Annotated in this window: 65 protein-coding genes (2 of these 65 cut by a window edge); 1 reads left to right on the forward strand and 64 read right to left on the reverse strand. The window is 48.5% G+C overall.

Translation table 11 applies throughout. The annotated features are described in order from the left end of the window. The 52 genes from GON22_RS00255 to sucC form a co-directional block, all read right to left on the reverse strand. Positions 1 to 632, reverse strand: the 5' portion of a protein-coding gene (locus GON22_RS00255; protein ID WP_160394126.1) for a 1-deoxy-D-xylulose-5-phosphate reductoisomerase. It extends 511 nt beyond the left edge of the window; only the first 632 of its 1,143 coding nucleotides appear in the window; it begins with the start codon at positions 630 to 632; its stop codon lies beyond the left edge, outside the window. A gap of 41 nt (positions 633 to 673) precedes the next feature. Continuing rightward, entirely contained in the window at positions 674 to 1,468 is a 795-nt protein-coding gene (locus GON22_RS00260; RefSeq protein ID WP_160394127.1) for a phosphatidate cytidylyltransferase, read from the reverse strand. Between the two features lie 21 nt (positions 1,469 to 1,489). Further along, a complete protein-coding gene (locus GON22_RS00265; RefSeq protein ID WP_160394128.1) occupies positions 1,490 to 2,254 on the reverse strand; it encodes an isoprenyl transferase in 765 nt (254 codons plus the stop codon). Between the two features lie 58 nt (positions 2,255 to 2,312). Beyond that, positions 2,313 to 2,867, reverse strand: a complete 555-nt coding sequence (frr, locus tag GON22_RS00270; RefSeq protein ID WP_160394129.1) for a ribosome recycling factor — start codon at positions 2,865 to 2,867, stop codon at positions 2,313 to 2,315. Continuing rightward, positions 2,867 to 3,595, reverse strand: a complete 729-nt coding sequence (gene pyrH / locus GON22_RS00275) for a UMP kinase (protein WP_160394130.1) — start codon at positions 3,593 to 3,595, stop codon at positions 2,867 to 2,869. The genes frr and pyrH overlap by 1 nt, the downstream gene beginning before the upstream one ends. Positions 3,596 to 3,705: 110 nt before the next feature. After that, positions 3,706 to 4,356: a translation elongation factor Ts gene (gene tsf, locus GON22_RS00280; protein WP_160394131.1), complete on the reverse strand. Its 651-nt coding sequence runs from the start codon at positions 4,354 to 4,356 to the stop codon at positions 3,706 to 3,708. Positions 4,357 to 4,462: 106 nt separating this feature from the next. After that, complete coding sequence (gene rpsB / locus GON22_RS00285; RefSeq protein ID WP_006036617.1) at positions 4,463 to 5,161, reverse strand: 30S ribosomal protein S2; 699 nt, start codon at positions 5,159 to 5,161, stop codon at positions 4,463 to 4,465. Positions 5,162 to 5,340: 179 nt separating this feature from the next. Further along, positions 5,341 to 5,994, reverse strand: a complete 654-nt coding sequence (locus GON22_RS00290) for a hypothetical protein (RefSeq protein WP_160394132.1) — start codon at positions 5,992 to 5,994, stop codon at positions 5,341 to 5,343. Then, a complete protein-coding gene (locus GON22_RS00295) occupies positions 5,987 to 6,550 on the reverse strand; it encodes a DUF6115 domain-containing protein (protein ID WP_160394133.1) in 564 nt (187 codons plus the stop codon). The genes GON22_RS00290 and GON22_RS00295 overlap by 8 nt, the downstream gene beginning before the upstream one ends. Positions 6,551 to 6,615: 65 nt before the next feature. Further along, positions 6,616 to 6,942: a hypothetical protein gene (locus GON22_RS00300; RefSeq protein WP_160394134.1), complete on the reverse strand. Its 327-nt coding sequence runs from the start codon at positions 6,940 to 6,942 to the stop codon at positions 6,616 to 6,618. A gap of 51 nt (positions 6,943 to 6,993) precedes the next feature. Then, positions 6,994 to 8,400, reverse strand: a complete 1,407-nt coding sequence (locus tag GON22_RS00305) for a FapA family protein (protein ID WP_160394135.1) — start codon at positions 8,398 to 8,400, stop codon at positions 6,994 to 6,996. 18 nt (positions 8,401 to 8,418) lie between these two features. Continuing rightward, complete coding sequence (locus tag GON22_RS00310; protein WP_160394136.1) at positions 8,419 to 9,207, reverse strand: FliA/WhiG family RNA polymerase sigma factor; 789 nt, start codon at positions 9,205 to 9,207, stop codon at positions 8,419 to 8,421. A 4-nt stretch (positions 9,208 to 9,211) separates the two neighbouring features. Next, entirely contained in the window at positions 9,212 to 9,655 is a 444-nt protein-coding gene (locus GON22_RS00315) for a hypothetical protein (protein WP_160394137.1), read from the reverse strand. Position 9,656: 1 nt separating this feature from the next. Next, positions 9,657 to 10,151 carry a chemotaxis protein CheD gene (locus GON22_RS00320; RefSeq protein ID WP_160394138.1) on the reverse strand — a complete coding sequence of 165 codons (495 nt, stop codon included), beginning with the start codon at positions 10,149 to 10,151 and terminating at the stop codon, positions 9,657 to 9,659. Continuing rightward, positions 10,148 to 10,768 (reverse strand): chemotaxis protein CheC, encoded by a 621-nt coding sequence (locus tag GON22_RS00325; RefSeq protein ID WP_160394139.1) that lies wholly within the window; start codon positions 10,766 to 10,768, stop codon positions 10,148 to 10,150. The genes GON22_RS00320 and GON22_RS00325 overlap by 4 nt, the downstream gene beginning before the upstream one ends. A gap of 3 nt (positions 10,769 to 10,771) precedes the next feature. Beyond that, a complete protein-coding gene (locus GON22_RS00330) occupies positions 10,772 to 11,233 on the reverse strand; it encodes a chemotaxis protein CheW (RefSeq protein ID WP_160394140.1) in 462 nt (153 codons plus the stop codon). 14 nt (positions 11,234 to 11,247) lie between these two features. Further along, positions 11,248 to 13,311 (reverse strand): chemotaxis protein CheA, encoded by a 2,064-nt coding sequence (locus GON22_RS00335; RefSeq protein WP_160394141.1) that lies wholly within the window; start codon positions 13,309 to 13,311, stop codon positions 11,248 to 11,250. A gap of 51 nt (positions 13,312 to 13,362) precedes the next feature. Continuing rightward, positions 13,363 to 14,691, reverse strand: coding sequence for a protein-glutamate methylesterase/protein-glutamine glutaminase (locus GON22_RS00340; RefSeq protein ID WP_160394142.1), 1,329 nt, complete (start codon positions 14,689 to 14,691; stop codon positions 13,363 to 13,365). A gap of 23 nt (positions 14,692 to 14,714) precedes the next feature. Beyond that, positions 14,715 to 15,587 (reverse strand): MinD/ParA family protein, encoded by an 873-nt coding sequence (locus GON22_RS00345; protein WP_160394143.1) that lies wholly within the window; start codon positions 15,585 to 15,587, stop codon positions 14,715 to 14,717. Next, the gene (gene flhF, locus GON22_RS00350; protein WP_160394144.1) at positions 15,580 to 16,989 is read right to left on the reverse strand and encodes a flagellar biosynthesis protein FlhF; all 1,410 of its coding nucleotides are present in this window, start codon (positions 16,987 to 16,989) and stop codon (positions 15,580 to 15,582) included. The genes GON22_RS00345 and flhF overlap by 8 nt, the downstream gene beginning before the upstream one ends. After that, a complete protein-coding gene (gene flhA, locus GON22_RS00355) occupies positions 16,986 to 19,019 on the reverse strand; it encodes a flagellar biosynthesis protein FlhA (RefSeq protein WP_160394145.1) in 2,034 nt (677 codons plus the stop codon). Before flhA ends, flhF begins: the two co-directional genes overlap by 4 nt. Positions 19,020 to 19,035: 16 nt before the next feature. After that, the gene (gene flhB / locus GON22_RS00360; RefSeq protein ID WP_160394146.1) at positions 19,036 to 20,145 is read right to left on the reverse strand and encodes a flagellar biosynthesis protein FlhB; all 1,110 of its coding nucleotides are present in this window, start codon (positions 20,143 to 20,145) and stop codon (positions 19,036 to 19,038) included. Between the two features lie 45 nt (positions 20,146 to 20,190). Beyond that, a complete protein-coding gene (gene fliR, locus GON22_RS00365; protein WP_160394147.1) occupies positions 20,191 to 20,982 on the reverse strand; it encodes a flagellar biosynthetic protein FliR in 792 nt (263 codons plus the stop codon). 12 nt (positions 20,983 to 20,994) lie between these two features. Then, the gene (gene fliQ, locus GON22_RS00370; protein WP_160394148.1) at positions 20,995 to 21,264 is read right to left on the reverse strand and encodes a flagellar biosynthesis protein FliQ; all 270 of its coding nucleotides are present in this window, start codon (positions 21,262 to 21,264) and stop codon (positions 20,995 to 20,997) included. A gap of 21 nt (positions 21,265 to 21,285) precedes the next feature. Continuing rightward, the gene (gene fliP / locus GON22_RS00375) at positions 21,286 to 22,050 is read right to left on the reverse strand and encodes a flagellar type III secretion system pore protein FliP (RefSeq protein WP_160394149.1); all 765 of its coding nucleotides are present in this window, start codon (positions 22,048 to 22,050) and stop codon (positions 21,286 to 21,288) included. Further along, a complete protein-coding gene (locus GON22_RS00380; protein ID WP_160394150.1) occupies positions 22,043 to 22,672 on the reverse strand; it encodes a flagellar biosynthetic protein FliO in 630 nt (209 codons plus the stop codon). The genes fliP and GON22_RS00380 overlap by 8 nt, the downstream gene beginning before the upstream one ends. A gap of 12 nt (positions 22,673 to 22,684) precedes the next feature. Next, positions 22,685 to 23,047 carry a response regulator gene (locus GON22_RS00385; protein ID WP_160394151.1) on the reverse strand — a complete coding sequence of 121 codons (363 nt, stop codon included), beginning with the start codon at positions 23,045 to 23,047 and terminating at the stop codon, positions 22,685 to 22,687. A 23-nt stretch (positions 23,048 to 23,070) separates the two neighbouring features. Next, complete coding sequence (gene fliY, locus GON22_RS00390) at positions 23,071 to 24,318, reverse strand: flagellar motor switch phosphatase FliY (protein ID WP_160394152.1); 1,248 nt, start codon at positions 24,316 to 24,318, stop codon at positions 23,071 to 23,073. After that, positions 24,308 to 25,309: a flagellar motor switch protein FliM gene (gene fliM, locus GON22_RS00395; protein WP_160394153.1), complete on the reverse strand. Its 1,002-nt coding sequence runs from the start codon at positions 25,307 to 25,309 to the stop codon at positions 24,308 to 24,310. The genes fliY and fliM overlap by 11 nt, the downstream gene beginning before the upstream one ends. A 36-nt stretch (positions 25,310 to 25,345) precedes the next feature. Next, on the reverse strand, positions 25,346 to 25,810 hold the full coding sequence (locus tag GON22_RS00400; RefSeq protein WP_160394154.1) for a flagellar basal body-associated FliL family protein: 465 nt from the start codon (positions 25,808 to 25,810) through the stop codon (positions 25,346 to 25,348). Further along, positions 25,807 to 26,034, reverse strand: coding sequence for a flagellar FlbD family protein (locus GON22_RS00405; protein ID WP_160394155.1), 228 nt, complete (start codon positions 26,032 to 26,034; stop codon positions 25,807 to 25,809). The genes GON22_RS00400 and GON22_RS00405 overlap by 4 nt, the downstream gene beginning before the upstream one ends. 123 nt (positions 26,035 to 26,157) lie before the next feature. Then, a complete protein-coding gene (gene flgG, locus GON22_RS00410; RefSeq protein WP_160394156.1) occupies positions 26,158 to 26,979 on the reverse strand; it encodes a flagellar basal body rod protein FlgG in 822 nt (273 codons plus the stop codon). Between the two features lie 99 nt (positions 26,980 to 27,078). Continuing rightward, the gene (locus tag GON22_RS00415) at positions 27,079 to 27,471 is read right to left on the reverse strand and encodes a TIGR02530 family flagellar biosynthesis protein (protein ID WP_160394157.1); all 393 of its coding nucleotides are present in this window, start codon (positions 27,469 to 27,471) and stop codon (positions 27,079 to 27,081) included. Further along, positions 27,464 to 27,955, reverse strand: coding sequence for a flagellar hook capping FlgD N-terminal domain-containing protein (locus GON22_RS00420; protein ID WP_160394158.1), 492 nt, complete (start codon positions 27,953 to 27,955; stop codon positions 27,464 to 27,466). Before GON22_RS00420 ends, GON22_RS00415 begins: the two co-directional genes overlap by 8 nt. A gap of 42 nt (positions 27,956 to 27,997) precedes the next feature. Next, positions 27,998 to 29,368, reverse strand: coding sequence for a flagellar hook-length control protein FliK (locus tag GON22_RS00425; protein ID WP_160394159.1), 1,371 nt, complete (start codon positions 29,366 to 29,368; stop codon positions 27,998 to 28,000). Positions 29,369 to 29,398: 30 nt separating this feature from the next. Next, positions 29,399 to 30,298, reverse strand: a complete 900-nt coding sequence (locus GON22_RS00430; protein ID WP_237178931.1) for a MotE family protein — start codon at positions 30,296 to 30,298, stop codon at positions 29,399 to 29,401. 54 nt (positions 30,299 to 30,352) lie between these two features. Beyond that, positions 30,353 to 30,799 carry a flagellar export protein FliJ gene (gene fliJ, locus GON22_RS00435; RefSeq protein ID WP_160394161.1) on the reverse strand — a complete coding sequence of 149 codons (447 nt, stop codon included), beginning with the start codon at positions 30,797 to 30,799 and terminating at the stop codon, positions 30,353 to 30,355. Between the two features lie 7 nt (positions 30,800 to 30,806). After that, positions 30,807 to 32,132, reverse strand: a complete 1,326-nt coding sequence (gene fliI, locus GON22_RS00440; RefSeq protein WP_202113006.1) for a flagellar protein export ATPase FliI — start codon at positions 32,130 to 32,132, stop codon at positions 30,807 to 30,809. After that, entirely contained in the window at positions 32,113 to 32,952 is an 840-nt protein-coding gene (locus tag GON22_RS00445) for a FliH/SctL family protein (RefSeq protein WP_160394162.1), read from the reverse strand. The genes fliI and GON22_RS00445 overlap by 20 nt, the downstream gene beginning before the upstream one ends. After that, a complete protein-coding gene (gene fliG, locus GON22_RS00450) occupies positions 32,945 to 33,958 on the reverse strand; it encodes a flagellar motor switch protein FliG (RefSeq protein WP_160394163.1) in 1,014 nt (337 codons plus the stop codon). Before fliG ends, GON22_RS00445 begins: the two co-directional genes overlap by 8 nt. A gap of 11 nt (positions 33,959 to 33,969) precedes the next feature. Then, the gene (fliF, locus tag GON22_RS00455) at positions 33,970 to 35,553 is read right to left on the reverse strand and encodes a flagellar basal-body MS-ring/collar protein FliF (RefSeq protein WP_160394164.1); all 1,584 of its coding nucleotides are present in this window, start codon (positions 35,551 to 35,553) and stop codon (positions 33,970 to 33,972) included. A gap of 44 nt (positions 35,554 to 35,597) precedes the next feature. Then, entirely contained in the window at positions 35,598 to 35,906 is a 309-nt protein-coding gene (gene fliE / locus GON22_RS00460; protein WP_160394165.1) for a flagellar hook-basal body complex protein FliE, read from the reverse strand. A 19-nt stretch (positions 35,907 to 35,925) separates the two neighbouring features. Next, positions 35,926 to 36,375, reverse strand: a complete 450-nt coding sequence (gene flgC, locus GON22_RS00465) for a flagellar basal body rod protein FlgC (RefSeq protein WP_160394166.1) — start codon at positions 36,373 to 36,375, stop codon at positions 35,926 to 35,928. Between the two features lie 3 nt (positions 36,376 to 36,378). Next, on the reverse strand, positions 36,379 to 36,789 hold the full coding sequence (flgB, locus tag GON22_RS00470) for a flagellar basal body rod protein FlgB (protein WP_160394167.1): 411 nt from the start codon (positions 36,787 to 36,789) through the stop codon (positions 36,379 to 36,381). Positions 36,790 to 37,007: 218 nt separating this feature from the next. Continuing rightward, a complete protein-coding gene (gene codY / locus GON22_RS00475; protein ID WP_160394168.1) occupies positions 37,008 to 37,778 on the reverse strand; it encodes a GTP-sensing pleiotropic transcriptional regulator CodY in 771 nt (256 codons plus the stop codon). Between the two features lie 28 nt (positions 37,779 to 37,806). Beyond that, a complete protein-coding gene (hslU, locus tag GON22_RS00480) occupies positions 37,807 to 39,204 on the reverse strand; it encodes an ATP-dependent protease ATPase subunit HslU (RefSeq protein WP_160394169.1) in 1,398 nt (465 codons plus the stop codon). A gap of 86 nt (positions 39,205 to 39,290) precedes the next feature. After that, positions 39,291 to 39,833 (reverse strand): ATP-dependent protease subunit HslV, encoded by a 543-nt coding sequence (gene hslV, locus GON22_RS00485; RefSeq protein ID WP_160394170.1) that lies wholly within the window; start codon positions 39,831 to 39,833, stop codon positions 39,291 to 39,293. A 44-nt stretch (positions 39,834 to 39,877) separates the two neighbouring features. Next, a complete protein-coding gene (gene trmFO, locus GON22_RS00490) occupies positions 39,878 to 41,197 on the reverse strand; it encodes an FADH(2)-oxidizing methylenetetrahydrofolate--tRNA-(uracil(54)-C(5))-methyltransferase TrmFO (protein WP_160394171.1) in 1,320 nt (439 codons plus the stop codon). 87 nt (positions 41,198 to 41,284) lie between these two features. Then, positions 41,285 to 43,393 (reverse strand): type I DNA topoisomerase, encoded by a 2,109-nt coding sequence (gene topA / locus GON22_RS00495; protein WP_160394172.1) that lies wholly within the window; start codon positions 43,391 to 43,393, stop codon positions 41,285 to 41,287. 18 nt (positions 43,394 to 43,411) lie between these two features. Continuing rightward, the gene (gene dprA, locus GON22_RS00500) at positions 43,412 to 44,524 is read right to left on the reverse strand and encodes a DNA-processing protein DprA (protein WP_160394173.1); all 1,113 of its coding nucleotides are present in this window, start codon (positions 44,522 to 44,524) and stop codon (positions 43,412 to 43,414) included. Positions 44,525 to 44,716: 192 nt separating this feature from the next. After that, entirely contained in the window at positions 44,717 to 45,649 is a 933-nt protein-coding gene (gene sucD / locus GON22_RS00505; RefSeq protein WP_160394174.1) for a succinate--CoA ligase subunit alpha, read from the reverse strand. Positions 45,650 to 45,700: 51 nt separating this feature from the next. Beyond that, positions 45,701 to 46,861 (reverse strand): ADP-forming succinate--CoA ligase subunit beta, encoded by a 1,161-nt coding sequence (sucC, locus tag GON22_RS00510; protein WP_006036571.1) that lies wholly within the window; start codon positions 46,859 to 46,861, stop codon positions 45,701 to 45,703. 353 nt (positions 46,862 to 47,214) lie between these two features. Between sucC and GON22_RS00515 the strand changes: the two genes are divergently transcribed. Next, a complete protein-coding gene (locus GON22_RS00515) occupies positions 47,215 to 48,783 on the forward strand; it encodes a YifB family Mg chelatase-like AAA ATPase (RefSeq protein ID WP_160394175.1) in 1,569 nt (522 codons plus the stop codon). A 94-nt stretch (positions 48,784 to 48,877) separates the two neighbouring features. On the opposite strand, the gene GON22_RS00520 is transcribed toward GON22_RS00515, so the two are convergent. The 12 genes from GON22_RS00520 to ffh all read right to left on the reverse strand — a co-directional run. Beyond that, the gene (locus tag GON22_RS00520; protein WP_160394176.1) at positions 48,878 to 49,243 is read right to left on the reverse strand and encodes a YraN family protein; all 366 of its coding nucleotides are present in this window, start codon (positions 49,241 to 49,243) and stop codon (positions 48,878 to 48,880) included. Between the two features lies 1 nt (position 49,244). Then, positions 49,245 to 49,559 (reverse strand): EscU/YscU/HrcU family type III secretion system export apparatus switch protein, encoded by a 315-nt coding sequence (locus tag GON22_RS00525; protein WP_160394177.1) that lies wholly within the window; start codon positions 49,557 to 49,559, stop codon positions 49,245 to 49,247. Then, positions 49,556 to 51,655 (reverse strand): hypothetical protein, encoded by a 2,100-nt coding sequence (locus GON22_RS00530; RefSeq protein ID WP_160394178.1) that lies wholly within the window; start codon positions 51,653 to 51,655, stop codon positions 49,556 to 49,558. Before GON22_RS00530 ends, GON22_RS00525 begins: the two co-directional genes overlap by 4 nt. 188 nt (positions 51,656 to 51,843) lie before the next feature. Next, a complete protein-coding gene (locus GON22_RS00535; protein WP_160394179.1) occupies positions 51,844 to 52,461 on the reverse strand; it encodes a ribonuclease HII in 618 nt (205 codons plus the stop codon). 22 nt (positions 52,462 to 52,483) lie between these two features. Continuing rightward, positions 52,484 to 53,356 (reverse strand): ribosome biogenesis GTPase YlqF, encoded by an 873-nt coding sequence (gene ylqF / locus GON22_RS00540; RefSeq protein WP_160394180.1) that lies wholly within the window; start codon positions 53,354 to 53,356, stop codon positions 52,484 to 52,486. A 70-nt stretch (positions 53,357 to 53,426) separates the two neighbouring features. After that, positions 53,427 to 54,116, reverse strand: a complete 690-nt coding sequence (gene lepB, locus GON22_RS00545; RefSeq protein WP_160394181.1) for a signal peptidase I — start codon at positions 54,114 to 54,116, stop codon at positions 53,427 to 53,429. A gap of 122 nt (positions 54,117 to 54,238) precedes the next feature. After that, positions 54,239 to 54,580 (reverse strand): 50S ribosomal protein L19, encoded by a 342-nt coding sequence (gene rplS / locus GON22_RS00550; protein ID WP_160394182.1) that lies wholly within the window; start codon positions 54,578 to 54,580, stop codon positions 54,239 to 54,241. 146 nt (positions 54,581 to 54,726) lie between these two features. Then, complete coding sequence (trmD, locus tag GON22_RS00555; protein ID WP_160394183.1) at positions 54,727 to 55,500, reverse strand: tRNA (guanosine(37)-N1)-methyltransferase TrmD; 774 nt, start codon at positions 55,498 to 55,500, stop codon at positions 54,727 to 54,729. A 5-nt stretch (positions 55,501 to 55,505) separates the two neighbouring features. Further along, positions 55,506 to 56,036 (reverse strand): ribosome maturation factor RimM, encoded by a 531-nt coding sequence (rimM, locus tag GON22_RS00560; protein WP_160394184.1) that lies wholly within the window; start codon positions 56,034 to 56,036, stop codon positions 55,506 to 55,508. A 122-nt stretch (positions 56,037 to 56,158) separates the two neighbouring features. Beyond that, positions 56,159 to 56,392, reverse strand: a complete 234-nt coding sequence (locus GON22_RS00565) for a KH domain-containing protein (RefSeq protein WP_160394185.1) — start codon at positions 56,390 to 56,392, stop codon at positions 56,159 to 56,161. A gap of 24 nt (positions 56,393 to 56,416) precedes the next feature. Continuing rightward, a complete protein-coding gene (gene rpsP / locus GON22_RS00570; RefSeq protein WP_006036559.1) occupies positions 56,417 to 56,689 on the reverse strand; it encodes a 30S ribosomal protein S16 in 273 nt (90 codons plus the stop codon). A 61-nt stretch (positions 56,690 to 56,750) separates the two neighbouring features. Further along, a protein-coding gene (gene ffh / locus GON22_RS00575) for a signal recognition particle protein (protein ID WP_160394186.1) crosses the window boundary here: on the reverse strand, positions 56,751 to 57,671 show its 3' portion. The gene runs 468 nt beyond the window's last position; only the last 921 of its 1,389 coding nucleotides appear in the window; its start codon lies off the right edge, out of view — the gene reads right to left on this strand; it ends in the stop codon at positions 56,751 to 56,753.

Consider the following 57,671-nt stretch of genomic DNA (forward strand, 5'->3'; position numbering starts at 1 on the left):
GCCGAGTCTATCGTAATTTTCGCTCCCATCGCCCAGTTCGGATGCTTAAGCGCTTGTTCAACCGTAACGCCAGCCAACTCTTCCCTCGTTTTATCGCGGAAGGAACCACCTGAAGCAGTTAATGTTATTCGTTTAATTGATCGAGGATTCTCGCCATTCAGGCATTGGAATATAGCTGAATGCTCGCTATCAATCGGCATAACCGATACGTTACGCTGCTTTGCAAGCGACATGACTAAGTGCCCTGCTGTTACCAACGTCTCTTTGTTAGCGAGCCCAATCGCTTTGCCTGCTTGGATTGCAGCCAATGTTGCGCCTAGCCCTCTGCTCCCCACAATAGCCGTAACGACAACATCTGACTGCCCGCCTGCTGCTAAATCAATCAAGCCGTTCTCGCCGTACACGACATCTGTCCCTGCTGGTACATGCAGTTTCACTTCTGCTGCTGCTTCTGGGGTCGCAACACAAACGCGTTTCGGATTAAATTGATTCACTTGCTCGAGTAACAAGGCAATATTATTGCCTGCCGAAAGGCCTTCTACCACATATCGCTCACGATCATGCGCAATAACGTCCAAGGTTTGTGTTCCGATGGAGCCAGTGGAGCCTAAAATCGTTACTTTCTTAGACATTGATGTGTTCCTCCTCCCCATTCAGTACTCGCTAACAGCCGCTATACAGGCAGAAGTCCTGTAATGACAAGCAATGGGAACACGATGATCCAGCTATCGCAACGGTCAAGAACACCGCCATGGCCCGGCAAAAGCGTCCCCGAATCTTTAATGCCACGTACTCGTTTGTATGCAGACTGAATCAGATCGCCCATTTGTCCCGCAAATGCACTCACTGCTGCAATGCCTATCGCTGTTCCAAAATCAATCCATTCAGGCGCGCACCAAGCAAATACCGCACCTACGCCAATGGAGAGAAGAATGCCGCCTAATGAGCCCTCGATCGTTTTGTTCGGGCTTATGGATGGCCACAGCTTGTTTCGCCCAATCGCTTTGCCAACAAAATAGGCCCCAATATCAGACGCCCAAATGCAGCCAAAAGCTAGAAACGACAAATACAGTCCATGCGGATCAATCGAACGGACTGTGAGCATCGCATCAAAGCCATATCCGACATAAAGCGAACCAAGCACCAGTAAGGAAGCGCCATCGATCGTCACCTTATTTTTGGTTACAACTGTAATTGTCAATTGAAGGAACATAAGCAACCATAATACGGACGTTACTGATGGCTGATCTACGCCGAACAGATCCCACGGGAGCACAAGAAGAAGCACGCCTATAAACCCGACGATGGAGGACGGATGAAACAAGCTGACACCATTCATTTTCACGTATTCATGGAAACCGATAAGGGCTAACAGTACGATTAATCCGGCATATAGCCAGCTGCCAGCTACGATCGCGCCAGCAAAGACGATACCCGCCAATATTCCGGTAACAATTCGTTGCTTCAACTTGTTCACTCCATTATTTCGTTACAAGCCGCCATACCGGCGCGCGCGGCGTTGATATTCCGCGATCGCTTCGTGAAAATGGCTCTCCGAAAATTCAGGCCAGTAGACGTCTGTAAACCACATTTCACTATATGCTAATTGCCAGAGCATGAAGTTGCTTAGTCGAAGCTCACCACTCGTGCGGATGAGCAAGTCGGGATCCGGCAACCCGTTCGTGAAGAGCCGTTCTGAGATTGTCGATTCATCGATTTGTTCCGGCGTTAATTCTCCATCACGCACAGCCTCAGCTATCCGTTTTACCGCATCAGTCATCTCAGTCCGGCTGCCATAGTTAAGTGCGAAGTTGAGAATAAGCCCGGTATTGTTAGCTGTTCTCTCGATAGCTTCCTCCAACGCACGAATCGTGTGGCTAGGCAACGCCTCACGATACCCCATCATCCTGACCTGTACATTGTTCGCAATTAATTCTTCCAGCTCTATGGAAAGAAATTCCTGAGGAAGCCGCATCAAAAAATCAACTTCTGCCTTAGGACGTTTCCAGTTCTCCGTCGAAAACGCGTACAATGTCAAATACTGAATGCCCAGCCGGTCTGCAGCCATCGTTATCTGCTTAACGACCTTCATGCCGGTATGATGCCCGGCAACGCGAGGCAATCCCCGGCTTTTGGCCCAACGTCCATTGCCGTCCATAATGATGGCAACATGCTTAGGCACGTTATCCGCGGTCAAAGTATGTACGCTGTCGGATGACGGTTTACCGAACTTGGCCCAAAAACGATCGATCATCCGGGACCCCTCCTATGATACAACAAACCCCACCTATCGGAGGGGCAGCATCGTCTATTTAAACTTCCATGATCTCTTTTTCTTTAGCAGCAAGCACTTTATCTACTTCACTAACAAAACGGTCAGTCGTCTTCTGGATATCATCTTGATGGCGGCGCGATTCGTCTTCAGAGATCGCATCCTTCTCAAGCTTCTTGATATCATCATTCGCATCGCGACGAATGTTGCGGACAGCGATCTTCGCTTCCTCACCGAACTTCTTCGTTAGCTTAACAAGCTCTGTACGGCGCTCTTCGGTCAGTGCTGGAATCGACAAACGAATCGTGCTGCCGTCATTGGAAGGCGTCAATCCTAAATCGGATTTCATGATCGCTTTCTCAATCGCAGCCACCGACGATTTGTCCCACGGCTGCAGCAGAAGCGTGCGCGAGTCAGGCGTGTTGATGTTAGCCAATTGGTTCACTGGCGTCATTGTACCGTAGTATTCGACTTGAATGCGATCGAGCAAAGCTGGAGTTGCACGTCCTGCACGAAGCGTAGCCAAATCCCGCTTCAGCGCTCCGATTGCTTTCTCCATCCGTTCCTCTGCATCCTTCTTAATCGCTTGAGGCACTAGTTGACACTTCCTTTCACGATCGTTCCAATACGTTCACCAAGGATTACACGTTTAATATTGCCAGATTCCGTGATTGAGAACACGATCAGCGGAATATTGTTGTCCATGCAAAGTGAGGATGCTGTAGCGTCCATTACGCCGAGGTTTTTGTTGAGCACTTCCATGTAAGTCAGTTGGTCATACTTCTCAGCTGTTGGGTCTTTAAACGGATCTGCAGAGTAGACGCCGTTGACTTTATTTTTAGCCATAAGGATGACTTCAGCTTCGATCTCAGCAGCACGCAATGCGGCTGTTGTATCTGTAGAGAAGAATGGGTTACCCGTTCCCGCTGCGAAAATAACGACACGGCCCTTTTCCAAGTGGCGAATTGCACGGCGGCGGATATAAGGCTCAGCGATCTGTTGCATAGCAATAGACGTTTGTACACGAGTCGGTACGCCAATCTGCTCCAATGCATCTTGCAGCGCCAGAGAGTTCATAACCGTCGCCAGCATGCCCATGTAATCAGCCGTCGCACGGTCGATTCCTTTAGCAGTGCCTGCGATGCCGCGCCAAATGTTGCCGCCGCCAACGACGATAGCAACCTCAACATTAAGTTCAATGACTTCTTTTACTTGCTCAGCAATCGATGCAATAACGTTTGCTTCGATGCCGTATCCGCCTTGGCCGGCGAGGGCCTCACCGCTCACTTTGAGTACTACGCGTTTAAAAACAGGACGTTCCATTAATAATTACCTCCATCTTGCATCTCGACAGCTGCCGAGGTCATATCAGCTATATCGCCGGGCATACAAGAGGGCGGGGCAGACACCCCGCCCCGCCTGCTGTAAGTCGATTACAGTTTTGCTTGAGCCATAACTTCTTCAACGAAGTTATCAACTTTTTTCTCAAGGCCTTCGCCCAGTTCATAACGAACAAAGCGACGGATCGTGATGTTTTCGCCAATCGTGCTGATTTTTTCGTTCAGCAATTGCGAAACTTTTTTGTCTGGATCTTTGATGAACGCTTGGTCCATCAGGCAATATTCTTCGAAGAATTTGCTGATGCGGCCATCAACCATTTTCTCAACGATGTTAGCTGGCTTGCCTTCGTTCAGCGCTTGGTTCGTCAGAATCTCACGCTCTTTATCGATATCCGATTGTGGAACTTCTTCACGGCGAACATATTTAGGGCTCGCTGCCGCGATTTGCATAGCGATGTCGCGTGCGAAGTCACGGAATTGATCCGTTTTGCCTACGAAGTCTGTTTCACAGTTAATTTCTACAAGCACGCCGATACGGCCGCCTGCATGGATATACGATTCAACTGTGCCTTCCGTAGCTGCACGGCCAGCTTTGTTAGCTGCAGCGGAGAGGCCTTTCTCACGAAGGATCTCAGCAGCTTTTTGTACATCGCCGTTTGCTTCGTCCAATGCTTTTTTGCATTCGAGAATACCAGCGCCCGTTTTTTCACGCAATTCTTTTACTGCACTCGCACTTACTGCCATGTTATTACCTCCTGAATAATTGTTTGTAGTCCATGTTTAGAAAGAAAGGGCGGTGAGGAGGTGTAACACCTTCTGACCACCCTTTCTTGTTTCAGTCGAATATTGATTATGCTGTCGTTTGTTCGCCTTGGTTAGCTTCAACGATAGCATCAGCCATTTTCGAAGTGAGCAGCTTAACCGCGCGAATCGCGTCGTCATTACCAGGAATGACATAGTCGATTTCGTCCGGATCGCAGTTCGTGTCGACGATGCCGACAATTGGAATACCAAGTTTGCGAGCTTCCGCTACTGCGATACGCTCTTTACGCGGGTCGATGATGAACAGCGCGCTTGGCAAACCTTTCATGCCTTTGATGCCGCCGAGGAATTTCTCGAGACGATCTTTCTCTTTGCGGAGAATGATAACCTCTTTCTTAGGCAACACGTTGAACGTGCCGTCTTCTTCCCATTTCTCAAGTTGTTTCAGGCGATCGATACGCTTTTGAATCGTTTGGAAGTTCGTAAGCGTACCACCCAACCAACGCTGATTGATGTAGAAGTTGCCGCAACGAGCTGCTTCTTCTTTAACGGAGTCTTGAGCTTGTTTTTTCGTACCAACGAACAGTACCGTGCCGCCTTCTGCAGCAACAGATTTAACGAAGTTATAAGCTTCGTCAACTTTTTTGACCGTCTTTTGAAGGTCGATGATGTAAATGCCGTTTCTTTCAGTGAAGATATAACGATCCATTTTCGGGTTCCAACGACGTGTTTGGTGACCGAAGTGTACACCAGCTTCGAGAAGCTGTTTCATGGAAATTACCGCCATATCACTACACCTCCTATAATTGGTTTTGGAATGTTCCTCCGCCCGTCGCATCTTTCGCCAAAACTTACCGTCCCGGCAAGCACCGTTGGCGAAATTAACAGGGCGTGTGTTTTAACACCGTCAATTACTATATCATAAATAAAAGCGCTATGCAAGTTAGCATAGCGCTTTTATTTCTATTATTTCGACTGATTTCGATTCGCCTCTTGTTGCGAGAGCGGTTTACTCGTTAAAATATCAACCGTTTCTTGCAAAGTTGGCGTCCCTATAAATGAAAAATAACCCGCGCGTACGAGTTTTTTATCGTTGCGCATCTTCGCGATGAACTTGCTCTGGCTAGTAATTATGCCATTGTCGGTCAGTATCTTCGCTGTTTGCGTTAAATTCATTCCCGGCTTAATGCGAATGATAACAGGCTTTGCCGTCTCCTGCACATTCGGCTTCGTAACGGCGTTGGCCGTCCCCTGCTTAGGTTGTTCTGGCGCCGTAGGGGCAGTAGAATCAGTTGGCTCTTCAGTTGAAGGTGACGCTGGCTTCTTCGTCGGAGTCGTGGGTGTAGCCTGTTCAACAGGTTTTTCATCCTTGTCTCCAGCAGAAACTTGATCACCAGCTGCGCCTGTATCTTCTTGCGCTTGCTTATCACTCGATGCTTCAGTTGCATCCTTCCCCGATTTCGCCTGCTCTACTAGCTGCTGAACCTCTTGCTCCGTATATAAACGCTCATCATCCTTAACGCCTGAACCGCCTTCGCCTACGATCATCACTTGAAGAAGCAAACCGCCAACAATAATGCCGGCTCCTAGCCCAGCAAGAAAGCGCTTGTCTTTAATCACGCGCGCCCTCCTCCTGCTTAGCGAGCTGAATGATCAACTGAACCTCGCCTTTATTCATTTCCAGCTTGCGGGCAACCGATTCAATCGACTTGCCTTGATCATACATTTCGAATAATTCAGCGTATCGGCTGCGAATAGTAGGGCGTGAATCGACGTGCGGAACTTCTTCGATATCAGAAGAAATAATCGCCTCTTCGAATTGTGCCTCCCCTTGCATTGGCTTAGTTAGCGGAGCTGAAGCAGCGGCTTGCTGGACCATAAACTGAGCGGCTTGCTCAAGCTTTGTTTCCAGATCCATGCAACGCTGCTCCAAATCATTAATACGCTGCTCTCGCTGTTCGAGCTGCTGCGAATTTTCGATCCGATTTTGTTTCACAAGCTCTACGAGCTCGCGATTATCGGACTCCATATTCTCCATGAACTGCTCGAGTGCAATTTCCATGTTTTGTGTTTGATTTGCCTTCTCGGGCACCGATTTTTTGCGTGGCAACGCGACTGATAATACAAGAACAAACGCGCCAAGCAATACGATGTAACCCCATGGTGCCAATTGCATGCTTTTCACCTGCTTCGTCGTTGGAAGGCTAGCCTCCAACATGTTGCGTTATTTAAGTATAACGGCTATAAGGAAAAATCGATATGCTTCCCTTTATATGGATGGTTGTCGCCCTTGTTACGCCCATCCTCAGTCGAACGCTGTTCCTCTGCTTCCCGCTTCTTCCGTCCCCGCTGGTTCGAGCTGTTGCGTGCCCCGCCATCCCGTATTGTAGGCTTCGAAGGTTCTTCGACACCTTCATTGCGTGTCCGTGCCAATTCAGCTTGCTTCATAGCACTGCCTTCCAGATGGGTTTGATCCGTAACAGGCTTTTGCAATGCTTGGCTATGGGCAACACCATGATCAGGCATTCTAGAAACGGTATGCTGTAAGTCAATCGAACGATACGACATTCTCAGCATCTCCCTTCATCAGGCGGAATTCCGGTTAGTGCCAGCCTTACCTTAGTAAGGCACCATCATGACTTCCCCTTCTTGCAACCGGAACGACATCCTGGATGTTGCATCTTTCACAAAACGCGTATAACGGCCAATCACGATCTTTGTACCGCCATAGCATGTGTTTAATACGTCAACTTTAGCTAAATCCGTCTCTTCGAGTGCTTTCTCAATGTCAAAGATTCGCTCACGCTTCGACTCAATTTGCTCCACAGTTTGGCGTTTTGTTGCCGTTAGCTTAATGCGCAATGCGAGCTTATCGTCTGATAGCTGGCCGGTGGACGCCAAATGATCCAATAAACCAAGCGCCTTCTCTGTCTTATCAAGCCCGTCTGCCAGTTGGCGGAGAGATGTGCGCAATTCTTGCAAATCGCCACGAAGCTCTGGCCGAACGCCAACTTCGATCGTTGTAGCAGTCGACATCGTGTTGCCGATCGTACGGGCTGCAACCCGCTCTCCAGCTTGTACAGTTCCGCCTACGACAAGGCCTTTTGGGCCTGCACATACGACAGATTTTCCAGCCTTAATTTGCGAGTGCATAATGCTTTGGCTAACGATGATATCTTGGCCAGCTGTCAGCCTTCCGTCTTGTACAAATGACAGTTTAATGTTTTTGCCAGCTTTGAGATGGCCTTTATCGCCAGCCATGACGCCGCCTGTAATTTCGATTGAAGCCTCGCTTTCAAGCTCGGCTCCCTCTACGCCGCCGATGACACGAATGTCGCCAGAAGCTTTGACTCGGAAGCCCGTCAACACGTTGCCACGAATAACGACAGTCCCAACGAAATCAATATTGCCCGTGCGGTAATCGACGTCTCCATTCACTTCATAGACTGGAAAAACATTAATTTTTTCCTTGTCGGTCTTCGTAATGAGCCCGTCAATTGCTGCATACATCGCAGTCTGTTCCGCATTGACTACGACATTTTTGCCAATCCGGAAACGGCCTTCCTTGCCATTCTTCCCAGGAAGGACTTCACCCGTTACGCTCTTGCCCTCGAAGCCATCGGTCGCCGGAATTTTCTCAGCAATCAACTGGCCGCGTTTCACGTTGTTAATTCGGCTAACCTCTTTGAGATCTACCCTGCCATCCGCCGTTTCAACCGGACGCTGGGTGTCCTCATCATCAAGCTGATAGGCGAGGCGTATGTAACCGTCCTCGCCTTGTTTAGGCTCATCTCCTATAGCAATCTGGGTTTGAGTATAGAAATATGCTTTAGGATCCTTCGCAATCTTATGGATTACGTCATACTGAAGCCCATAGATAACGCCATTGCTTTTGACGAAATTCTCCAATGCCTCTGGCATGCATGAGAATGTTTCATCAGCCCGGTTAAACTGTAAAAATGCTGAAAGCTTATCCGCTGATATTTGTATTCGGATAAGCGTTTCTAGGTGTTCAGCTTCGCCCACAGAAGCTCCTCCTTAACGTCATGTGTTTTGGAGCAATTGATCTTTATTTTTGGCTAAAGCTCCGCGAAGCCGCAATATCGCCTTCGAGTGCAGTTGGGAAATTCGTGAAGGAGACAGCGACATGACTTCTGCGATTTCGCTGAGCGACAATTCTTCGTAATAAAATAAGGATACGACCGTACGTTCCTTTTCGGTTAATCGCTCAATGCCTTTCACAAGCGATTCCTTCAAATAAAACTCATGTACTTTGTAATCTGGATTTTTGGCTTTCTCATCCACTAACAAAGACAATCGCGTTTCGGACTCTTCTTCGCGAATCGGGTCTTCTAACGAGCAAATCGTCGTCACCGCAATTTCTTGCAAAATTCCGGTAAATTCTTTCTCTGAAACGTTCAAATATTCACTAATTTCCGCATCTGATACGGAACGCAAATATTTTTGCTCCAATAGCTGATACGCTTCTTCGATTCGCTTGGCCTTATCGCGAACGGAACGAGGGACCCAGTCCCCTTGACGGAGCCCATCGATAATGCCGCCGCGAATGCGCCACGAGGCATACGTCTCGAACTGTAAGCCTCGCTCGTAATCAAATTTCTCAATCGCATCAATAAGACCCATGACGCCATTGCTATAGAGATCGTCTTTGGATACCGTTTTTGGCAGACCGATTGCCATCCGGCTTGTAACGTAATCTACCAAAGGCAAATACTGCTCAATGAGTTGCTTCTTCGCTTCGATGTCCTTCTCTGTCTTCCATTTGCGCCATTTCTCGATGTTAGACAAATGAGGCGTTTTCGGCTCAGTCATCGTCTCACCCTCCTGTCAGGTGACGTATTGCTTTGGCTAGTTCTTCGGGCTCTTTATTCTGTGTTGAGACTAACTTAGGCGGCTTCAAAGGCTGAAAACCTGAACCTGGCGACGGCATTTCACTTTGTTCATTATTCATGTTGTTAGTACCTGTTGTTTTGAGCATATCATGCAGTTCATCGGCATCATCCGGCGTAATCGCTTCGAACCGGCCCCCGGCCGTCTCTTCCTCAGAACGGTTATCATCTGCTCCAAGAGGTCCTGGAGCCGGTGCAAGTGCGAACGACAGCACCGCTCGGAATAGATAGGCCAGTACGAAGAATGCGGCCAATGCATATCCGCTTCTGATCACACTGACACCAAACGTGTTGCTGTTCAAGGAGAACAGCAGCGTCAGTAATCCTCCGGCCACTCCAAATCCGATATTCCAGCGCCATGTTCCTACCATGTCAAATCTCCTTTATTCCATACTGAACACTTCGGATCGTCAAAATCCCAGTGCGGCTATCCAATTCAATCGTACGGCCATAATTAGCGCCCGTATCTTCTGCATGTAGCGGAATTTTCAATTGAGCGATCGCAAGCTTGCAGGATTCAACATTACGAGGGCCAATGCGCATCGAATCGCTCTGTGAAGCAAAAGCGAACATTTGTGCGCCACCAGCCATTTTGGCTACCATCCGTTTGACCGACGCCCCTAATGATTCCATACGCTCGATCAATACAGGAATGGCGGTATCTGCATATTTTGCAACATTGAACGACGTTTCTCTAGCGATTTCCGATGTGGGCAGCATGACATGGGCCATGCCTGCGACGCCAACGCTCGCATCATACAAGGTTAACCCCACACAAGAACCAAGGCCTGTCGTTCGAAGCAAAGCGCCATCCGTCGCGATGTTCAAGTCGGCCATCCCGACCTTTACTGTCACTTGCTGCATCATTCTGACGTAACCCCTAGCGCACGGAATATTTTATCGAACGAGTCGGGATCCGGTATAAGGAAGAAGTGCCCTTCTAATAAATCCCGATCTTCGAGAAATGCAGTTTCAATCAGTAACGCAGAGTCTCCCATTTCACCGAATTGCAGCAAACCATAGGATAAAATCGCCCCAGCCATATCAAGTGCCACAGAAGGAACAGTAGGCATCATGGCAAGGCCAGTAAAGTCAGCTAGCGATGAAAGATAGGAACCCGCCAATATATTGCCGATTTCACAAAGTGCAGAGAGCTCAAGTTCGGAATACGTTTCATCCAATTGGATGTTCATTGCGAGCAGCCGCTGGAGCATGCGTTTGGCAGACGGTTCTTCGATAATAAAGAACATGTTGCCTGGGGCATCCCCTTCTACGCGCAAAAATACTGCAATGACGGTTTGTTCCGATCCGCCAACGATCTCTGAAATTTGTTCAAAAGGCAATAGGCTGACCTGCGGCACAGCCATGTCAACGGGCTTGTCCAGCAGGCGGGACAACGCAGTTGCTGCGTTGCCCGCTCCGATGTTGCCAACTTCCTTTAAAACATCCAGCTTGAATGCTTCCAGTCCGCTAAAGTCTTTCACTTGTTATACCTCTAGCTGTTCAAGCTGCATGATTTCTTTCTTATTCAGGACTTCCGACAAATTCAGCATAACGAGCAAACGCTTGTCGCCGATCTTTGCAATTCCTTGCAGGTATTTCGCTTTAATGCCCCCTACTACTTCTGGCGGCGTATCAATCGTCTCGGAATCGATATCGATGACATCATTCGCCGAATCAACGATAAAGCCCACTTCCATTTCATTCGCTGCGACGATAATAATACGCGAGTTTTCCGTAGGTTCGGTCTCAGTCAGTCCAAAACGTCCACGAAGGTCAAGCACAGGAATGACTATGCCGCGAAGATTGATGACCCCTTTGATGAATGTTGGCGTCTTCGGTACTCTCGTAATTGGCTGCATTCGTTCAATGGTACGTACTTTGTCTACTTCAATCCCATACTCTTCCTGACCTAGTGCGAAGACAATGATTTTCAATTCTTCTCCCATTGCTTATCCCTCCTTTATTTAATAAACGCGTTCGGATCAATAATAAGTGCAACTTGGCCATCGCCAAGAATCGTTGCTCCAGAGATCGCTTTAACCGCTGGCAAATATTTGCCTAATGATTTGAGGACGATCTCGCTTTGGCCAATGAAGGAATCGATCATAAGGGCTGCAAGCTTCTCGCCCTTGCGAATAACGACGATCTCGGTCTCTTGCTCTTCATCTTCATTGTACGAATCAATATCTAGCACTCGGCTGAGCGAAACGACTGGAATGACGCTGCCACGGAATTCTATCATCTGGTTGCCATGAACCGTTGCGATTTTGTTCCGTTGAATAATTCCTGTTTCAACGATTGAAGAAAGTGGAATCGCGTATTTCTCATCGCCCATTTGAATCAGCATCGCAGCGATGATCGACAACGTAAGCGGCAGTTGAATCGAGAAGATCGTGCCTTTGCCAAGCTGCGAGCGGATGCTCACATGCCCGCCTAAGGAAGTAATTTTGGATTTTACAACATCAAGCCCTACGCCACGGCCCGAGAGGTCGGAAATTTTATCCGCTGTACTGAACCCAGGCGCAAAGATAAGCATCTGAAGCTGCTCTTCGGACAGTTTCTTCGCTTCATCCTCAGTCAATACGCCGTTTTTGATCGCTATGCGTGATACTTTAGCAGCATCGATGCCGTTTCCATCATCCTCAACCTCAATGAATACGTGGTTGCCGCTATGGAAAGCTCTTAAATGAACCGTTCCTGTATCTGATTTGCCCGCTGCAACACGGTCAGCCGGCATCTCTACCCCATGGTCAAGCGAGTTTCGAAGCAAATGGACGAGTGGATCTCCAATCTCATCGATAACGGTACGATCCAGTTCAGTCTCTGCTCCCGTTATGACCAAATCGATTTTTTTGTCTAAGTTTTTGGCAATATCCCGCACCATCCGAGGGAAACGGTTGAATACGGATTCGACCGGAACCATCCGGAGCTTCAAAACGATATCCTGCAGGTCGGAACTAACCCGAGCCATATGCTCTACCGTTTCGCTAAGGTCGCCGCGCTTAATCTCGCTCGATAGCTGTTCAAGCCGAACACGGTCGATCAATAGCTCGCTGAACAGATTCATAAGTGAATCCAATCGGTCGATATCTACCCGAATCGTCCGGTTTACAGCAGCTGTAGCTGTTGCAGCCGTTTGCGCTTTCGCCGCAGCTACCTGCTGTTTCGCTTCTTCACGTTGCGCAGGCGCAGCGCTTGGCGCTGCAGCTTTCGGAGCAGCGGATTGCTCGGATTGCGGTCCGTACAACTGGATGGACTCTGCATCCAGCAGTGTAACTTCCGCTAGTTCAACCTCCGATACCGACTCAATTCCATCTTTCAACGTTTGCTGGTCAGAAGATGAAATTAAGAATACGATAAACGACCGATCGAACTTATCTTGCTCGATATCTTGTACGGACGGGTCAGACTTGATAACCTCGCCGTTACGCTCAAGCACATCAAACACCATGTATGCGCGAACAGCTTTTAGGACGCAGTCCTCACGCAAGGTGACTTTGATGTAATAGGCTTGGCTGCCTGCTTCGATCGATTGCTTTAATACCGAGAGCTGGAAAATATCAAGCAGTTCATTGCCAGCGGAAGCGTTCCCGCCCACTGCGCTCGCTGCTGCCGTTGGAGCTGCCGGCGCGTTTGTTTTGTAATCACCTTTTACGATGGATTGCAGGGAAACGATTAATGCGGAAACGTCCGCTTTACCTGTGCCTCCGTCTACGACGTCTTGCACCATTGCTTCTAATGAATCCAACCCTTTGAACAGCGTATCGAAGATGAAGCTATCCATCGATAGTTTGCTGTTGCGGACAAGGTCAAGCACGTTCTCCATCTCATGTGTCAATGACGCGAGGTCCTCGAAACCCATTGTAGCGGACATGCCCTTTAGTGTATGAGCGGACCGGAAGATGACTTGAACAATGCTCAGATCTTGGGGGTCATTTTCCAGCTTCAGCAAATTTTCATTGAGCGCTTGCAGGTGATCATTCGATTCGTCGATAAACATTGACAAATATGCGTTCATGTCCATACTCGAGCACCTCCATAGATTACTTCGCCGACTCTATTGCTTGTTTGTAAGTTAGCGGCGTTTTGCTACTGCATCAACGATTCGGCCTGAAATCCGGGGCAATGGCAATACATCCATCGCTGCGCCAATTTCGACTGCCGTTCGCGGCATCCCGTATACGACGCATGTTTCTTCCGATTCCGCAATCGTTGTTGCCGCCCCTTGTTCCCTTAAAAGCTTCATGCCTTTCGCTCCGTCACTGCCCATCCCTGTCATGATTACGGCATGCTTGCGCAGTTCTGTACACTGTACAGCCGACTCAAACAATACATCAACTGACGGCCGATGGCCATTACGAGGCTCACTTTCTGTTAAATTCACATAATAACCGGAACGGTCCTTTGCGATTTCAAGATGGTATCCACCTGGTGCGATATAAACCGTACCAGTCTCAATACGCTCGCCTTGAACAGCCTCTGTTACCCGAACTGCACTATAGGCATCAAGCCGCTGAGCAAGTGATTTCGTGAATTTGGCCGGCATATGTTGGACAACCAGCACCGGCGCCTCGAACTGATCCGGCAGCGAGCAGATCACTTCGTGCAACGCGCGTGGCCCACCAGTTGAAGTGCCAATAACTACGAGATTATCAAATGATGTTGAACCTCTCGGTTTTAATTGGCGGCGTGGAACGTCCTCTTCTTCAGAAGAAGGAGAATGTACCGGTTCCGTAACTGGCTTCTTCAGGTTAGAAGCTGTGGAGCTGGCAGACGAAGCCAACTTGCATTCCGGCCGATCAGTCGCTGCTTGCTGACCATCCTTATCCTTGCTTTTCCAGCTATTAAGCGTCTCTTGCGTTTTCTTGGCACTGCGTTTCGTAATCGCGTTCCCGCTTAACATAACGTTGTGGCTAGCTGCCTGCCCTTGGCTGCCTCCCGGTCTCTTCCGTTCGGCCTGTGGACCGGCTTCAAATGTTCGATCTGAACGATAGCGGATCCGGCCAATCAATACAGCAATGCGCAACTTATCGCGCAGTTGTTCGCCAACTTGCTCAATATCAACTGATCCGTCAATAGCAGGCTTGCGAATAAAATCAAAAGCGCCGGTATGTAAGGCTTTAATCGTATCCCGCGTATTTTCTTCACTAATGCCTGACAACATGATGACAGGTAACGCACACTCTTTCATAATTCGCTTTAATGCTTCTAAGCCGTTCATGACAGGCATTTCTAAGTCCATCGTTACAGCATCTGGTTTATACTGGCCAATTGCTTCAATCGCCTGGAGTCCGTTCGATGCAGTTGCGACAATCTCGAACTGTTTATCGTGGGACACAAGGTCGGAGATGATGGTCCGCATGAATGCGGAGTCGTCCACTACAAGCACACGATAAGGCGCCATAATGCCCTCCCGATTCCAAAGGATTATTTCATCAGTCTGATCATCTTGTTAAGAAATCCTTTGACACCACCGCTTGTTGCTTCACGCTGTGCAGGCAAATCTAGATATGCCCGAGCGAGCGCTTGAATGCCTCTTGTGGCTTCCGTTGCCGGATAAGCAATAGAGAACGGTGTTTGTTGCTTGACTGCACGGCTTACATTAGGGTCATCAGCAATGATTCCGAGCAATGGCACTTCAATCCCCATAAACTTTTGGGCCGCCATCGCCATTTTGTCTGCGGTCTGAAGCCCTTCCCGGCGATCCATTGCCCGGTTGACTACAAGCCGAAACGCAGGATCATGGCCAAGGGAACGGACCATTTTCATTAATGCATAAGCATCAGTAATCGCTGTAGGCTCAGGTGTCGTTACAACTATCGTTTCGTGAGCTGCCGCTATAAAGCTAGCAGCTTCCTTCGACAATCCTGCTCCTGTATCGAACAATAAATAATCATAGCGCCCCTGCAGTTTATCCAGTTGATCAATAAACTTCTCAAGTTGAGCGTCACTTAATTGAAGCAATTCGTTCATTCCTGAGCCACCGGCTACAAAATGCAAACCCTGCGGCCCAAGCTGAATAATATCCCAAATCGTTTTGTCCTGTTTCAATAGATGATAGATCGAATAAGTTGACGAATGCCCCATCAAAACATCAAGGTTCGCCATCCCGATATCAGCATCAAATACTAAAACACTTTTACCAAGCCGCTGGAGTGCGAGTGCAAAGTTCAAGCTAAAGTTTGACTTGCCTACGCCCCCCTTGCCACTCGTTACCGTAATGATACGTGTACCTTTTCCTGTCGCGATCCTCTCGTTGTTGCGTATCAGGTTCCGAAGCGCCTCAGCTTGGTCATGCATGGACGGGTTCCCCTAACAAAAGTGCGACATAGGATTCAGCGTTGAATGGCGCTATGTCATCAGGCACGGTTTGTCCACTCGTTACATAGGCAGGCAATAAGCCAAATTCCAATGTAAGATTCATAAGCATTCCATATACATTGGTCTCATCCAATTTCGTGAATACCGCATTCTTGACGCCATACGGCAAAAACCGTTCAGCTACAACTGCCATATCTTTCGTTCGGCCAGTCATGCTCAGTACAAGATAAGTGGAGCCTTCGGCATGTTTTTGGTTCATTAAACTGTTAACCTCAGACACATGCAGTTCACTCCGATAGTTGCGGCCCGCTGTATCCATCAGGATCATTTCTTGCTCCTGCAGGCGTTCGAATGCACGAGGCACCTCATTAGGAGAGAACACTACTTCCATCGGCACATTCAAAATATTGGCGTAAGTACGCAATTGGTCAACTGCTGCAATCCGGTAGGTGTCCGAAGTGATAAAGCCGACTTTACGCCCATGCTTAATCGTTTGTTCGGCAGCCAGCTTCGCAATTGTCGTTGTTTTGCCAACGCCTGTTGGGCCAACGAAGTAAATGACTCGCTCACCGCTCGCAATGCCTGAATGCTCAGAAGGCTTCAACCAACCCGTTAATTGATTAGTGGCAAGTTTCCAAACCAAGCCAATATCTTCTAATCCTTGCTGTGCTTCTGGCAGTTGTTCGAGCTCATCAATGAGCTTGTCAATCCATTCCGTTGAGACTTCCTGTTCGTATAATCGCTCCCGTAAAGCCCGAAAAGCTGCAGGTTGCGATTCGGCAGCTTGTTGGCGGGAAAGCTTGAGAATCCATTCCTTCATATCCCTAATCTCACTAATCAGCGCTTCCTCCGCAATCTGCCTCGTCGATGATTCACCACGTTCTTGTGTTACAGGCTGTTGCTGTGACCGTTGCGATTCATCCGTACGAGCAGAGTGCATCTTTGTTGCAGCATGTGAATTGTGGGATAGTTCAGGCGGCTTCGTATTCATCGCTTGAATAACGGCTGCTGCCCGTTCTGCAGCGTTCATAGCATCTTCTTGATCTAAAACGGCAGTGGCAGCCGGCCTTGCATTCTGGCTTGTCCCCACAGGCAAGGCATTCTTGTTTCCTCCAGCGTATGCAGCTGCAGCGGAAGCAACAGATCGTGTAGGCGCTTGCTTGGCTGATTGCGCAGAAGGGGCCTTGCGGCCCTTTTCTGATTGTCGAGAATCCGATTCAACTGCTGCAACAACTTCCGTTTTGCGTTTTTTGAACATCCCCATGAAGCCGCCGATCTTAATTACCTTGGTGCTGATAATGATTGCTTCGCTTCCAAGATCGGTACGGATGAGCGGCATCGCTTCTGATACTTCATTCACAAGGTAAGTTTTTACTCTCACAGGTTCACCACCCCAACGCTTTGTACTTCGATGTTAGGCTCTAGCTCACTGTAAGACAACACAGGGACATCCTGCATCGTTCTTTCTACAAGCTTGCGCAAGTACATCCGAATGGTTGGCGAAGCGAGTACAACTGGCTGGTTGCCGGATTGAATTTGCTTCGTAACCTGTTCGGATAACTTCTGGTAAATTTGCTGCGTCGATACAGGATCGATGGATAAGTAGCTGCCTTGATCGGATTGTTGAACCGATTCTGCAATTTTCTTTTCCAATCCTGGACCGACTGTAATAACACGAAGCATATCGCCGCTCGGCGAGAACTGCTGGGTAATTTGCCTTGACAACGATTGGCGCACATACTCCGTAAGCACATCAGTGTCTTTCGTATATTGGCCTTGGTCAGCCAGCGTTTCAAAAATCGTAACCAAATCACGAATCGAAATTTTCTCACGCAGCAGTTTGGCGAGAACCTTCTGTACTTCCCCAATTGCAAGCACGTTCGGGATAAGCTCGTCGACCAGAGCAGGATAATTTTCTTTCACATTCTCTACGAGCGACTTCGTCTCTTGTCGGCCAATCAGCTCATGCGCATGACGCTTCACAATTTCGGTCAAATGCGTCGCTACAACCGATGGCGGGTCAACGACTGTGTATCCCGATAACTCGGCACGTTCTTTCATTGCTTCATCGATCCACAGAGCCGGAAGCCCAAACGCTGGCTCTGTCGTTTCAATGCCGATAATGGAATCATCCTCGAACCCAGGACTCATTGCTAAATAATGATTCAACAGCAAGTCTCCGCGAGCAACGATATTTCCTTTAATTTTGATGACATATTCATTCGGTTTCAGCTGGATATTATCTCGAATCCGAATGACCGGTACGACCAGTCCGAGCTCAAGCGCACATTGGCGACGGATCATAATGATTCGGTCTAGCAAATCGCCGCCTTGCTGTGCATCGGCCAAAGGAATAAGCCCATAACCGAATTCGAACTCGATCGGATCGACGTTCAGCAAGCCAATAACGCTCTCTGGACTGCGAACCTCTTCGATTTGTTGTTCCTCGACGAGCATATCCTCTTCCTCTTGCTTTTTGTTCATATTCGATTGCAGCTTCCAGCCGGCGTACACCAGAATGCCGGCAATTGGAATCGTTGAAATTGGTCCAATCGGCGTAAAAATGCCAAGTAATGCAACGGTTCCTGCAACGATGTACAACAGCTTCGGATATTTGAGCATTTGGGTAGTCAAATCTTCTGCCAAATTGCCTTCCGATGACGCTCGGGTTACGATCATGCCAGCTGCCGTTGAAATCAATAGCGCTGGGATTTGACTTACGAGCCCGTCACCGATTGTTAGAATAGAATACGTATGTAGGGATTCACTGAATGGCATGCCGTGAATGGCCATACCGATTATGAAACCGCCAATCAGGTTAATAAACAAAATGACGATGGCAGCAATCGCGTCACCTTTGACGAATTTGCTTGCACCATCCATCGCACCGTAGAAGTCTGCTTCCCGCTCGATTTTCGTACGGCGCTCTCTTGCCTGATGCTCATTAATCAATCCAGCATTCAAATCCGCATCAATACTCATCTGCTTGCCAGGCATTGCGTCGAGCGTGAATCGTGCAGCTACTTCTGCTACCCGTTCAGAGCCTTTCGTAATTACGATGAATTGTACGACTACTAGAATAAGGAAGACGATAAAACCAATTGCAATTTCGCCGCCTGCTACCCAGTTACCGAAGGTTTCAACAACGGAACCAGCTTCATGCTTACTCAAAATATTTCGTGTCGTCGAAACGTTGAGCGCGAGCCGGAACAGCGTAGTAATGAGCAACACGGAAGGAAAGATCGAAAATTGCAAGGCGTCCTTCGTATTCATGGAGATGAGAAGGATCATTAATGCTGCTGAAATGTTAATAATGAGAAGCACGTCCATTAGGACAGTTGGGACAGGAATGACCATCATGAGCACGATGCCGATGATGCCGATCAATATGACCAGATCCCTAGGTTTCATGACGCGTTCCCCCGATTCACGAAGATTTAGCTCGGCCTTTTAACTTATATACATATGCCAGTACTTCCGCCACCGCTTGAAACAGATCCGAGGGAATCGAGTCGCCGATTTCCGACCGATCGTACAACGCTCTGGCGAGCGGCTTGTTTTCCATCGTAATGACGCCGTGTTCCTTGGCTGTTTCCCGTATGCGCAATGCCACATGATCCATACCTTTGGCGAGTACGACAGGCGCTTCCATCTTAGAAGCATCGTACTTCAACGCTACGGCGAAGTGAGTAGGGTTTGTGATGATAACGTCCGCTTTGGGCACATCCTGCATCATGCGCTGCAGTGCCATTTTCCGTTGGCGTTCCCGAATACGGCCTTTAATTAACGGGTTACCCTCTGTTTTCTTGAACTCGTCTTTAATGTCTTGTTTGGACATTTTCAAGCCTTTTTCGTATTCATACTTCTTATAGAAGTAATCGCCTATAGCCAGAACAACGAGTATAACGCCAATTTCGATCCCTAACTTTAGTGCAATCCCGCCTGTGAAGCTAAGGACATATTCGACAGGCAAAGTATCCAATTGGATGATACGCCCCCATTGGCTCTTGAGTGTCATGAAGACAACCAAGCCAATGACGAGCAACTTTAGAATGTTCTTGACAAATTCCACGACGGTGCGCATCGAGAAGATGTTCTTGAACCCTTGGATCGGGCTCAATTTGTTAAACTTCATCTTGAGCGGATCGCCTGTAAATAAGATACCGACTTGTACATAGTTGCCTAGTAAAGCAACTAACATCGCGATCGCGAAGATCGGCGCTAACATCATAAGCATTTCGTACATCAGCTTCGTGAATAGCGACATCACGTTGCCCGCCGTAAGATCGAGCGTTAACCAATCCTCGAACAAATCGCCGAACAAAGCTAGAATACGCGTCTTGTAATATGGACCGATCATGAAGAAGCTCATAAATACGAATAAAAGAATGAAAGCCCCTGGCAGCTCCTGTGATTTGGCGACCTGACCTTTCTCGCGAGCCTCTTGCCGTTTCTTCGGCGTTGCTGACTCTGTCTTTTCTTGGCTGAATAGCTGCAAATCAAGCGTAAACCGATACGGTGTAATGCGGGCTGTCACGAGGTCACCTCCTTAAGGAATGCTAGAGCCTTCGGAAGCGATTGCTCAACTGGCTTCTTTTCGTTGCAGCATCGTTAACAGTTGTTGAAGATGCTCAAACATGTTCGTGAATAAATGTTCAAACACGCCCGACATCGAAGGTAAAATAAGTGTCAACATGACAATGCCTATTAATATTTTGAGCGGCATGCCGATAACAAACACATTGTACTGCGGCGCTGTTTTCGCCAGAAACCCTAGCCCGACATCCGTTAAGAACATCGCAACAATGATTGGCGAAGCAATCTGGAAAGCTAACATGAACGTTTCTGTAAACGCTAAAGCCATAAAGTTTGAAACATCGCCGCTGTAGATTTTTGCAAACAAGTCATTATCGAGCGGCATCCATTTGTAACTGTCCATTAAAGCCGTAAGCAAGTAATGATGGCCATTCATGGACAAGAACACGAGCACGAGAATCATATACTTCAAGTTGCCCATCATCGGCGACGAGGCGCCAGTCATCGGGTCTACGACGTTCGACATCGCAAAACCCATTGAGAGATCCATTAAGGCGCCTGCCGTTTGCACGACGGTAAAGAACAGATAGACGACAAAGCCGAGAAGCAGACCGACTAATACTTCTCGAATGACGAACAAAATATAGGTGGCATCTGGCACGATGCTTTCCTTCACCCCATAAGTTAAAAAGACGATCAGGGTAAGGAAAAAGCCGAGACCGATTTTGAACGTTGTCGGTACGCCGCGCATCGAAAAAATGGGTGCCACGACGAAAAACGCTGTCATTCGACAAAAGATTAGCAAAAAAATAGGGAACCCCTGTGCGATCAGCTCCATCTTCCAACCAGCCTATCCGATATATTTGTACAAGTTGTTGAGCAGATTGAAAGTAAAGTCAACCAGCGTATTAAGAATCCATGGCCCGAACACGATTATAGACACGAACACAGCCACAATTTTGGGAACAAAGGCTAGCGTTTGCTCCTGGATTTGCGTCGTAGCTTGGAAGATACTGACGATTAACCCGACGACAAGACCGATAATGAGCATCGGTGCGCTAGCTTTCAAAATGACGTAAACGGCTTGTCCGGCCAAACCGATAATAAATTCAGCACTCATCGCAAATCCGTTCCTTTCTGCTTAACTCATATTAAAGCTGATGAGCAGTGACTTGACGATCAAGTACCACCCGTCGACTAGGACGAACAGCAGAATCTTGAACGGAAGCGAGATCATGACCGGCGGCAGCATCATCATACCCATTGCCATTAATGTACTGGACACGACCATGTCGATAATCAAAAACGGTATAAAGATCATAAAGCCCATCTGGAATGCCGTTTTCAGTTCACTTATCGCATAAGCCGGGACAAGCACCGTAATCGGAATATCCTCATAGCTTTTAGGCTTCTCAGTCTTCGTATATTTCATGAAAAGCAACAGGTCTTTCTCACGGGTTTGCGAGAACATAAACTTCTTCATCGGAACCGCGGCTTTATCAAAAGCTTCCATCTGGGTAATTTCACCCTTGAGATAAGGCTGAAGCGCTACCTGATTCACTTGTGATAACGTTGGCGCCATTACGAAAAAGGTTAAAAACATCGCAAGGCCGATCAGTACCTGGTTAGGCGGCATCTGTTGTGTTCCTAGAGATGTTCTTACGAATCCGAGTACAATGACAATCCTTGTGAAACATGTCATGAGTACAAGTATAGCTGGTGCGACACTTAGTACCGTCAGTAACAAAAGAATCGACACAGCGCTCGTGCCTGGCGTTTCCGAACCAGTGCCATCCCCTACTTGAATGCTGACGTTAGGCAAAGGTTCTGCATAAGCATGGGAGTGAAACAGTCCCAGCAAAAGCACCTGTGCAATGACGACTGCATAAATCCATTTTTTATTCATCGTCCATCAACCGATCGCTTTGATTTGGTGAGCGAAGCAACGTTTCAACTTGCTGCTTGCGTTGAGACTGCTCGTCCAGTTTTTTGCGAAGCAAACGCTCAAAATCAGGCCCCTCATTCCCATCAGTTGCGGAATGGCTGTCCTGGCTGCCATTTCTCTTACGAAACTTGTTCATAAAATCAGTAATGGCCGCTGAATTCCAGGTGACGTTATTCTGCTGCTCCATAACAGCAATGATCCGTGAAGCTTCTTCTGGATCATCGATCTTATCCAACAGTCGAACATCCTCACCGATGCCGACAATATAAACCTTGCCAGCTAATTCAACTACTTGAAGCGATTTGTGCTGCCCGAGCGCGACTCCGCCGAGTGTGCGGAGTGCGCGGTTCGCACCCCAGCCTCGATTTCGCCGGGAGAGCAGCCTGATTACAAGGACAATGAGTCCGACAATTACCGCTAATGCTATCAGTACAGACACGAGATTTCCCGTCATGCTCCCATCATATTTGATAGGAGATGTGTCGGTCGTCTCCAGTCCTTCGGACGCCGCGGCAGCACTTACTGCCGTGAAAGGCAGAATGGCTGACGCGAGCGCCGCGATACGAATCTGGATGTTCTTCATGTTGTGAGCGGCCTATCCCAGCGTTTTCTTGATTGCTTCGATTACGCGATCCGCTTGGAATGGCTTAACGATGAAGTCTTTAGCGCCAGCTTGAATGGCGTCAATTACCATGGCTTGTTGGCCCATTGCCGAACACATGATAACTTTTGCATTCGGGTCGAGTTTTTTAATTTCTTTCAGAGCTGCAATTCCGTCCATCTCGGGCATCGTGATGTCCATCGTTGTCAGATCCGGTTTCAGTTCTTTGTACTTCTCAACAGCAACCGAACCGTCCGGTGCTTCTCCGACAACCTCGTATCCGTTTTTCGTCAAAATGTCACGAATCATCATTCGCATAAATGCAGCGTCGTCTACGATCAAAATACGGTTTGCCATCGTTCTCATTTCCCCCTAGGATGTTATTGAATTTTTTGCATACGGTCCCATTGACTTACGATATCCGTTACACGAACACCAAAGTTTTCGTCAATAACGACAACCTCACCTTTGGCAATCAGCTTGTTGTTGACCAAGATGTCAACAGGTTCGCCAGCCAGCTTGTCCAATTCGATAATCGAGCCTTGTGACAGCTCTAGAATATCTTTGATTTGCTTTTGGGTCCTACCCAATTCTACCGTTACTTTAAGCGGTATGTCGAGAAGCAAATTTAAGTTTGTGTCATCGGCTTGCACATATGGCGCGCCTTGGAAGTTGGCGAATTGCACAGGTTGAACGTTTACGTTGCGTCCTGGCACTTGCCCATATGTATTCGGGCCTTGCGGCTGCTGTGCATACATCGGCTGCTGCGCATACATTTGCTGTTGTTGGGCATATGCAGGCGGTGCTTCTTGCATAGGTGGTGCGTATGCAGCAGGTGGAGCAGAAACTGGTGCAGGTTGTGCTGCTGCTGCTGGCGCTGCTGCTTCGACTGCCGCTGCTACTGGCGCAGGTGCTGCTGCAGGAGCTGGCTCATCCATGCCACCCATCAAAGTCGCAACCATTTGCTTCGCAAAGGATACTGGCAACAGCTGCATGATTGTCGAATCAATCAGGTCGCCAATCATCAATCGGAATGAAACATTGATGAACACATCTTCATCTGGCAGCGTATTTACGCCATCTCCGCTTTCAACATCTAGGATGTTGATGCCTGGAGGCGAGATGTTTACGAAGCGGTTAAAGATCGTCGACATCGAAGTAGCGGACGAACCCATCATTTGATTCATTGCTTCTTGTACAGCGCTAATATGAATCTCATTCAGTTCCGCTGGCATTACTTCCCCTTCGCCGCCGAGCATCAGATCAGCGATAACCTGAGCATCATGCGTCTTAATGACTAGAGAATTAATCCCTTGGAATCCATCTACGTATTGAACCGATACAGCCACATGCGGCTTAGGGAATACATCTTTGAGCTCGGAACGTTTCACTAACGTGACTTGTGGCGTCGTAATGTCGACTTTTTTGCCCAACAAGGTCGATAGCGCTGTTGCTGCGCTTCCGAACGTAATGTTGCCGATTTCGCCAAGTGCATCTTGTTCGATATTGTTCAAGTAATCAGCAATTACAGCAGCTTCAACCGTTGGCTCAACCGAATCTGTATCATCAGACGATTGGCGGAGCAGCGCATCAATTTCTTCTTGGCTCAAGTAATCTTTACTCGTCATGTTCTTCCTCTACCCCTTCGCTGACAATTTCGTCAACCTGCACGGCTACCCGGTCTTTGACCGATCCTGGACTGCCGATAAACTTGATTTTGTTGCCGACTTTAATGTTTAAGCCTTCGCCGACAGGCTTATTGAGCGTAATCACGTCACCTTGCATTAAGCTAAGGAATTCATGGACGTTAATGACAGACTCGCCTAACTCTACAGCGATTGGCAGCTGCGCACGATTCACACGCTGCTCCAGCACTTCGACTTCTTCTGGAGAACGGGATTTCTTCTGCGATACGAACCAATGATGTACAGAAAGCTTCGGCATGATCGGCTCAATGACGACGTGTGGGATACATAAGTTAATCATCCCTGTCGTATCGCCGATCTTTGTGCTTAACGAAATCAGTGCTATTGTCTCATTGGGCGAAACAATCTGCATAAATTGCGGATTCGTTTCTAAGGCTTCTAGCCTTGGCGAGATGTCAACGACCGTTTTCCATGCCTCTTGCAAGCTCTCAAACGCCCTGCTAAAGATGCGCTCCAAAACTGTCATCTCAATCTCAGTGAGAGCATTCATCTTCGATGGTGCCGTTCCCTGGCCTCCTAACAAGCGATCCAGCATCGCATAGGCGACGTTCGGATGCACCTCCATTACCATACGGCCTTCAAGCGGCTCTGCTTCGAAAATGTTCAAGATCGTCATTTTCGGAATCGAGCGAATGAATTCGTCATACGGCAGCTGCTCCACATCCACAACGCTAATTTGTACGAATGTGCGCAGTTGTGCGGAGAAATAGGTTGTCAAATATCGCGCGAAGTTCTCATGTATGCGCGTCAAGCTTCGGATGTGATCTTTAGAGAAACGAACGGCGCGTTTGAAGTCGTATGCACGAACTTTTTTCTGCGTCTCTTCCTTTTTAAGATCCTCGGCGTCCATTTCACCAGAGGACAAGGCAGCTAGCAGTGCGTCAATCTCGTTCTGCGATAACACATCAACCACATTTCTCACCCCCTTACAGGTATGCCGGTCAATGAATTAGATTTGGCTCATCATAAAGTTCGTAATTTCTACCTTGACTAGTTTCTGTTTCTCAGGCAACTCTTGGTTGATGAGATTCAGAAGTTTCGAGGCCAGCATATCTTGGCCTTTCGAGCCATTAAGCTGTTCCACTGTCGTATCAGCGATAACACGGTTAATGATCGGACGGATTTGAATATCCTTGATCTTCTCGAATGCTTCCTTCGACTTCTTGCTGTCCAGCTGGAAAGCAAAGCTTGCAATGAGAATATAATCGTTGTCCAACAGATTGCGTTTAATATCTTTTAATTCAGAAGTCACTTCTACGCGCTCATCGGCAGATAACGTCTCCACCTTAACCGGCTCCGTAGTTTCTTTCTTACCGGAGTCGTCGAACAGAGAGTTCAACAGTATGATGGCTACGATCGCAATTAACGTTATCGCTAACAGGATCGAAACTAACCATGGTAACATCTTTTTCATGTCGAGGGTCCCTCCGTTTGCTCGCTTCTGTAGGTCGCCGCAATGACGCCGATTGTCTGAAGGTAGCGCTGAATGAGCGAAATCACTTCCGAAGATTTTTCGAGTACAAGTAATTTCTTGCCTGTCGTCAGGGTAATTAAGGTATCAGGCGTCTCTTCAATCGTCTCTATCAACAAAGCGTTAATAATTAGGGTCGTACCATTCAATCGGGTTAAAGCTACCATTACGCTTCCTCCTATAGATTTGCTGCGCAGCATACCATTCACTTGTCGCATGCAGCAATTACTGCTTCCTAAGGATGAGCTTATACCGTCGGCAAACCGTTAAGGCTTACCGACGGATGCACCTTATCGTTTCAGGTTAACGACTTCTTGCAGCACTTCATCGGAAGTCGTAATGATACGGGAGTTCGCTTGGAAACCGCGTTGTGCAATGATCATTTCCGTAAACTCGCTAGTCAAGTCGACGTTCGACATTTCGAGCTGGCCAGCGATGATCGCGCCAGTTCCAGCTTCTCCATCGTTAGCCGCTCCAACTACGACTTCACCTTCCAAGTTAGCATTCGGTGTAACGCGGTACATGTTACCGCCAACTTTCTCCAAACCGCTTGGATTAACCACTTTGACTACGCCGATCTTGATGCCAGTCGCTTCTGCTGTGCCGTCCGCACTGATCGAAATAATCGATCCGTCTTGCGAAATGGAGAAGGAAGTAACGCCTTCTTCCAGCACGATTGGTTCTCCGCCTTCAGCAAGGACGAAAGAGCCATCAGCCGTAACCAATTGCCGGCTTGCATCCAGATAGAAATTGCCGGCACGCGTCAAGTAAGGCACTTCTTGCTCTGGATTCGTTTTGACAGCGAAGAATCCGTCGCCATCAATCCGAACGTCCGTTGGAACGTTCGTCGTCATTGCACTGCCCGCTGTATGAAGCGTGTCAATCGCTGCAATGGCAACGCCAAGACCGATTTGCTTAGCGTTCACACCGCCTTGGGCGCCTTCTTCCGGTGCTGTTACGCCGGCGACGCTTTGGCTCAAAATGTCTTTGAACATGACGCGTCCAGCTTTAAAGCCGACTGTGTTCACGTTCGCGATATTGTTACCAATAACGTCAAGCTTTGTTTGAAAGCCACGCATGCCGGATACACCGGAGTACATCGATCTAAGCATCTTGACAATCAGCCTCCTATTAACTTTATGAATGAGTGATAATGCCGCTTCAATCGTTCCACGGCACTCAGGCTCCCTCTAAGAGGTCCGGCCTGTTATTTACGTTAGTACAACCGCACTATCGATTTGGGTAAAAACATTTCCAGCCATTTGCGAATGGTCCAATGCAGTGACGACCGTGCGATTAGGAACATTAACGATAAGAGCTACATCTCGCATGACGATCAGTGAATCAACCGCGCCTTTGGAGGCTGCTTGATCAACTGCATTTTCAATCTTCCGTATCGCTTCGGGCTGAAGTTGGATTCCCCGCTGTCGAATGCGTTGTTCAGCATGGTGGCTGAATTTAATAGCAGATTGCTGTTGCTGAAGGATTTGGCCAAATGGCTTCTCCTGCTTGGAAACTCGATTACGTTCAGAAACATTAGCGTTAATGCTTCCTGGACGACTAGGTAATGGATAAAGTGTTCCGATCTTCATTCCATCAGCCATTCGATTCGCCTTCTTCCTCTTGAGGTGGCGTCGTTTGGTCCGTGTGCGGCACGTACGTAATCGAAGTTAGATCATCAACCTTAACCGTCTTATCGCCAACTTTGGCGTATTGGACGCCATCCTTAATCGATATTGCTTCTACAACGCCTGAATAAGTCGTGCCGATTCCCGTTTCTGACATCCCGTTCCATTCGACCGTCATGCCGATCAGGCTAGATGCGGAGCCGAGATTCTGACGAAGCTTCGTCATTTCCTCCGACATATTCATAAGCTGCTCTACCGAAGAGAATTGTGCCATCTGTGCAATAAAGTCACGGTCTTGAAGCGGTTGGCTAGGATCCTGATTCCGCAATTGTGTTACCAAAATTTTCAGGAAGTCATCCTTGCCTAAAGTCGTATCCTTCTTCGTTGCTGCCGCCTTTTGCACATTAGCTGTACTATAGTTGGGCCATACTGCATTCGGATTTACAAATTCCCCTGCCATTCATGTCACCTCCGTTCCTACCTGCTTACCATTCACGAATTACTACGCTTTCACGTTAATCGCTCGGCCATATCCAAGTCCGCGAATGACAGATTGTTGCGCAAGTTCAGATTCGAAGGCAGTCTCTTCTGTGTCACCATCTCCTGAAGGGCCATTGCCATTCGATTGCTGTTGGCCAGAACCGTTCCCATGTTGCTGTTGGGACATCTGCGTATTCACCGATTGTTGTGAAACCTCTAGCTTTTCTACGTTCAAACCTTGTGATTGCAAGTTGGCGCGCAGTTGAGCGAGTTGGTTGTCCAACATTTCTTTGGATGCACTGGAGTCCGTTACGAACAAAGCTGTAAGCTGTCCATTTTGAACCGAGATTCGCACATCCACCTTGCCAAGATGTTCTGGAGTCAGTGTCAGTTTAGCCTCAGATATGCCTCCAACCGTCTTCACCTCGAACTTATCCACCATCAGATTCGCCATCGTTTCAGCAAATTGCTGCGCGGGTACAGGTGCCAGAACGGAAACTTGCCTGATCGCAGCTGTCGCACGTGCGCTTTCAGCCGTCTGAATGTTCGGGAACATCGTGTTCGTTACATCTTCTGCGACTGGCTGTTGATCAGCCGTCTCTTGTTCGGATTGCTGCGTTGCCATTACTTGAAGGACATGCGGATTAGCCGATTGGCGGTTTAGCTGCTCCAAGAAAGAAATCGCTTTACTTTGCGTCGTTGTAGCCGCCTGTACTTGTACAGCTGGTTGAGATTTAGTTTGTTGAAGTTGCTCTTCAACGGCAAAATCATCTTGTTGTGTCGCCTCAACATCCGCTGAGCTATTTTTCACGTTTACTTTCAATTGTTGAACCGCTTGCTGCAGCCCCTTGACCTGCTCGCCAATCCATTGCAACGCATTGCCCAATTGTGCTGTACCGAGCTGCCCTTTACTAATAACATCTTGTAATTGGACGAGCGCCTGTTGAACGTCAGCCTTAAGGGCATCTGTCACATTATCCGCATAAATCGGCATTGTTGGAATGGACTGAACGCCCAGCAAGGAAAGCATCGCGTTAAGTTGATCCATCATATCCTGAAGCTGATCCTTAATTTCTGGAAGTTCAGGAGCATTCGCCAAATCTTCTGATTGCAGCGAAACGATCAATTCACCAATTGCAGCGATCAATTGTTCTGCTGTCAGCGGCGTCTGGCTCGTTGTTGCTTCTGTGCCCTCAGCTTGCGCTGTTGCATTTGTCGCCGTATTGTCCGTAGCGGACGTTCCTGACGATTGCGTTTGGCCATTCATGCTTGCCGATAACGTCTGTTTAAACTGGCCATTGCCAGATTGGGCAGCATTGGATGAATCAACAGAAGCGTTTGACGCAGGCGATTTCGGTTGTGCAGTTACGGCAGGTGTGATTGCCATCTCCATTTTGTTTTCACCTCCTTTCTTCTAGATCGATTATTTGCCAGACATCAACTTCGTTACGAGTTGAGCCGTTATGCCTTTATTTAATGAAGACATTTCGGTAAGAATGCCCGAACGCGAGCTGTCATCTACTGCATTTAGAATGCGAAGCACTTTGCTTGGGCTTACTTCTGACATTTTCAGAAGCAGCTCCGCTGCGCTTTTCGGTTCCATGCCGGAGAAGGTTTGTTTTAACTGCGCAGTATCCAATAACGTTTGCGATTGGGTAGCTGCTGGCGTTGTGCTCGATTGGCGATTCACTTGTGCTTGTAATGCAGCGATCTGGCGATCTTTTGCCGATACGACGTCTTTCAGTTTCATCGTAATATCTGCTGCTTTCTGCGGTGCCATCTTCTCCAAAACTTTAGAACGGCTTTCCGAAGACATTGCAGCGATCACAAGAACCGCTTCATCCGTCGACATGCTTTGCAAAATCGGGGCCGCTTTACTTGGTGACATCTGTGCGTACATCGCTGCAAGCTCGTTAATCTTCAATTGATACTGTTCATCATTCAGCGCTTCGTCTGCATTAGACTGCTTCAGTTGTTCAATCTCGCCTTGCAGCGATTTGATCAACTCATCCGCTTGCGCTGACTTTTCCTTGTCTGCAGCAATCGTTGCATCTTTTTCGTTCAATTGCTTCCGAAGCTCATCGATTTTGGCCATCGATTTTTGAGCAGTCATCTGAACATTCTCTTCAGTTCCCGACTCTTGCGGATCAGGAAGAACATCGGCCAGTAAAGGCACCTTATTCCCTACCTCGAGCATTTTGTTGCGCATATCATGATTGAATAACGTCAGCAATACGCCTAGCAAAATGATCGTGAAAAGTATCGGAGTCAAAAAGAACATGAATCGTTCAAATCCGTTATAACGTTCGTTGTCCAAATCCATATTCGCCAACTTCATCCCTCCCGCGGTCCCGGTTCACGAAGGCTCCTATATCGGTTAAGGGGCTGCGATCATGAAACGGACGGTTGCCATCTCATCAAGCTCATTTTGCTCTTGTACCAAAGACGCCTGGCGAAACCGGTAAAACTCCCGTTCCTTTGCCTGAAGCCACACCTTTTCATCTTTCATCTTAGTTCCCAGGTGGCTGCGACTTTGTTCAACAACGCCCTTCGCTTGATGGACCTCCGCGATTTTGTTCATTATACAACTGTCTAAGTGATCCAAATAATGTTGAATCGTCGTTAATTCACTCAGTGATACAGCAGCAGCAGAAAGTTCAAGTAACCGTTCTTCCCACTGCTTGCGCTCTGAACGCAATTGATCTAGAGACATTTGCTCAGTCTGGAGTTTGCCGATTGCATCGGATAACATCCATTCAGCTTGCCGCTTCTCGCTTGCTTTCAAACCGACGATCTTTTCATAGGCATACCGGAATTTCGCCAATTACATGTCATCTCCCGAGAAAATGTTGAATGAGCTGCTGTTGCGCGTCTTCCAAAATGACCTTCTCGTTCGTTTTTTGCCTGGTGTAGGCCCGAATTTCATCAATCGCTTCAATCGCTTGATCAATTTTTCCATTGGAACCGTACTGATACGCCCCAATATTAATCAAGTCTTCCGAACTCTTATAGGTAGCTAGCAATCCTTTAAGCGAATTAGCGGCATCTTGCTGCTCTTCCGTCACGATTTCTTTCATGACCCGGCTGATCGATGCGAGAACATCAATTGCTGGAAAATGGCCTTGATGTGCTAACTCACGGCTTAATACGATATGGCCGTCTAAGATGCCTCGAACAGCATCTGCAATCGGCTCGTTCATATCATCGCCATCTACGAGTACGGTATAAAAGGCGGTAATCGAGCCACTTGGCCCTGTTCCTGCCCGTTCTAACAGTTTCGGCAATGCTGCGAACACGGATGGCGTATATCCTCGTGTTGCTGGCGGTTCGCCAATTGCGAGCCCAACTTCACGAAGTGCCATTGCGTACCTAGTTACCGAATCCATCATAAGCATGACATTGAGGCCACGGTCTCTGAAATATTCGGCAATCGTTGTAGCAATAAGTGCACCTTTCATCCGAATAAGTGCAGGCTGGTCAGAAGTTGCAACGATGACGACGGAACGTGCCAGCCCTTCTGGACCAAGATCCTTCTCGATAAACTCAAGCACCTCACGCCCACGTTCGCCGATTAAAGCAATAACGTTGACATCTGCAGAAGTATTGCGTGCAATCATGCCTAGCAACGTACTTTTCCCAACACCTGATCCAGCAAAAATGCCGACACGCTGGCCTTGCCCTACGGTAAGCAATCCGTCTATTGCTCTAACGCCGATTCCAAGCGGTTCTGTGACCCGAGGGCGCATTAGCGGATTGTTAGGAACATTATTCGTTGAACTGTGGGGCATCCGGCTTGGGATAAACGATCCATCCAATGGTTGCCCGAGCCCATCAAGCACTTTGCCTAACAATTCCGAACCAACTTGAACGGTTAACGGTTTTCCTGTGCCGACTACGTCACAGCCTGGGCCAATGGACTCTAGCTCGCCAAGCGGCATGAGAATAACCTTATTATCTTTGAATCCAACGACTTCCGCTTTGAGCGGTTTTGCGCCTTTGGTCGGATAGATATAACAGACTTCTCCGATACTGGCATCTGGTCCTTCGGACTCAACGGTTAGCCCAATAACTTGTGTAACTTTGCCATTCACGCGTACAGGATCTAATGGTCCCATATGCTCGATATACTTGGCTGCATTAAGCTTCGGAATGCTCATCTGCGTTCCTCCACTCATCGCTATCAAGCGCCAACTGTACTAATTCTCGCTTGATTTCGGTAAGTTGCGTATCAATTCGAGCATCAATGCTGCCGAATGTGGATCGAATGACACAACCGTAATCACGAACCGTCGGATCTGGCAAAATGTGCAGTTCAGCCTGTGAATCGATCGATAATGTCAGTTCTTCACGAGCCGCTTGCATGAAAGCAAGATGCGCAGGCGCGACACATAAGGTGATAACACCTTGTTCGCGTCTTCTAGCAAGAGACTTGCGAATCATTTCAATCGCAATTTCAGGTGAAACAGTTAATTGCCGACCGATTAATTTTTCAGCAATTGCAGAGCTCAGATCAACGAGAAACGGCTCAGATTCCTGAATAATTTGCTCTCGCACCCGATAAGCAGCGGTTAATAAATGGCTTGCTTCTTCGATCCGCTGCTGCCATTCTTGCTGAAGCTCATGCAATGCTTGTGAACGGCCATCTGCATAACCAGACTGAAAACCTTCTTCTCTCGCTTGTATGACAATCGCTTCATCTTCAGTGCGGCGTTCTTGCCACCATTCCGTAATTTGCATCTCGGCATTGGCTAGAAGCGTATTACTATGCTCAACTGCATCGCGAACATGTTCTTCAGCGAATTGCTGCGCATCGGCGATAATTTCATCTCGCAGTGAAATCGTTTCGGCATCAGGTTGAGGCGTTTCATCAACAACCTCTTCCTCTTCTGGCACTGGCGGTACGTAGCGGTTGAACCATTCCAATTTGCGCAAGTCTTCCACTGACACGACATGTGAAGACTTTATCAAATTAGACAATGATATCATCTCCTCCACCACGGGCGATGATAATTTCACTTGCTTCTTCCAGTCGGCGAATCGTTGCTACGATGCGCGTTTGTGCTTCCTCAACATCACGCAGCCGCACTGGGCCCATGTATTCCATTTCTTCCTTGAATGTCTCTGCCATACGCTTGGACATATTGCGGAAGATCGCTTCGCGCACTTCTTCGCTTGCAACTTTGAGTGCGAGCTGAAGATCGGATGTTTCGAGATCGCGAATGATCCGTTGAATGGAACGATTGTCGATGTTGACGATATCTTCGAATACGAACATCCGTTTTTTGATCTCTTCAGCAAGCTCTGGATCTTGAATCTCGAGTGCATCGAGAATGGTTCTTTCCGTACCCCGGTCAACGCCATTCAAGATCATAACGATCGATTCGATACCGCCAGCTGTCGAGTAATCTTGTGTAACGGTTGCGGACAGTTTCTGTTCAAGCACACGTTCTACTTGTGTCAGTACTTCTGGTGAAGTGCTGTCCATTAAAGCAATTCGGCGCGCCACCTCTGCCTGCTTCTCTTGTGGGAGAGAAGACAAAATATGCGAGGACTGTTCAGCCTGTAAATAAGAGAGAACTAACGCAATGGTTTGCGGGTTCTCGTTTTGGATAAAGTTCAAAATTTGCGTTGGCTCTGCTTTGCGGGCAAAGTCGAAAGGCCGTACTTGAAGTGTAGCCGTTAGGCGATTAATAACTTCAACTGCCTTTTGCTCTCCGAGCGCTTTTTCCAAAATATCTTTGGCGTACGCGATACCGCCCTGTTGAATATACTCTTGTGCCAGGCATATCTGATGGAACTCAGAAAGAATTTGTTCCCGTTCCGTGCTATCTACCTTACGGACGTTCGCAATCTCAAGCGTTAATTGCTCAATCTCATCTTCACGCAATTGCTTGAAAATTTCTGCCGATACTTCTGGACCTAACGTAATTAACAGGATGGCGGCTTTTTGCCTGCCGGATAATCCTCCGAATGTTTTCGCCATGCCAGCCACCTCTATTCGTCCACAAGCCAAGTCCGAAGAAGATTAACGAATTCTTCAGGCTTGCGTTTGGCGAGTGTTTCAAGATTTTTACGCACTTGATGGTCATTTGCACCATTTTCCAGATCGAGTGTTGGGAATTCAACTCGCACCGGATCTGCTGCTGCAGCCGCTTCTGCCGCCGCAATTACTGCATTCCGTTTCCGTTTGCGCATCATGCCGATTGCAAAGCCTGCAATGAGTGCCAATGCTGCTACACCGATACCGGCCATCCATGCTGTGCTAAGTTTGGACGATTCGGATGCGCCGCCGCCTGCTGCAAAGTCTTGCGCCATAACTGTAACGCGCTGGCTAACGATTGAATCGCTCGCTACATCAAGCCCTGACTGCGAAAGCTGCGTGCGAAGAATTTGTTTTACATAGTTCGTAATTTGCGTTTGCGCTTCGCCTTGCAGCGATGCACGATTGACGCCAACGCTGATCGTTAAATCTTTGATCATGAACGGGCTAGATTCTACGATGTTTTTGATTCGGTTAATTTCATAGTTACGAATGCTGGACGTTTCTTCGTTAGAAGAGTTGCCTGCACCGTTAGTAGCTGTGTAACCTGGAACATCGGTTTCGCCTGCGCCCGGTACGCCACCGACTGCTGAATCGGTGTTCGTCGACGTTTTGCTTGTATCCTGTTGGCTAACGATAACGCCATTATTGTTGTTGTTCGCGATTGGCTCAACTAAACTTTGCTCCGAAGACTTCTTGTCAAAATTCAAGCTGCTCGTAATATAAACAGCTACATTGCCTTCACCAATCATCGTGCTTAAATATTGTTGAATGTTTTTCTTTAATTCAGTTTCGTACTTGCGTTGAATCTGGAACAGCTGATCCGCCACTTCTGTACCGCCATTTGCTAGGCTTCCGCCTGCCTCCGAAGAGATCAGTTCGCCTTCTGGGCTAGCAATCGTAATATCATCGATCGCCAGATTTGGCACGGCAGTCTTCACGAGTTTGAAGTATCCATCGACTTCCTTTTGGTTAGGGCGATAGCCACTCATGAAGTTTAGCGTGATCGATGCAATGGCATGTTCTTCCTCCCTATCCGCGAATACGCTTTCTTGAGGAAGCGTCACAAGAACCCTAGACGATTGTACACCCTTCATGTTGTTCAACAACTGCTGTACTTCGCCATTGAGTGCATTCCGATATTTAACGTTGAATTCGTTATCCGTCGTACCCCATTGGGATGAATTCTGCTCGAAGATATCGAAGCCAATAGAACCATTTTGGACTAAGCCTTGCGAGCCTACATCGACTTTGACGCGCGATGCGACCGCACTTGGAACCATAATGCTTTTTCCGTCCGAGGACAGTTGGTACTTGATGCCGCCGCTATCTAAGTAATTCATAATAGCAGCTGAATCTGTTGAATCGAGATTCTGGAATGCAATCTCGTATTCCGTTCTTGAGAATATGTAGGTTAAAAGAATGATTGCCAGTATCAAAAAACCTAGAGTACCGCCTAGCCAAATCTTCTGCTTCTTGCCCGTTTGACTCCACCATTGCGAGAGTCGGTCACGATACCGGGCGATTGTCTCATTCACAGTGTCACCTCACCCATTGCTTTGCCAGTTCGTCTTTTCACGTTTTACAGCTGCATTCGCATGATGTCTTGATAAGCTTCAACTACGCGATTGCGAATCTGAGTGGTGAGCTGAAGACTAAGTTGCGCCTGCTCTGAGGCGATCATGACTTGCGATACATCAACCTTGCCTGCCATAAACTGTGTTGCTTGCACTTGTGCGTTATGTTCCTGTGCACTCACGCTATTCAAAGCTTGCTCCAAGAAATTACCGAACGATTGCGTTACTTCAGCCGGCGATGCTTGTCCAACTGCTGTAATGTTGTTGCTAACCTGAACCGGTTGTACCGGTATCGCGGTGACTGCTTGTATCAAGCTTCATCCCTCCACTACTTTATCTGCCAATCTCAAGCGCCTTGGCGAACATGCCTTTTGTTGCGTTAAGTGCTGTAATATTCGCTTCGTAAGAGCGCGATGCTGAGATCATGTCAATCATTTCTTTCGCGATGTCAACGTTCGGCATGCTTACATAGCCAAATTCATCTGCATCAGGGTGGCTTGGATTGTATACCAGTTTCGGAGGTGTTTTATCCTCTACGATTTTGGTTACTTTTACACCAGGGTTAGCTGTAGCTCCATTCATTTGTCCAGAGAGAACATCTGAGAAGCTTTGGGCCGCAGGTTCCATAACGACCATCTTGCGAGCGTATGGCACGAATTTGCCATTTACGTAAGCTGCACGAGTTGTTTCTGCATTCGCGATGTTGGAAGATATGACGTCCATCCGAAGCCTTTGGGCAGTTAATGCTGATGCATTCGCATCAAATCCATTGCTTAGCCTCATCCGTTACGCTCTCCCTTCGATTGCAGTAGTCATCATCTTAGCGTCATGATTCAGTTGCTGAATGTAGAAGTTGTAAGAGAGCTGGTTTTTTGCGAGAAGCGTCATCTCACGATCGATATCAACGTTGTTGCCATTATTGTTTATCGAATTATTCTCGTCCAACACTACTTCAGGAGCCGGAATGGTTGAAGATTGTCCGATTGGGATATGCTTTGCATTCGTCCGAATGCCAGCAATCTTTGTCTCGTTTGTCCCCATTGCATCCGCAAGCAGATCTTCGAATAGTACTTCAGATCGCTTAAAATTCGGCGTATCGACATTTGCGATGTTGTCGGAAATTACCTTCTGCCTAGTCTCAGCCGATTGTATCGCCGTCTCCAATCGTCGAAATTCGATTCCATTCAACAATTTCACCGATTGTTCCCCACTTTCTGATTCTTGATCTCTTAACGTATTCCACTCGGACTTCACTATTCCTTCTTGGTTCGACATCATTTTGTTAAAAAAATGAGAAAGGGATGTCGAGTTTTGCCGACATGATTATATTCTTCAATTTCCTAATTTTATACAATAAGAAAAAAGCCCTATCTTTTATAAAAAAGACAGGGCTCTCCTCGTCCGAACGGACTAAACTATGCTTTTATCTTGTCTAGTTCCACTAATAGCTGCGGATTCAGAATTTTAATGTAAGTGCCTTTCATGCCGAGCGAACGGGTCTCAATCACGCCCGCACTTTCCAATTTTCTTAAAGCATTTACAATTACTGAGCGAGTGATTCCGACCCGATCCGCGATCTTGGAAGCGACAAGCAAGCCTTCTTTTCCATCAAGTTCCTCGAAAATATGCTCCACAGCTTCCATTTCACTGAACGATAATGAACCAACCGCCACAGCTACGACAGCACGGCTGCGTGCTTCGAGTTCCACTTCTTCCGCCCGTTCCCGTAATATTTCCATCCCGACGATCGTCGAGCCATACTCAGCAAGGATAAGATCCTCATCAACAAACGTTTCCGCATCGCGAGTTAAAACGAGCGTTCCAAGCCGATCCCCACCGCCAATAATTGGCACAACAGTCATCGTGCGATGTCCTGACAGAAGTGGAAACGCTTCAGTAACGCCAGGATCTGCCTCCACATTCGTAACGGTTTCTTGCAACAGCAAGAACCGGTCATTGCTCTCAGACGATAATCGAATCTCACCGATTGACATCGTTCTTAGGTGGTCATGCTCATAAGCACCCATCGCAGCACATCCAAGAATTTTGCCTTTTCGGCTGACTACAAATACATTGCCTTGCATGGTGGTGCTTAGAACTTCCGCCATCTCTCGAAAGTTAAGCGCTTTGCCAGCCGCCCGTTGCAACAGCCGGTTTAATGTCCTAGTCTTAGCTAGTAAAGTCATGTTACCTGTCCTCCCAAAACGGCCCCTACTACAAAATATACTGGCTTAAATCGCGGTTTTGCGCGATGCTGCCCAGCTTCTCCTTCACATATTCAGGCGTTATCGTAATACGCTCTAAATTTAAGTCAGGTGCCTCGAATGACAAATCCTCGAGCAGCTTCTCCAGTATTGTATGAAGCCGGCGTGCGCCGATATTTTCGGTGTTTTTGTTTACGTCAGCGGCAATGGATGCAAGCTCCCGAATGGCGTCATCCGAGAATTCGATCGCTATGCCTTCTGTTTCCAGTAACGCTGTATATTGCTTAGTTAAAGCGTTTTTAGGTTCCTGCAAAATCTTCACAAAATCTTCAAGGCTGAGGCTCGTCAGTTCAACCCGGATTGGGAAACGGCCTTGAAGCTCCGGGATAAGATCCGAAGGTTTTGCTACATGGAATGCTCCCGCGGCTACGAACAGCACATAATCTGTCTTCACTGGACCATACTTGGTCATGACGGTAGAGCCCTCAACGATTGGCAAGATATCGCGTTGCACGCCCTCACGCGAAACATCAGGCCCTGATCCTCTTGATGGGCTTGCGATTTTATCGATTTCATCAATAAAGATAATGCCCGATTGCTCTGCTCGCAATACGGATTCTGTAATCACATCATCCATATCAATGAGCTTTGTTGCTTCTTCTTGAATGAGCGCTTTACGTGCATCTTTAATTTTGAGCTTACGCTTCTTCGTACGCTTCGGCATAAATTGGCCGAGCAAATCCTGCATATTTGCGCCCATGCCTTCGCCCGGCTGGCCAGAGAGCATATCCATCATATTAGGCGTGTTGTCTTCTACTTCAATCTCAATCATTTCATTTTCTAACAGCCCCGCTGCAAGCTTTTCCTTGGCAGCTTTACGTTGTTCAGCAACGGAGGAATCGTACTCTGGTTCTGGTTCAGCCTCTTTGCCCTGTTGTCCGCCGAATAACATTTCAAACGGATTTTTTTGCGTTTTGGACTTGTTTGCAGATGGAACAAGCAATGCTACGATCCGTTCATTCGCCAGCACCTCTGCTCGGTCACGAACGCGCTCCGTACGCTCAGCTTTCACGATACGGATCGCCGTTTCAACGAGATCACGCACCATAGATTCAACATCACGGCCGACGTAACCGACCTCGGTGAACTTAGTAGCTTCAACTTTGACGAAAGGAGCCTGCACAAGTTTCGCTAGACGGCGGGCAATTTCCGTTTTGCCCACGCCAGTTGGACCGATCATCAGAATATTTTTAGGCACGATTTCGTCACGAATATCTTCTGCCAGCCTGCTTCTTCTGTATCGATTGCGCAATGCGACGGCAACAGAACGCTTCGCTTGCTTTTGGCCGATAATATATTTATCCAGCTCTGCGACAATTTGTCGCGGTGTCATCGACTCGTTACCCATTGTGGCATCCCTCCGCCGGTTAGTGTATTGTTCCTAGTGCACTTGAACTTTTATCCTTCTTCTTGCCTATTGCAAAGCTGCGATGTTTACACTTCTTCCACAATAATATTACGATTCGTAAACACACAAATGTCGGCCGCAATTTCGAGTGCTGCTCTCGCCATATCTTTTGCTTCCATATGCGTAGCATGCTGCTTCAATGCACGTGCCGCCGACAGTGCGAAGCTTCCGCCCGAGCCGATTGCAAGCACATCATCATCCGGCTCAATAATTTCGCCGTTTCCTGAGATCAGCAAGAGCCCATTCGCATCCATGACAAGCAGCATAGCTTCGAGCTTGCGAAGCACACGGTCTGAACGCCACTCCTTGGCTAGTTCAACCGCAGAACGCTGCAGATTGCCATGATGCTCCTCCAGCTTGCCTTCGAACTTTTCGAACAATGTAATCGCATCGGCAACGGAGCCTGCAAACCCGGCAACTACTTGCCCGCGATAAAGGCGGCGCACTTTTTTGGCGGTTCCCTTCATGACCATGCTGTTGCCGAAGGTCACTTGGCCATCCCCTGCAATCGCGCCTTGGCCATTATGCCGTACCGCGCATATCGTCGTTGCGTGAAACTGCATCTCCATCATGGACCCTCCTCAACGTTTTTCCGCGCTGCGTTTTGAAATCATTAACTCAAAAACTCACTTTTGAACCGCTCTAGTGAAGCTAAAGCACGGTTGGCAATTGCTTCATTCTTCTCTTTCTTGCTCTTCATCCGCTTCTCAAGTGGCGGGAACAGGCCAAAGTTAGCGTTCATCGGTTGAAAATGTTTGAAATCCGCTGTTGTGATGTACTGCGCCATACTGCCCAGCGTCGTATCAGCAGGAAGCTCAATTGGATCTAGCCCACGAGCGAGCCTGCCCGCGTTTAAGCCCGCTATAAGCCCCGAGGCAGCTGACTCTACATAACCCTCTACCCCTGTCATTTGGCCAGCGAAGAAGAGCGTCTCACGCTCTTTAAACTGGTAAGTCGACCGAAGCAAACGAGGAGAGTTAATGAATGTATTTCTGTGCATCACGCCAAAACGAACAAATTCCGCATTTTCTAAACCTGGGATGAGAGAGAATACGCGTTTTTGCTCTCCCCACTTCAAATGCGTTTGGAAGCCCACCATATTGTACAGCGTGCCAGCTGCGTTATCTTGGCGCAACTGGATAACTGCATGTGGCAGCTTGCCAGTATGAGGGTTAACTAAGCCTACTGGCTTCATTGGCCCAAATAGAACCGTTTGCTTGCCGCGGCTTGCCATTATTTCAATTGGCATGCAGCCTTCAAAGTAAACTTCTTTCTCGAAGTCTTTTAATTCTGCCTTTTCTGCAGTCGTAAGTGCCTCATGGAATATGTTAAATTCCTCTTCAGTCATTGGGCAATTCAAATAAGCCGCCTCGCCCTTATCATAACGTGATGCGAGATACACCTTCGACATATCGATCGAATCTTTCTCGATAATCGGTGCTGCAGCGTCGTAGAAGTAGAAATATTCTTCACCCAGAAGTGCTTGAATGCCTTGTGATAATGACGGCGCCGTTAACGGGCCTGTTGCTATTACAACGATGCCATCCTCTGGAATGGCGGTTAGCTCTTCATTGCGAACCTCGATCAAAGGATGTTCCCGCAGCAATCGCGTAACTTCGCCTGAGAAGCCATCACGGTCGACCGCCAGCGCGCCTCCGGCTGGAACTGCATTACGGTCAGCGGAGCCAAGAATCAATGATCCCAACGCACGCATTTCTTCTTTAAGTACGCCTACAGCGTTTGCTAAACCATTTGCACGCAAACTATTGCTGCATACGAGCTCTGCAAATTTATCGGTATGATGGGCAGGCGTACGGGTAACCGGACGCATTTCATATAACGTAACTGGAACGCCTTGCGATGCGATCTGCCATGCGGCCTCGCTGCCAGCTAAGCCAGCACCAACGACCGTTACTCTTGTAGTGGAAGACAAATAAAGTACCTACCTTTCTGAATGAAAACGGCTGCCGCCCATAAATGGACGGACAGCGCGTCGTTAATCTAGCAAGCGAACAATCCGCTACGCTTGTTCTTGTTCATGATCATTATCATCTGCAACTTGCTCGTTATGGTCACATTGTGTACATTGCAGCTTCACGCCTGATTTGCTGCGTTTCTCCACAAGCAACCCCCCGCATGAAGGGCATGGCTTGCTTGCAGGCTTATCCCACGAAACAAAATCACATTCCGGATACAAGTTGCAGCCGTAGAATACCCGGCCTTTCTTGCTCCTGCGTTCAATGATGCTGCCTTTCGCACATTTGGGGCATGCGACGCCAATATCCTTAACGATTGGCTTCGTATTGCGGCATTCCGGGAAGCCTGAGCATGCCAGGAACTTGCCGAACCGCCCCATTTTGTATACGAGATGCCGTCCGCACTTCTCACAAATTTCGTCGGAAACTTCATCTTGAAGCTCGATCTCTTTCATCTCTTCTTCTGCAACTTCAAGCCTCTTCTCGAACGATTCATAAAAATCGGCTAGAACTTTTACCCAGTTTTCCTTGCCATCCTCGACATGGTCAAGCTCATCTTCCATCTGGGCGGTGAACTCAGCATCAAGAATTTCCGGGAAAAACTCTTCCATCAGCTGGCTGACGAGATCCCCGAGCTCTGTCGGAATGAACTTCTTCTCTTCAATCGCGACATAGCCGCGCTTTTGGACAGTCTCCAGCGTTGGCGCATACGTACTTGGCCGTCCAATGCCGAGCTCCTCAAGCGTCTTCACCAGCCTTGCTTCTGTGTACCGTGGAGGCGGTTGCGTGAAATGCTGCTTCGGATCAATCGCTTCCGTCACAATTGTATCGCCTACGGCGAGCGCTGGAAGGAATTTGTCATCATCATTTGGCGTACCATCATCGTTGCCTTCCACGTACACCTTCATAAAGCCCGGAAACTTCACTTTCGAACCGACGGCCCGGAAGCCCGTTTCATTCGCTTTAAGGTCTACGGTCATTGTATCGAGTATAGCCGAGGACATCTGGCTTGCCACGAACCGCTCCCAGACTAGCTTGTAGAGCCGAAGCTGGTCACGGCTCAAAAACTCTTTCATCTGGTCCGGCTCACGCAGGACAGATGTTGGGCGAATCGCTTCATGCGCATCTTGCGCATTGCTGTTTTTCTTGACATAAATACGCGGCTCATCTGGGAAATAAGCTGGCCCATATTTATTCGATATAAATTCTTTCGCTTCTTCCTGGGCAACAGGCGAAATGCGTGTCGAGTCTGTACGCATATACGTGATTAAACCAACCGTGCCTTCTTTGCCAAGATCGACGCCCTCATACAGCTGCTGGGCTACCGACATTGTCTTCGAAGCTCGGAAACCGAGTTTACGGGCGGCCTCCTGTTGCAAAGAGCTCGTAATAAAAGGCGGCGCAGGGTTGCGCAATCGTTCTTTCTCGCGCACATCGCTCACCGTAAACGGCGCGCCGTTCATCTCCGCTAATATTGCTTGTACGTCGGCTTCACTGCTAAGTTCCCGCTTTTCGCCTGAGATGGAATGGAATTTGGCATCAAAAGCAGACGCACCCTTCATTAGCCGCGCTGTAATCGTCCAATATTCCTCCGGCACAAACGCATCAATCTCATTCTCGCGGTCAATAATCAGCTTCACTGTAACGGATTGAACGCGGCCAGCAGAGAGCCCCTTCTTCACTTTCTTCCACAACAATGGACTGATCTTATAGCCTACGAGCCGATCAAGAATACGGCGCGCTTGCTGCGCATTGACCAGATCCATATTGATTGGCCTTGGCGTCTTGAATGCGTCTTTCACAGCTTGCTTCGTGATCTCATTAAATACCACTCGGCAGCTATTCGCCTCATCCAGCTCCAGATAATGGGCAAGATGCCACGCAATAGCTTCACCCTCACGATCGGGGTCGGCTGCGAGATAAACGTTTTTCACTTTTTTGCTAGCATCCTTTAGTTCTTTAAGAATGCTGCCTTTTCCTCGGATCGTTATGTACTTCGGATTAAAGTCGTTTTCAACTTCAACGCCGATTTGACTTTTGGGCAAATCGCGAATGTGACCCATGGACGCTTTTACGATAAATTTACTGCCCAAATATTTGCCGATCGTTTTCGCCTTGGCAGGCGACTCGACAATAACGAGCGAATCCGCCATTAAGCGTCCTCCTCTCCCCTAGATAACGGTATATGTAGAGCCGTGCTGTTGTTGAACCTTACGATTTATACATAAATTTATCAGAACAGCGTGCAAATGTCCAAGAGGCATTCCCGTAAGCTCATGCAACTCATCGGTTGAGCAAGGATGATCGAGCAGTAATTCATACACGCTCCGCTCATCTTCACTGAGTAGCTCTAGTTCATTGGACGCAGATGAATGGCTGTTCTGATCATTGGATTCCATGTCCATATAAGGCAAATGCTTAAACCAATCCTCGGTTGATCGAATAATTCGTGCCTTGCCATCTGCAATCAGCTGGTTCGTTCCACTGCTCTTGGGCGAAGTCACTGGGCCAGGCAGTGCAAACAGCTCCCGATCGAATGAAAACGCCTGCTCTGCAGTTATGAGCGAACCACTCCGTTCCGCCGCCTCAATAACGACCGTTCCCGCTGATAATCCCGCAATAATTCGATTCCGCAGCGGAAATAATCCGGGGTGGAATGCTGTGCCAATCGGCGCTTCTGATAAGAGCAGGCCTTGTTTCGCAATCCGGCGGAACAAGGAAGCATGCTGAGGCGGATAAATCCGGTCGATCGGCGTGCCAAGCACAGCAATTGTGCTCCCCGTACGGCCAACTGAAGCCTCATGCGCAACGCCATCAATCCCTTTGGCAAGGCCACTAATTACAGTAAGCCCCCGTTCGGCAAATCCCGAAGCTAACAGCTCGGTCATATGCCGCCCATATGCCGTCGGGGTTCGCGTGCCTACAATAGATACCGTATGCCGATGAAGAAGCTCTAGGCTTCCAATTGCATACAACACCCAAGGCGGCTCATGAATATTCCGGAGTGCATCTGGATATTCATCAGACTCCACCGTAATGACTTGCGCGTTTCGCTGCTCATATTTCTTTATGATAGAATCATACCCGATTTGGCACTCTGAGAAACGTATTGCTGCTTGATTCGCTTGCTCGGGCCTAAATCCTGCCGTAAGCCACGGCTCTGGCGAATCTAGCATCGTGCGCTGCCACAGCTGCGCATCAACCGCTTTCTTGATCGTCCTCCATCCGATGCCTGGGATATCATGAAGCAAGACGAGCATTTTACTTTTATTATAATGTGACATTTTATCCATCCTCCGATGCGGAGGCTTGCATCCTTTTCCTATTTTGCTCTAGCTAGAACGAGATTGCAAGCCAACCGCTTGATTTAAATGCAAAAAAGCAGCCAATCGTACCCAATTGAGGGACGAAAGGCTGCTTGCCTCTCCGAACAGACTCACCATCCGCAGATGTGATGAATCCATTAACAGATCCTATTATTTGCGCGTGATGCATTTTTCCAACAAGCCTTGCTCTTCGAGCACGGAAACGAGCGTGGAGCCCATTTCGGATGGTGTTGGAGATACTTTTACGCCACAAGCTTCCAGCGTAGCAATTTTTTCTGCAGCAGTACCTTTACCGCCCGAAATAATTGCGCCAGCATGGCCCATGCGTTTGCCTTCCGGTGCAGTTGCGCCACCGATAAAGCCGACTACTGGTTTTTTCATGTTTGCTTTAATCCATTCTGCTGCTTCTTCCTCAGCCGTACCGCCGATTTCACCAATCATGATAACCGCATACGTTTCTGGATCTTCATTAAACATGTTCAGTACATCGATGAACTCCGTGCCTTTAACAGGGTCTCCACCGATACCAACTGCCGACGATTGGCCAATGCCACGGGTCGTCAATTGATGTACAGCCTCATAAGTGAGCGTTCCGCTACGGGAAACGACGCCTACATGGCCTTTCGTATGGATATATCCTGGCATGATGCCGATTTTGCACTCATCCGGCGTAATCAAGCCTGGACAGTTAGGACCGATCAAACGGGTTTTCTTGCCTTCCAGGTAACGTTGAACTTTCACCATGTCAAGCACCGGGATGCCTTCTGTGATGCAGATAACGATATCCAGTTCAGCGTCTACTGCTTCAAGAATCGCGTCAGCTGCGAATGCTGGCGGAACGTAGATAACGGATGCAGTCGCGCCTGTTGCCGCAACAGCTTCTGTTACTGTATTGAATACTGGAAGCGAAGCCGTGCTGCCGTTTTCGAGTGCAATCTCAACCGTCGTACCGCCTTTGCCCGGCGACGTGCCGCCGACCATTTGCGTACCGTAATCGAGCGCGCCCTTCGCATGGAACAGGGCTGTTTTGCCCGTAATCCCCTGCGTGATGACTTTCGTATCTTTATTGATCAAAATGCTCATCGAAATTTCACATCCCCTGAGAAAAAATTCGGATTTAGCCGGTTGCTTGTCCTATTTCACGAGCGCAACGATTTTTTGTGCGCCGTCGGCCATGGAATCAGCCGCAACGATGTTCAGGCCGGATTCGTTCAACATTTTCTTGCCAAGCTCTACGTTCGTGCCTTCCAGGCGTACAACGAGTGGACGGTCGAGACCGAGCTCTTTTGCAGCAGCAATTACGCCTTCAGCGATAACGTCGCAACGCATAATGCCGCCGAAAATGTTAACGAAAATGCCTTTTACTTTCTCGTCGGACAGGATGATCTTGAATGCTTCCGTAACTTTCTCCTTGGTAGCACCGCCACCTACGTCGAGGAAGTTGGCAGGGTCTCCGCCATAATATTTGATAATGTCCATCGTCGCCATAGCAAGGCCTGCGCCGTTAACCATGCACCCGATGTTGCCATCAAGCGCAATGTAGCTAAGGTCGAATTTGGACGCTTGGATTTCTTTCTCATCTTCTTCATCCAAGTCGCGAAGCGCCAAAATATCAGCATGGCGATACAATGCATTGGAATCGAAGTTCAGCTTCGCGTCAAGAGCCATAACATTGCCGTCGCCCGTAACTACGAGTGGATTGATCTCCGCGATGGAGCAATCTTTGTCAACGAACGCCGTGTACAGCGCGATCATGAAGCCTGCTGCTTTGTTAACAAGCTCTTTAGGGATATTGATGTTGAATGCAAGGCGTTTCGCTTGGAAAGCCTGCAAGCCGATTGCCGGGTCAACGATCTCTTTGAAAATTTTCTCCGGCGAGTGTGCAGCAACTTCTTCGATCTCCGTGCCGCCCTCTTCGGACGCCATCAAGACAACGCGGCCAGTGCCACGGTCAACAACGACGCCAACATAATATTCTTTCTTAATGTCGCAGCCTTGCTCGATGAGCAGGCGCTTCACTTCTTTGCCTTCTGGACCTGTTTGATGCGTGATCAGCGTTTTGCCGAGAATTTCACTCGCGTAAGCTTTCACTTCATCCAGATTTTTCGCGACTTTAACGCCGCCCGCTTTACCGCGGCCACCTGCGTGGATTTGTGCTTTTACAACGACAACAGAAGTGCCAAGCTCTTTTGCAGCCTCGACAGCCTCGTCAACGGTGAAAGCAACTTTGCCTTCAGGCACGAGAACTCCGTATTGCTTCAGGACTTCTTTGCCTTGGTACTCATGGATATTCATTAACGAAATCCTCCAATCCGCAAACTGTATCAAGCAATGGAATGTAAACAAACAAGCTTATTGTATCACTAAATGTACAACCTTACCTCACTTTTGCAAAATTTAAAAACTGCTCTTTTGATATGAAATTCATCTAGTTTTGATATGATAAGCGCTAGAAACCAATGCTAATTCCCAATTCATTCATTTCAAAAAAGAGGATTAAACGCCAAATAAATCACCTGTTTCACTTGTTTTCTGCCTCTTTATTGACAGCTGCGTTTCCCATCGATATGATAGGTCTAAGAGATCAATTTTGATACGGAACAGTAAGGAAGCACCTTCGTCCGATTATGACGGAGGTGTATTTTGTTATGTATGCCAGCCTTTTGGGATCAAGTGTCAATGGCATAGATGGACTGACTATTGCTGTGGAAGCTGATATTGCAAGCGGCTTGCCCCAAGTCAATCTTGTAGGGTTGCCCGATAGCGCCGTGCGTGAGTCTTCTGAACGTGTACGCGCAGCGATTCGAAACTGCGGTTTTCAATTTCCAATGAGCCGCATAACGATTAATCTCGCGCCCGCCGATCTGCGGAAAGAAGGGTCAGCGTTTGATCTTTCGATCGCCGCTGCCATTCTCGTTGCTAGCGAGCAGCTCCCCGCCGCATCTTTTCAACACACGCTGCTTATTGGAGAACTTTCGCTTAATGGCGAAATCCGCGCTGTACCAGGCGTATTGCCAATGGTGGAGCAAGCCGCGAAGAATGAGGCGGCTCGCGTCATTCTTCCTTTAGGCAACGCCGCAGAGGCAGCCCTGCTTAATGGCATAGAAGTGTATGCCCTTACGCATCTTAATGAGCTTGCCGCATGGAAAGAAGGCGACAGCTGGCAATCTTATCGGTACAAGCCCGAGATTCATCAAGCCCCCAATAGCTACGCTTCAAAATATAATTCATCTGATATCGACAGGGATCAAATACTTGATTATGGCGATGTGCTCGGGCTCCACGGTGCCAAACGTGCGCTTCTTATTGCTGCTGCTGGCAGCCATAACTTGCTATTAAGCGGTCCCCCTGGCACAGGCAAGACGATGCTTGCACGGCGCCTTCCGTCCATCCTTCCCCCGCTGACCGATGAAGAAGCGCTGGAAGTGACCAAAATTTACAGCGTTGCAGGCAAGTTAGGCCCAAGCCCCACCTCTCTCATCCGTACACGCCCGTTTCGATCCCCTCATCACACGATATCCGCTGGTGGGTTAATTGGCGGAGGATCTATACCACGACCTGGCGAAGTCACACTCGCCCATCGTGGCGTTCTCTTCCTAGATGAGCTGCCAGAATTCTCGAGGCCTGCACTGGAGGTGCTTCGCCAGCCACTTGAGGATCGTGCCGTTACGATAGCCCGTACTAAAGCAGTATTCCGATTCCCTGCCCGATTCATGCTCGCTGCATCAATGAACCCATGTCCGTGCGGCTATTGGGGCAATGGCCCTGGCGATCGGCAATGTACCTGTACAGATGCGGCTGTAGCCCGATACCGGAGCAAAATATCCGGTCCCCTGTTAGATCGTATCGACTTGTTGCTCGAAGTGCCACGCCCCAAATCTTTTAACACAGCACGCTCTGGAATGACAAGTTCCGAGATGAACAGTCTTGTTATGGCAGCCGCCGAGCGCCAGCATCATCGTGCAAAGAAAGCCGGGGTTCATTGGAATGCCGAATTAACTGGCGCTGCCCTTCATCGTACCGTGCAATTATCTGCACCGTCTGCAAAGTTGCTTCGGCATTCATTTGATAAGCTGGGGATCAGCTTCCGCGCCCATGATCGCATCCTACGGCTTGCCCGAACGATTGCTGATGTTTCAGATAGTGAGGCAGTCCATGAAGAGCATATGTCTGAAGCCATTCAATATCGGCGTTCTGGAGAACGATTAGGCGAATAGCTTTCTTTCATCTCCAACATTATTATAGAAACAAAAAGAACCGCGATGGACGAAACCATCGTGCGGTTCTTTTTGCTTTTACCTTCACAGATAATTAGAAAGCATCCCGAATATGTGTCAGATCAATTAAGTTTCTATCTGCACCTAACAGCACTGTGATCACATCGAAACGAACAGTCCGTCCACTTTGTTTCTGCGTTTGTAAATATACTTCTGTCACTAAGCGTATCTTTTGGCATTTGCGAAAATCGACTGATTCTGCCGCAGAACCAAATGCAGCCGATGACCTTGAACGTCTTGTCCGCACCTCAATGACAACCATTGTTCCATCCTGCTCTGCAATAATGTCTACCTCACCAGCGCGGCAACGCCAGTTTCGTTCACGAATCAAGTATCCCGCTTCGCTCAAATACTTCTCCGCTGCCTCTTCTCCGATTTTGCCCGTTTCAATCCGGCTCAACTTATTCCCCCCACGCGCCCGCCCGTTTATCGGAACGGTAAACAAAGCTCAGTATTTCGGCTACGAGCGCGTACAGCTCTTGTGGAATTTCTTGATCGATATCGAGCTTCGATAACACTTCAACCAACGAGGAATCCTCTTGGATCGGAACGCCATTTTCTGTAGCTTTCGCTACGATCGCTTCTGCCAGATGCCCTTTGCCTTTCGCAATGACGACCGGCGCTGAACGTTCTCCCGGCTCATACTTTAAAGCTACAGCTTTACGTGCGAGTTTTGATGGCTCCCCATTCTTAGCAGGTTCATGAAATGGGCTCATATCCGGAAATCGACTCCTTTATATGGCTTAGCTCCATAAGAAGGAGCGGTCGGAGGCAGCATTGCATCTCCCCCGGAGGTTCCATCGGCATTGCTCCCGCTTGTTTTCGTTATTGACTCGTCAGGCATTGCCGTTACTTTAAACGTCAACAGCTGGTATCCTGCCTGCTGAAGCGCTGAAGCCACTGCATTGCGTTCCCCTAAAGCAATCGCCTGCATCAACGGATGGTCGTTCCACACGTTTAGATTCACGATCTTATCGACAACGTGCACATCAACGATCGTATTGCCGATTGATTTTAAGTTTAAGTCAAACAGCAATCGGCAATTGGATGCGTCCAATTCATTTTTCGGCCCTCGTTTGGTTTGTACATGAACGGATGCAGTCTGCCCCCCTTCCTGATTAAGGAGCGGAATAAATAACGTAAGATGCGTTAACATTGACCCATTGCGTTCCGGGGATAGCAGCAATTGCTGTCCGGTAATTTGTTGAATGAGCTGCTGCGCAGTTTCTTTTAATGGCGCGGGTGCATCATCCATTGATGCCAGCGACATTAGCGCGCTTTTCAACGTTTCCGACGAAATTCCATCACCCGATTGGGGAAGGCTTGGCAGTGCTGTTTGAATCGGAGCCCTTAGTCCTTCCGCCCCCCCTGCTTGCCGTACGAGGGTGTTCTGCCCCTTCGCTAATTGCCCAGCAGCGTTGATATCGCCATCTGTTTGAGCTTCACTTGATGCTTGCGCCCCCGCAGTTAAAGCAGCCTCTGATGGCCTAGCCCCGGTTATATGGCTTGCAACGCCATTAATCGCATTCCGGATCAATTGTACTGGTTGGCCTTGCCCATCAATGTCACCTTGCATCTCGTTCGGGTTATTTAAATTTGTAGCCGATCCTATAGATGACGGCTTATTTCCATTCTGGGTTGAACCCTCAGCCGTGTCACTGGCAAGTGTGCGTGTGGTCTCCTGAAGCAGCTCATGCTCATGGTTAACGCCAAGCACCTGTAACATCTTGCCCAGCCATCCTCCTGATTCAGCCGAGGCAGGACGTCCAGGCAGCGCCGCGTTAGATGACTGTTCACTATTTCCCTGAGCAATCGTACCCGCTGCCTCGGTCCAACCTTTCGCACTCGCATTCAATTCTGTTCCCGAATTGCCGCCTGCAGCCAACGATGCTGCTGTTGTCTTGCCATCGGCAGTAACCGTGGCTTGTCTGCCAGTAATGTTTGCATCTGATGCGGTTGCCTGTTTTGCATTCGTTACGGCAGGCGCCTTCGAGCTATTCCCATCAAATGTATCGTTGCCCTCTCCGCCTTCGCCCACACCCTGTTGCTGCAACGATGCGGCTTGTGTAAGCAATTCCTTCACACGCGCTGCTAAAGCCGCTACCGTAGGTGCAGATGGCGCTCCCGCAGCAGCACCGCCATTTTTAATTGAACCGTCTGGCAACGCCGGCTTATTTGCACTTTGTTCTCCCAATTCAGGGCCAGCCATTCCATCTCCATCTGCACCGGACACTTGGGCTAACTGCTGGCTAATCGTATCCATGAGGACATGCAGTGGCTTCCCAAACATCACCTGTCGCATCGCGGCTACGGTCTGTTCCGTCAATGGCAACCCCCGCTTAAGCGAAGCTGCTGCAGCTTGCATCCATTCTGCTGGGTCGACACCCTTAGGAACCGCTTGAAAGATTTGCTTTAGCGCTTGTGCAACCTCTCTCGTCATCGGGATGCCATCTCGCTTCATATCGCGAACGAGCTCCATCGCCCATTTCGAATCCGGCAAGCCGGCTGCTTTCATTAGCTGCCGCGCCGTATCGTCTGACACTTGTTGTTCAGCGGAGTCTACCGGCTTCAATACGATCATTCCTGAAGTCGATTCAGGCTGAACTCTCAAGGTCGCTGTTTGCCCTGGAGAAAGCGGGGTTTCAAGCTTGGCACGGACTTGAACACCGTTTATTTGCACCACAGCCTCTTGATCGCCCTGTGTTTGCAAAACAACGCCTCGCACCACTTGCCCTGGTTTTAGCTCAAGCTTTCGGCTCTCGCCGTTCTGCACGTCGCCGAGCAGGCTTCTCATCATCTGGCTTATATTCAAAGTTAATTCCCCTTTTGTCGATCACTCCGTTATATCCTTTATATCGGCACCAATCGGATGAAGCTAAACCATTCTTTTATGAAAAACTGTCGAATTGCTCACAAAGTAAAAAAACCGCTCCGCACGGCCTCAATACAAAGCGGCTGCACGTAAGAACGGTTTTACAAATCTTGTTTAGGAACAAAAGATTAGAATAGGGCCTGTTGCTCCATTTGAGCCAAAATGTTTCCGAGAAATGACCTTCGATGCAACGGCGTTGGCCCTAATTCGAGCAACTTCTCCCGATGAAGCTTTGTCGCATATCCTTTATGTATGGCGATTCCATAGCCTGGGTACATGCTTTCCCATTCTGCCTTGCATAATCGATCGCGCGTCACCTTAGCTAGAATGGATGCGGCTGCAATCGACTGGCTAGTCGCATCCCCTTTAATAATGGCTTGCTGCGGAAGCTGAAGATCAATTGTCTCTGCATCAACCAGCAAATGATCCGGATCAGCACCGAGTGTTTGTACCGCTTGCTTCATCGCTAATCGCGAAGCTTGCTTAATATTGATGCGATCAATTTCGGCAGAATCAATTCGTGCAACAGACCAATAAAGCGCATGCTCAATAATGACGTCGTACAACTCGTTACGCTTTTTCTCAGACAGCTTCTTGGAATCATTAATCCCTTCAAGCACTAGTCCAGGCGGCAAAATAACGGCAGCTGCTACGACATCACCAAACAGGCAGCCCCGCCCTACCTCGTCGATCCCCACGACATTCTGGCAGCCTTGCTCCCAAAGCGCCTTTTCGTATTCCAGCATTCCCCATTCTCCCATGCCACACTTAATAGGTTGAAGCAGATTCCAACGTCAACCGCCCCAGCTTGCCTGCACGCATCTCACGCAAAATGATGCCCGACGATTTTTCCAAATCAACGTTTCCGCCGCTAATAAGACACCCGCGTTTACGGCCAATCGCTTCCATTATTCGAACAATCTCGCTGGAATCCTCTACATCTGTAGGACGCTCCACGTCAATTCCGAAGCGGTCCACGAGCGTATCCCAGTAACGGCTAATTAGCTCTCGCGTTGCGAAGAACGCAATATCCTCAATGTTGAGAATTTGCTCACGAATCGCGCCTGTCATCGCTAGCCGATATCCCACGATTGGATCCTCGAATTTGGGCCACAAAATACCCGGGGTATCCAGCAGTTCCATCTCCGTACCAACCTTAATCCACTGTTGCCCCTTCGTTACGCCTGGGCGGTCGCCCGTAATTGCAATATTGCGGCCCGCAAGGCGATTGATCAGCGTCGACTTCCCAACATTCGGAATGCCAACGATGAGCGCACGAACCGCACGCGGATTAATTCCTTTGGACAATTGCTTCGCAATTTTTTCATGGAGAAGTTTTTTTGCCAATCCTGGAATTTCACCGACACGCGTACCCGTTGATGCATCAACAGCAATACATTCATGCCCTTCATATTTGAACCGCTCAATCCACGCCTCGGTCTCTCTTGGATCGGCAAGATCACTTTTGCCAAGGACAATCATGCGAGGCTTGTTCAGCAGAATCTCATCAACCATCGGATTGCGGCTTGAAAGTGGGATTCGTGCATCTAAGAGCTCAACTGCGATATCAATCAACTTCAGTTTATCTTGAATCTGCCTCCGGGCTCTTGTCATATGTCCGGGGAACCACTGGATAGTCATTCAATCACCTCATTGCTAACATGCCTCGTCAACGTCTACCGTAGCAGACATTCACGAGGCATGTCGTTGCTTATTTATGTCCAATTATTCTAACCTTGTTAAGCGGCCAGAATATGACGTCACTGCGTCCAATCACATTATCCATGTCAACGAAACCAATCATCCGGCTGTCCTTGCTGTTCGAGCGATTATCGCCAAGCACGAAGATATGGCCTTCAGGCACGACAGACTCTGTAAACTGCTCATTCGGATAGTTAGGAGTCGTAGGTGTGTTGTTATAGAGCGTACCGTTCGTATGCGCCTGAGCGATCGCCTCTTTCAGGTACGTCTCATCAACCTTCTTATCGTTCACATACAAGTCGTCGCCTTCGTATCGGATCTTATCGCCTGGCACGCCAATTACGCGCTTAATAAAATTGCGGTTCTCTTCCGGAACAAAAAATACAACAACTTCACCATGCTTTGGCTCCCGGAATTTATAAAGCACTTTATTGACGATTACGCGCTCGCCTGTTTCGAAATTAGGCTGCATCGAAGGCCCGTCCACGATAAATGGCATAAATAACAGCCAGCGAATGATCAAAACGAGGATAACGGCGATCCCGATCGCTTTTACCCATTCCGTAATTTCTTTCGATGCGCCGCCGCCACGTTTCGTCGGCTTATGGTCCGCAGGCGATTCATTCATTGCATGCTTGTCCACATCGGAATCTGTAGCATGATTCACATTATCTTGGTCGTTCGTACGATTATGCTCCATATCTCCACCCGCTTCTCATCATACTGTCGTTGCCCCGACAGAGGGACCCATGCTTAGACGAACGATCGTTATTGGAATGCGAAAAGGGGCTTGTCTGTGGCAAGCCCCTCTCAACCATCCGATTAACGGATTTCTTTAATTCTCGCTGCTTTACCGCGCAGTTCGCGCAGGTAGTAGAGCTTCGCACGACGAACTTTACCACGGCGAGCCACGTCGATTTTATCAATCTTAGGCGAGTTAACCGGGAACGTTCTTTCCACGCCAACGCCGTAAGAAATTTTACGAACCGTGAACGTTTCGCTAATGCCGCCACCGCGACGCTTGATGACAACGCCTTCGAAGAGCTGAATACGCTCACGCGTGCCCTCGATGACTTTTACGTACACCTTCAGCGTGTCGCCTGGACGGAAGTTAGGAAGATCTTTGCGCAGTTGTTCTTGCGTAATCGCTTGTACAATATTCATCTTGTAATCACTCCTTCCCCAACAGACGTTCTTATGAGCTCACTGATCACTCATTCGATCAGGTCATGGCTAATAGCGGACCGTCCGACTTTCACACAACATCTTGAATTTTATCATACGATGGGCCAAAACACAATGCCGAACGATTATTTTTCTCCCTCAGAATCTGGCACACCTGAACTACTAGTTTCTCGTTCTAATAACGCTTTCAGCCAAACCCTTTCTTTCGGCGTCAATTCAGCACGTTCCAATAGTTCAGGACGGCGACGAAGTGTTCGCAAAAGCGATTGCTCACGCCTCCACGCATCGATTCTCGCATGATTGCCAGAAACCAGCACCTCCGGCACTTCCCAGTCCCGGAAGACAGCTGGTCTCGTATAATGTGGGTATTCAAGCAATCCAGTGCTGAACGAATCAGTAACCGCTGATGTTTCGTTGCCTAGCACGCCTGGCAGCAGGCGAACGATGCTATCGATTGCCACCATCGCAGGAAGCTCCCCGCCTGTTAGCACGTAATCTCCAATTGACAATTCATCGGTGACGAGATGCTCGCGAATCCGTTCATCATAACCCTCATAATGGCCGCACACGAAGATCAAGTGCTTCACCTGGGACAGTTCCTCCGCTTTGCGCTGCGTAAACGTCTCGCCTTGCGGGCATAACAAAATGACACGAGGGCGAGGCCCTTCCTGGGGCACCAAATGCTCGACAGCTGCGAACATCGGCTCCGGCTTGAGCACCATGCCCCCGCCGCCCCCATAAGGATAATCATCAACGGTACTGTGCTTATTGGTCGAGAACTGCCTAAAGTTGGTCGCCTGAAGCGATACAATGCCCTTATCCCGTGCTTTTCCTAGAATGCTAGCGCCGAACACGCCGTCGAACATTTCCGGGAATAACGTTAATACATCGATCCGCATAATCGTTAAATCAATCCTTCGATCAAATGAACGGTAATTTTCTTATTATCAACATCAACGGCTACAAGCACATCGTCAATGACTGGTATCAATATTTCTTTTGGCCGGCCATTAGCGCCTTTGCCCTTCACGACCCATACATCATTCGCCCCTGGCGACAAAATCTCAGCTACAGTGCCAAGCTCTTCGCCTTCATCGGTAATAACAGTACAGCCGATAATTTCATGGTAATAATATTCGTCCTCATCTAGATCAACTAGATCATGCTCCGAAACTTTAAGAATCCACCCTTTATATTTCTCTACATCGTTGATATTGTCGTAGCCTTTGAGCTTCAAAACATACACATTTTTTTGCGAACGTGAGCTTGCCACTTCTACTTCCAAACGTCCACTTTTGCCTTCCTCGAACAAGGTCAGCTTGCTGCCCGGAGCAAAACGCACATCTGGAAAATCTGTCTGTGGCCACACTTTCACTTCGCCACGAATGCCATGCGTATTCACAAGTTTGCCCACGGTAAACCATTTGTCAGCCATTTTCATTCCGCCTTTCCTGCCGCCTAACGCCATGCGTTAAATCAATCCGATCATTAGCCCTTATTATTATGTATCGAAAAAGGGTTAGGACATTCATCCTAACCCTCCAAGTCGTACGCTATTCAAGAATCGATGTCGATGGATACTCTTCGACCTGTTTTAACCGCAGCGGACGAAACGACAATTCGCAGCGCCTTCGCTATGCGGCCTTGCTTGCCGATGACTTTACCGACATCGGAAGGATGAACAGACAAGCTGAATACAAGATTCCCTCGCCCGTCTTCCTTCTCACTGACGCGCACGTCATTCGGATGATCCACTAAAGCCTTTGCTATGACAAGAACTAATTCTTTCATCTAAAGGCCCTCCGCTATCAACAGTTATTTCTGTTGCTTAAGCTCATGGAACTTCTTGAGGACGCCTGCTTTGGAAAGCAGGTTGCGAACCGTATCAGAAGCTTGTGCACCGGTTTGCAGCCATTTCAGCGCTTTCTCTTCATCGATGTTCACTTGCGCCGGTTGAGCAACCGGATTGTACGTGCCGATTTCTTCGATGAAGCGGCCGTCACGCGGGGAACGGGAATCGGATACGACTACGCGATAGAAAGGAGCTTTGTGAGCACCCATACGTTTCAGACGAATACGAACTGCCATTATTCATTCACCTCCTTACAAGAATCAACTTCATGGATTGCAATCGGTCTAGCCGCAATGCTTAGCCAAATGGCGGGAACTTCATGCCTTTTCCTTTGCCGCCCATTAGGTTCTTCAAGCCTTTCAGGCCGCCTTTTGGCCCTTTAGGACCCATCATGCCTGAGAATTGCTTCATCATCTTGCGCATTTCATCGAACTGCTTAATGAGACGGTTAACGTCAGCAATCTGTGTCCCGCTGCCTGCTGCTATCCGTCTACGGCGGCTATAGTTCAGCAGGTCTGGGTTACGCTTCTCGTCCGTCGTCATAGAGCGCACAATCGCTTCGACGCGGTTGATCTGTTTGTCATCAACCTTCATATCTTTCATGCCCTTAACCTTGTTCATGCCCGGAAGCATATCAAGAAGCTGGTCTAATGGGCCTAGCTTACGAACTTGCTCCATCTGCTCGAGAAAATCTTCGAAGGTGAATTCTGCATTGCGCATCTTCCGTTCCATCTCAGCAGCTTTATCTGCGTCGATACTCGATTGCGCCTTCTCTATAAGGGAGAGCATATCGCCCATTCCGAGAATCCGCGATGCCATCCGTTCAGGATGGAAAGGCTCCAACGGTTCGATTTTCTCGCCAGTTGCAACGAATTTGATCGGGCATCCCGTAACCGCTTTGACAGAAAGTGCTGCACCACCGCGTGTATCGCCGTCCAGCTTAGTGAGAACAACGCCTGTCAGCTCAAGCTGCTCATGGAAACTCTTCGCGACATTGACCGCTTCTTGTCCAGTCATCGCATCGACGACCAGCAACACTTCGTCCGGCTCGACGACGGTGTGAATTTGTTTGATCTCATCCATGAGCGCTTCATCGATCTGCAAGCGACCTGCAGTATCGACGATTACGTAATCAAAGCTGTTTGCTTTGGCATGCTGTAAGCCTTGGCGAGCAATCTCAACTGGCGATACGTCGTTGCCGAGCGTAAACACCTGTGC

It is taken from the genome of Paenibacillus sp. MMS18-CY102, from assembly GCF_009789195.1.
GTDB lineage: Bacteria > Bacillota > Bacilli > Paenibacillales > Paenibacillaceae > Paenibacillus_T.

Coding starts and splice junctions, on each gene's coding strand:
- GON22_RS00265 (WP_160394128.1), bottom strand. CDS start 2,254: ATGATCGATCGTTTTTGGGCCAAGTTCGGTAAACCGTCATCCGACAGC.
- pyrH (WP_160394130.1), bottom strand. CDS start 3,595: ATGGAACGTCCTGTTTTTAAACGCGTAGTACTCAAAGTGAGCGGTGAG.
- tsf (WP_160394131.1), bottom strand. CDS start 4,356: ATGGCAGTAAGTGCGAGTGCAGTAAAAGAATTGCGTGAAAAAACGGGC.
- rpsB (WP_006036617.1), bottom strand. CDS start 5,161: ATGGCGGTAATTTCCATGAAACAGCTTCTCGAAGCTGGTGTACACTTC.
- GON22_RS00295 (WP_160394133.1), bottom strand. CDS start 6,550: ATGCAATTGGCACCATGGGGTTACATCGTATTGCTTGGCGCGTTTGTT.
- GON22_RS00300 (WP_160394134.1), bottom strand. CDS start 6,942: ATGTCGTATCGTTCGATTGACTTACAGCATACCGTTTCTAGAATGCCT.
- GON22_RS00310 (WP_160394136.1), bottom strand. CDS start 9,207: ATGACTGAGCCGAAAACGCCTCATTTGTCTAACATCGAGAAATGGCGC.
- GON22_RS00315 (WP_160394137.1), bottom strand. CDS start 9,655: ATGGTAGGAACATGGCGCTGGAATATCGGATTTGGAGTGGCCGGAGGA.
- GON22_RS00320 (WP_160394138.1), bottom strand. CDS start 10,151: ATGATGCAGCAAGTGACAGTAAAGGTCGGGATGGCCGACTTGAACATC.
- GON22_RS00330 (WP_160394140.1), bottom strand. CDS start 11,233: ATGGGAGAAGAATTGAAAATCATTGTCTTCGCACTAGGTCAGGAAGAG.
- GON22_RS00335 (WP_160394141.1), bottom strand. CDS start 13,311: ATGGACATGAACGCATATTTGTCAATGTTTATCGACGAATCGAATGAT.
- GON22_RS00340 (WP_160394142.1), bottom strand. CDS start 14,691: ATGGCGCCTTATCGTGTGCTTGTAGTGGACGACTCCGCATTCATGCGG.
- GON22_RS00345 (WP_160394143.1), bottom strand. CDS start 15,587: ATGCATGACCAAGCTGAGGCGCTTCGGAACCTGATACGCAACAACGAG.
- flhA (WP_160394145.1), bottom strand. CDS start 19,019: ATGAAACCTAGGGATCTGGTCATATTGATCGGCATCATCGGCATCGTG.
- fliR (WP_160394147.1), bottom strand. CDS start 20,982: ATGGAGCTGATCGCACAGGGGTTCCCTATTTTTTTGCTAATCTTTTGT.
- fliQ (WP_160394148.1), bottom strand. CDS start 21,264: ATGAGTGCTGAATTTATTATCGGTTTGGCCGGACAAGCCGTTTACGTC.
- fliP (WP_160394149.1), bottom strand. CDS start 22,050: ATGAATAAAAAATGGATTTATGCAGTCGTCATTGCACAGGTGCTTTTG.
- GON22_RS00380 (WP_160394150.1), bottom strand. CDS start 22,672: ATGAAGAACATCCAGATTCGTATCGCGGCGCTCGCGTCAGCCATTCTG.
- GON22_RS00385 (WP_160394151.1), bottom strand. CDS start 23,047: ATGGCAAACCGTATTTTGATCGTAGACGACGCTGCATTTATGCGAATG.
- fliY (WP_160394152.1), bottom strand. CDS start 24,318: ATGACGAGTAAAGATTACTTGAGCCAAGAAGAAATTGATGCGCTGCTC.
- GON22_RS00400 (WP_160394154.1), bottom strand. CDS start 25,810: ATGAAAAAGATGTTACCATGGTTAGTTTCGATCCTGTTAGCGATAACG.
- GON22_RS00405 (WP_160394155.1), bottom strand. CDS start 26,034: ATGGTAGCTTTAACCCGATTGAATGGTACGACCCTAATTATTAACGCT.
- flgG (WP_160394156.1), bottom strand. CDS start 26,979: ATGCTTAGATCGATGTACTCCGGTGTATCCGGCATGCGTGGCTTTCAA.
- GON22_RS00415 (WP_160394157.1), bottom strand. CDS start 27,471: ATGGCTGATGGAATGAAGATCGGAACACTTTATCCATTACCTAGTCGT.
- GON22_RS00420 (WP_160394158.1), bottom strand. CDS start 27,955: ATGGCAGGGGAATTTGTAAATCCGAATGCAGTATGGCCCAACTATAGT.
- GON22_RS00425 (WP_160394159.1), bottom strand. CDS start 29,368: ATGGAGATGGCAATCACACCTGCCGTAACTGCACAACCGAAATCGCCT.
- GON22_RS00430 (WP_237178931.1), bottom strand. CDS start 30,298: ATGGATTTGGACAACGAACGTTATAACGGATTTGAACGATTCATGTTC.
- fliI (WP_202113006.1), bottom strand. CDS start 32,132: ATGAGCATTCCGAAGCTTAATGCAGCCAAGTATATCGAGCATATGGGA.
- fliG (WP_160394163.1), bottom strand. CDS start 33,958: ATGGCGAAAACATTCGGAGGATTATCCGGCAGGCAAAAAGCCGCCATC.
- flgC (WP_160394166.1), bottom strand. CDS start 36,375: ATGAGGCTAAGCAATGGATTTGATGCGAATGCATCAGCATTAACTGCC.
- codY (WP_160394168.1), bottom strand. CDS start 37,778: ATGACTTTACTAGCTAAGACTAGGACATTAAACCGGCTGTTGCAACGG.
- hslU (WP_160394169.1), bottom strand. CDS start 39,204: ATGGGTAACGAGTCGATGACACCGCGACAAATTGTCGCAGAGCTGGAT.
- hslV (WP_160394170.1), bottom strand. CDS start 39,833: ATGGAGATGCAGTTTCACGCAACGACGATATGCGCGGTACGGCATAAT.
- topA (WP_160394172.1), bottom strand. CDS start 43,393: ATGGCGGATTCGCTCGTTATTGTCGAGTCGCCTGCCAAGGCGAAAACG.
- dprA (WP_160394173.1), bottom strand. CDS start 44,524: ATGTCACATTATAATAAAAGTAAAATGCTCGTCTTGCTTCATGATATC.
- sucD (WP_160394174.1), bottom strand. CDS start 45,649: ATGAGCATTTTGATCAATAAAGATACGAAAGTCATCACGCAGGGGATT.
- sucC (WP_006036571.1), bottom strand. CDS start 46,861: ATGAATATCCATGAGTACCAAGGCAAAGAAGTCCTGAAGCAATACGGA.
- GON22_RS00515 (WP_160394175.1), top strand. CDS start 47,215: ATGTATGCCAGCCTTTTGGGATCAAGTGTCAATGGCATAGATGGACTG.
- GON22_RS00525 (WP_160394177.1), bottom strand. CDS start 49,559: ATGAGCCCATTTCATGAACCTGCTAAGAATGGGGAGCCATCAAAACTC.
- GON22_RS00535 (WP_160394179.1), bottom strand. CDS start 52,461: ATGCTGGAATACGAAAAGGCGCTTTGGGAGCAAGGCTGCCAGAATGTC.
- ylqF (WP_160394180.1), bottom strand. CDS start 53,356: ATGACTATCCAGTGGTTCCCCGGACATATGACAAGAGCCCGGAGGCAG.
- lepB (WP_160394181.1), bottom strand. CDS start 54,116: ATGGAGCATAATCGTACGAACGACCAAGATAATGTGAATCATGCTACA.
- rplS (WP_160394182.1), bottom strand. CDS start 54,580: ATGAATATTGTACAAGCGATTACGCAAGAACAACTGCGCAAAGATCTT.
- trmD (WP_160394183.1), bottom strand. CDS start 55,500: ATGCGGATCGATGTATTAACGTTATTCCCGGAAATGTTCGACGGCGTG.
- rimM (WP_160394184.1), bottom strand. CDS start 56,036: ATGGCTGACAAATGGTTTACCGTGGGCAAACTTGTGAATACGCATGGC.
- GON22_RS00565 (WP_160394185.1), bottom strand. CDS start 56,392: ATGAAAGAATTAGTTCTTGTCATAGCAAAGGCTTTAGTGGATCATCCG.
- rpsP (WP_006036559.1), bottom strand. CDS start 56,689: ATGGCAGTTCGTATTCGTCTGAAACGTATGGGTGCTCACAAAGCTCCT.